Source organism: Trichocoleus sp. DQ-A2 (genome assembly GCF_039961915.1).
Classification (GTDB): Bacteria; Cyanobacteriota; Cyanobacteriia; order Cyanobacteriales; family FACHB-T130; genus FACHB-T130.
Genome location: NZ_JAMPKD010000005.1, coordinates 230,240 through 284,383 on the forward strand (window position 1 = coordinate 230,240; position 54,144 = coordinate 284,383).

The following is a 54,144-nucleotide window of genomic DNA, read 5'->3' on the forward strand; positions in this document are numbered from 1 at the left end:
TTCGGTTTTTGATGTTCCGGTAGATTAAGAGTGACTGTTCCAAAGACTGTAATGCCGCTGCCCATTGACTGGTAAAATAGTGCCCAGCTCCTTGTTTACGTAGGCGGTCTGCTTGAGTCTCATAAACCATGTCGATCTTTTCTAGGACCAACTCCTCGCCTCGGCGGTCTTTGAGTTCCTGGTAGATCAAGAGTGCCTGTTGCCAAGACTCTAATGCCGCTTCCTGTTGATTGGCAAGATACTGGTCAAATGCTTGCCCATCCAGTCGCTCTGCTTCCGCTTTCCTTGCATTTGGGGTTTGAGCCAACGCTTGGGGTGCTGTTAAGGGTGCTGGAAGATTGGCAACTGGCGTCACGCCATTGGCAACAAGCATGGCGAATAGCATCAGTCCGATTTTTGGGCGTCGCATGGCTGGCTCAACAGGTGTAGATGTGCGGCAGTAGCTACACTGTCATAGCCCAGACACAAAGATACTGTCCAGCGATCGCGGCTGTAACGAAGAGCGGATGCTAGATGTTAAGACTCGCATTGGTGGCGGGATAGCGATCGCTATCCCGCGATTACCAATTAAGCATTCCAAATGCCGGAACCATCCACATCTAACGGTAGGAAAACCGTCATGACCTCACCTTGCTGAGGTCGTTGCCGTACAATCAGTTTTCCTCCTAACGCTTGGAAGAGATTTTTGGTGACGTTGAGATTGAGGCTCAAACATCCGGTTTCTGGCTGAAACATCAATAGCTGACCAATTGACTTGCACGTTGGTGGGTTGTTGTCTGCGGCTAGCGAGTTGCCGCTTTCGTCAGGTTGGTTTTGAGACTGGAGTTGCAATTTTAGCTGGTCTCCAGCGGGTGTCACCTCCACCTGAATATGACCGCCTGCGGGGATGCTGCGAGTGAAGTTTTCAATTAACCCAGTGAGTACCTGATCCAGCATGGCGGGATTACTGACAACAGCGGGGAGCTTTTGCGGTAATACCACCTCTAGGGTTAAGTTGCGACGATTTGCTTGTTTTTGCCAGCGAGGAATGCTGTTTTGGAAGACCTGCGCCACCGACATCGCAGTCAGGTGAACGGGCGAGCGCTTAACGGTTTCTGTTTCTAATTCCACCGCCCGGAAAAACAACTCCATGCGGTCAATTTGCTCGGTACACTCGCGATCGATCGCTTCCAAACGCCTGATGATGTCCGGTGCTAATTCGTTGCGGCGCTTCAGCAACAGCCGCGTTAAGGTGCGTATGGTACTCAGGGGCGTCCGTACTTCGTGGGCAAACGCTTGAAGTAATTCCACATCATTAGAATTTTGAATTTTGAATTTTGAATTTTCAATTAATTTAGGATTCAAAATTGGCAGTTGGGAATTATCTTCTAGCTCTTTACCTTTTGCTTCTTGCCCACACCCAAGACGGGATAAATCGGCGTCTTTCCGATCGCCTCTGATTTCTTCGGGCAAATGTTTCAACAGCAACCGGCTAAATTGCATAACGGTTCGATAATCGGGCGCTTGGGGTGCAAAGCGTTCGACTAAAGTTTCTAACTGACTCACTTGATGAAGGCTAGTCAGCAACAAGCGCGATCGCAAAGTTTGCCACGCTTGCTCCACCACTTGCGGATCAAAAGAATATTGGAAAGCTGGGGCACCTGTAATATCTTCTCCAACAACCATCACCAAACTAAACCGTGGTGTGAAAATTACGCAAAACTGTTCGCTTGTTAAGGGATCGGCAGGGATTAACGGGAAGTTGGAAGTGGATTGAGGTTCGTTTTCCTTTTGCTGAGTTGTTGCGGGAGGCAGCAGAAATGGCATTAATGCCAGAGGATTAAATCGCTCTGCTGTAAAAATTCCGGTATGTACGCGAGTCATTACCGCTGGGTGGCTCAGAACCGGCACAGGACCCGCTAAAACTAAGCCCAAGGTTTGTGGCGCATCAGGTTTAGCAGGTTCTAGAACTTGCAGCAACAATTGTTCCAAGGCAGCGATCGCTCCACACCACTCCCGCGAGGCACGGGCGTACTCTCGTGCCGTCCGGCTGGCAGGGCGCAATCCATGCGCTTTTTCTGCTGTCTGCTCTACAGAAGGCATAACAGAATTTGCCCCAGTTTGTTCGCTGTGTTCGCTCTGGGCTAATATTTCACTGATGGTTGGTAGTAACCACTTCTTTTGCACAAAGATCCACCCCTTTAACGGCAATCAACTGGCGGTGCGTCTTTTAAACTACTTCTGATTATGAGCGTACCGATAGTTGCCCTCTATCGGTGGTGGTATAACCGAACGAATCAGTGGCAATTCCCGCGCTCTGTTCGGAAAAATTTCTCAGGGTCATCGGGGCACAATCTCCCCATTCATGCTCTAGGAGTCGGTTCTCCCCGATAAATGTCCGTTAATCTCTTGGCAACTCCTCTCCTTATAAAAGTAAGTTCATAAAAGATAAGTTCTTTCCCCTTCCCCGAAACAGAAGCAGCTTCGGGGTTAAGTTTACTGTATAAGACAAAGTATAAGTGTCTTTCCACTCATGCTAAGGGGCAAGGAATAAAGGCATACAAAAAAATGAGCAAAAACCAAAAAGAGTTTTTCATCAAAAAAACTGATGCAAAAAATGCATTAGGAGCTGATAGAAGAATATCTTTTACCCATCTGTTGATAGAGAAAATTTTACATCTCCAGGCTGATGAAAAGTGTAGAAAAAAACAGAAAGATAAGCAAAGTGCATAAATAAAAAATTGATTCTGTATTTGTGCTGACGGAAGTTATTGAATACTTCTAGGAGGAAAAAAATGACCCTCGACCAAAACAAGCGAGCTGTCGGCGTATTTTCTACACCTGAACAGGCGGAATATGCGCTCAACGAGCTTAGGGACTCTGGTTTTGCCATGAACACAGTTTCTGTGGTGGCACGGGATAGCACTCGGCAAGATGAGGTAGCTGGTGTTGAAGTCAACCCTTACGGAGGTGGCAATGAAGCCGGTGGGGGTGCAGCGGCGGGTGCCTTAGCAGGCGGTGCGGTCGGCGGTTTAGTTGGCGTCCTAGGAGCCTTAAGTGCGTTGGCAGTTCCGGGATTTGGTCCGGTTATCGCAGGAGGTGCGATCGCTTCTATTCTGGGAGATGCTTTAATCGGGGGTGCGGTTGGCGCTGCGACAGGTGGCATTGTCGGCACACTGATGGGTTTAGGAATTCCTGAAGAACAAGCCAAAGTTTACAACCACCGAGTCTCCCAAGGAGATTATTTAGTAATTGTTGAGGGTACGCAAGACGAAATTAATCGTGCTGAATCGATTTTGAACCGGCAAGGTATTCAGCATTGGGGTGTCTACGATGTGACGGGGGTTTCGGCGGTTCCTGACAATTATGGCGCTTCTTCCTCAACCCCCTTCGATCCGATCAGCAGCACGTATCCTTCCCCGTTAGGACTCGATCCCCTGGCGACGGGTTATTCCTCTTCGTTAGGAATGAATCCGCTGGGTGCCGCCTCTCCCGTCACCTATGTTCCTACAGAAGATAATGTCAATGACAGCGATTTCAGCCGACACAAGCGAGCCGTTGGTGCCTTTGTCAGCCGTCGGGATACGGAAGATGCGCTTCACGAGCTGAGTAATTCTGGCTTTCCGATGAGTAAAGTTTCCGTCGTTGCCAGAGATGCAGACCCCCAGGATCAAATCGCTGGCGTTGAAATGAGCGATCGCGTTGATGACAATAACGTTGATGAAAGCGCAACCACAGGGGCGATCGCAGGGGGTGCTTTAGGCGGTCTGACTGGCTTATTACTCGGTTTGGGTGTATTGGCGATTCCCGGAGTTGGCCCGATTTTGTTGGCTGGTGCTACCGCAACTGCGATCGCAACCACCCTGGCGGGGAGTGGAATCGGCGCAGCCGCAGGTGGCTTGATTGGCGCACTGCTGGGTTTAGGAATTCCTGAAGATCGAGCGCAAGTTTATAACAATCTTGTGGCTCGCGGTGATTATCTGGTTATGGTAGATGGCACCGAAGACGATATCGAACGTGCCGAATCAGTTCTGAGCAATCGCGGCATTCAAGAGTGGGCTATCTACGATGTACCGCCTTCTACAACTTCGAGAAGCGATTCCACTAACCGCATCGTCGAACCTCAGGAGAATCTGACGGCTGTGAATGAGATTAAGTCTCAGGATAACGTGACCCAAGTAAGCGATCGCGTCACGATTGTTGACAATCGGTAGTAACTTTCCCACAATTTCGCGCAAAGGCGCAAAGGCGTTAAGAAAAACTTTGCGTCTTTGCGTCTTGGCACGAAATAATCAAAAGCACTTCTCAATTAAAGTCTCTACCAATCGTTGAAGATGGTCAGTTTCATGCGTTGCCATTACCGAGATCCGAATTCGACTCGTAGGCACCGTGGGAGGACGAATCGCTGGGGCGAAAATGCCGGATGTTTTTAGTTGATGTCCCATTTTTAGCGCTGCTTCTGCACTGTCCAGGGGAAAGCAGAGAATAGGAGATTCAGAAGGCAGCAATTGTAAGGTTAATTGCTGGGCAATCTGCTGTTTGAGAAAATTGACATTATTCCACAAACTAGCGCGGCGTTCCGGTTCTTTTCGGATGATGCGAAGAGCTTCCAATGCCGCAGCGGTATCAGCGGGTGAAAGAGCCGTGGTATAAATCCAACTAGGTGCCCGATTCCGCAAAAAGTCAATCACAGCCGAGTTGCCTGCGACATATCCACCCAAACTGCCTAAAGCTTTGCTGAGGGTGCCGATTTGAATCAACGGGACATTGCTACAGCGAAAATGTTCTACACACCCAGCACCCGTTGCTCCGAGTACCCCTGTGGCATGAGCTTCATCAACGAGCAGCATACAGCTAAATTCCTCCGCCAGCTCTAACAGTCCCGGTAAGGGGCACAAATCGCCATCCATACTGAAGACGCTATCTGTGAGAATCAGGCATCGACGGTATTTTTCCCGGTGTAAATTCAGTTGGGTTTTTAACTCCTCAACATTGCAGTGAGGGTATTCAATAACCATTGCACCGCTAAGAATCGCCCCATTTTTCAGACTGGAGTGATTGTACCCATCAGACACAATCAGATCGCGTTTTCCGACTAAAGCAGCGATCGCACCTAAGTTTGCCAGATATCCAGAACTAAAAACTAAGGCATCTTCAGTTTGTTTGAGGGATGCGATCGCTTTTTCCAATTCCCGATGCAGTTCCCGATGTCCGCTGAGTAACCGAGAACCCGTGCTACCCGTGCCAAATGTCTGAGTAGCCGCTACTGCGGCTTGGATGAGGCGTTCATCCCCCGCGAGTCCCAAGTAATCATTACTGGCAAAATTGATGACTTCACGCCCCTCCAGCAACACCGTCGCACCCGGACGACTAGCGATCGCTTGCACCGACCGATACCAATCTGCGCGGTGAATGGTGGCGAGGGATTGCTCTACCCAAGCGTAAGGATTCGTTGGCATTTCGATCGGTTATCGCACCTTTAACTTGCCTGTATAGCAGTTCTCACTTTGTTGCAACACACTCCTAACCTCACCCCCAATCCCCTCTCTCCACTTTTCGGTGAGGGGACAGTATTGAACCTCTTCCTGCTTGAGGGGAGGGGCAGGGGTGGGGTTAAACGGTACTGCATCCAAACGAGAATTGCTATAAAAGAAAATACCGGAAAAGTGGCAATTATGCTTCTCTCCTCCTAGACAAGCTACAGCGCGTCTCTACATTTTCTCCTGGAACAACTCGCAAGCTAAGCTGTCAAATTAGACGCTTGAACGCTGACGTCAGCACTTGATTCTGGCAAAGGTGGACGCAGGCAAAGATAAGTAAGTGGTCCAAATAAAGGTACTAGCGCCACCGCCCAGAAAATTCGAGCCTCCTTTATGCCCCGACGAGCCATATCATCGTCAAACAGTGACGTTAATGGAAACACCAGGCACATGAGACAAAAATCCAAACTGATGAGGTGAACGAATTCCCTGGTTTTAAACTGTTGAATATAATCTCCCCAATCTCCAGCAAATATTGCGTAGGCAAGTAAGCCAATCGTTGTTAACAGTAGGAAAATTCCTGTCCAACGGGAATCTAGAATTTTTAGTAATTTATCCTTCGGTCCAGAAAATTCTTGATTTGATTTTCGGAAAATTAAATAGGGGATAAAGCAAATCACACCCGTTCCATTTGCCCCAATGAAATAAGGCCATGAGCGAAACGGTTGCGTTGTGCCATCAGCAAACATTAGACAAGCATAAATCATAGGCCAAACGCCCATGAGCCAGAAGATAGCCACAAGAATTGCATTCACATCTGCCAACTGGAATGTTAACAACTTCCAAACCAGCGAAAACGTCTCTGGTTGAGCAAGTGGAGCTAACCATACGGTATAGACAAGAAATGTAATCCATATCAAGAACAAGGCAATTTTTCTGCCCATAATCTTGACCCATAACTTTATACATCAATTATTTAACTTTAAAAGCCCGATAACAGCACTTACCTCCGTCTTAAGTCACACCAACTTGCATTCAAAAGAAAGCCACAGGCTCTCCTTTCTTTCCTCCGCGTCCTCCGCGACTTCTGCGGTTCTCTCTCCTAAAATAGAGATACGGTTCAGACTCGTATAGTGCTAGCAACAGATTCTGGTACTGAACCAGCACCAGCTTCTGGTAAAGGTGGACGAATACAGAGATAGGCAATGGGTCCCAGCAGAGGAACCAGCGATACTGCCCAAAAAACTGGGGGAATATTGAACCCTCGACGCGCCATATCATCGCCAAGAACGGTCGGAAACAACAGACAGAACAGGCAAAAAGCCAAACTCATGCCATTGACAAAGCGATCGCTTTGGAATTGCTGAATAAACCCTCCCCAATCACCCGCCAGTAAGGCAAATGCTAGCAATAAAAGCGTGCTGAAATTGAGGATAATACCTGTCCAGCGAGAATCAAAAACTTTGAGCAAGGTATCCTTTTGCCCGGAAAACTCTTGATTCGGTTCCCTCAAGGCTAAATAAGGTATTAAGCTAATCACTCCCGTTCCCGCTGAACCCAAAGCAAAAGGCCAGAAACGAATCTTTTGCATCCTCCCATCGACGAACAAAAGACAGCTATAGATGAGTATCCAGATGCCAATCAGGGAAAATATAGAAAGGATAATTGGGTTGACCTGGGTCCACTGACCCGTCAATATATTTTTAATGAGCCTCAGTGTGTCTGGCGTAATTGGCGGTGCCAGCAGCAAAACATAGGAGATAAATCCAGCCCATAATAACCAAAGTGCTGTTTTTCTAGCCATATTTCCATCAAATTTTAATTTCTAGATTGTGCGGGTTGCCGTTCCGTGGAGAAAGCTTCGGCATTAGTTTCTGGTAAGGGAGGACGCAGGCAAAGATAAGCTAAAGCGCCAAACAAAGGAATCAGCACTACTATCCAAAAAAGTGTAGAATTCTTGATTCCCCGACGCGCCATATCATCTCCCAGAAGTGCGGGAAATATTAACCACAGCAGGCAGAAATCCAAACTCATGACATGAACGAAGCGATTTGTCTGGAACTGCTGAATATAATCTGCCCAATTCCCGCCCAATAAGCCATATACAACCAAACTCCCAGCGCCGAATGTTAGCAAAAAACCAAGCCACCGGGAATCGAGTATTTTCAGAAATAAATTCTTTTCTCCGTGAAATTCCTGGTTGGGTTCTCGCAGTGCTAAATAAGGCAACAAAGCAAATGCTCCGACTCCAAAAGAGAACGCCGAAAAAGGCCAAGCTGCTACCTTTTGCTGTTTGCCATCAATGAGCATCAGACAGGCGTAAATCATCGGTACGATGCCCAGAAGATTGAATAGCGTGACGACTAGGGGGTTAATCCCTGTCCATTGACCTGTGGAGAGATTTTTGATGAGTTCAAATGTGCCTGGTTGTTCAGGAGGTGCTAACAGAAAGGCATAGGTAATAAATGCTGCCCAAAGCAACCAAAAGCCAATTTTTCTAGCCATATCAGTGAAGAATGAAAAGCAAAAATTAGAGCTAATCGCAATTAGCCATGTTTATCGTTCGTAGTTCGTGGTGGGCTACCCAATCGCTAATCGCGATTAGCGATTTTCTAAATTAAGCAGGTTGCGTAAGAGCATCCGAGAGATAATCGGCGGCGGCTTCAACGAGTGCGATCGCATTTTCGTACACCATCCGCGTTGGCCCCAAAACACCTACACTTCCCACGGGTACTGAACCCTGCTGATAAGTTGCAGAAATCAGCGTACAGGTACGCATCGGTTCTAAAGGATTTTCCGAACCAATCCGCACTGTCACTCGCGAACCAGAGGTGACATCTGAAATAGCCGTGACATCTGGTCTAGGCCATTCAAAGATTAAAGGCCACAACTGGTCTTGTTCCTCTTCCAATAGGTGTATAAGCGTCTGCACTTGCTGTAATTCGGAAAATTCTGGCTGACGCAATACTTCAGCGACGCCACGAACCATAATTTGAGTTGTGGCAGGTTGGGAAGTGCGACGGATCAAGTCGGAGAGGAGATTTCGCAAAGAATCAACATATCGTTGAAATTCTCGGTCTAGTTCGCTCCAGTCTAAAGTTGCCAGTTCACTGAGCGATCGCCCCCGCAAGTGGCTATTCAGAAAATTCGATAAAATTTGCAACTCCCGATCTACAATTTCTGCGTCCGGTTGCTCATCCTCCGATTCTGAGAGCGGTAACTCCATTAAGACGCTAGTCGTCTCATAAGAATCCGTCACCACAATCAGCATCACCCTTCCCGGATCGAGCTGCACCAGTTGCAAATGCCGCAAACGATTAGTTCGAGTCTGCGGCATCGTGATCAGGGTAATATAACCGCTGAGCGTTGCCAGAATTTGCGCTGCACCCCGCAACACAGTCTCGAAACTCTGATGTTCCAAGTTCAAACGGTTTGTGAATAACTGCTCTACCTGACGCCCCAAGGCTTCAGAAGGCTTAATTAATTGATCGACATAAATTCGATAGCCAGAGTCAGAGGGAACCCGTCCAGCCGAGGTATGGGGTTGATAGAGCAACCCCGCTTTCTCTAAGACGCCCATTGCATTGCGAATCGTCGCTGGACTGACGCACAGATTATACTCGTCTACCAAAGCTTTTGAGCCGACTGGCTCAGCCGTCGCAATATAGTGACGGACAGTTGCCCAGAGAATACGTTGTTGACGGTCAGTCAGACTTACTTGCCTAGCCATTTAAACGAAAGCCGAATTGGATAGGGTTTTAAAAACAATTGGAAATTCCTGGACTTCTGATGATGAATTTCTCAGTAAGTCCGGCGCTCTTGTCAAGCAAGCAGCCGATTAAATATAGGATAGGTTAAAACAGAATAGCAGATGCTGCCTTCTGCCTGCCGGTTCGCCACACCCAGCCAGTAGAAGCATAACAGCCGCCGAACTTCAACCTTAGACATACCATGACGATCGATCGCAGAGTTAGGACATTATCGCTACCCGTAACTCTAGAGTCCACAGTCTCTATCAGGATTGTCTGTAGTCTACTCGACTGCATCGAAGTTTGTCAGCCAAAACCTCTAAATACTTATTTCGCTAGTAAAAATTAAAACAATATCGTGAACCGTATTTAATTAAAAAATCTAACCCCAGCCTTTTTCCTTAGTAGGGAAGAAAGAGAATTTCTGCCCTCTTGTTGCAGGAGCGGGGTTGGGGAAGAGGTTCCAGCTTCAAGATAGTTTTGTACTGGGATCATTAGTATTGGGAAATTGTCGGATCGACTCGGATTGAGTAGGCATCGATGCCACCAGCAATATTTTTGACATTGGTGAAGCCTTGCATTTGTAGCCACTGGCACATCTGCGCCGAACGGATGCCATGATGACAGAGAACCAGCGTCTCGGCGTGCGGATCGAACTGGGTCTGGATTTGGTCAGCCCAGTCGGCAAATTCCGACAAGGGGAGGTTTTCAAAACCCTCAATGCTGGCGATCGCAACTTCCTGTGGTTCTCGCACATCCACCAATTGCAGACTCTCAGGGGAATCGGCAAGACGGCTGGCAAGTTCTTCTACGCTAATCTGGGGAATATCTTGGCGAAAAGATTGAGCAGACATGAGGTTGTGCAACGCTGGAGATTAACTAAGATTTTAATAGTTGGCAGTCCGATGAGCTGAAATAATAGGTTCTGGCATCGGGATTAGTGTTCTTAGCTGAATCGCGCTCACCCAAGGTCTACATTTCACCATGAAGCGACGCTCGTTTTTCTACGTTCTGGCAGCTGGCGTTTTAGTGCTGCTGTTAATTGGTGCCGGTGGCTTTTACTGGCTGAGGGCAAACAGTCCTCTCGCCCTTCTAGGGGGTGGGGAGGTGACGAACCCATCTGCCACCATATTTGTGCCGAAAAAGGCACCCGTAATGGTGTCATTGCTTGTGAATCCAGATCGGTTGGAAGGGTTGCGGCAGGCTGTAGCGCGTCCCGCGAACCGCAAGCGCTCGCGTGCAGAACTCAACCAATTTAAACAAAGCTTACTCGCGAACACGGATCTGGACTATCGCCGAGATATCCAACCCTGGCTGGGGGATGAAATCACGCTGGCTCTCACCAGCTTAGATATCGATCGCACCCGTGACAATGGAGAGCAGCGCGGGCTGCTACTGGCTGTCACCACCAAAAATCCGCAACGCAGCCGCGAGTTTGTGGATTTGTTCTGGCAGAAGCAAGCAAATGTTGAGACAGATTTAGTCTTTGAGACTTATAAAGGTGTCAAGCTGATTTATAAGAATCAAGAGTCGGTCGTCAAAACTCAAGACGCAGTCAATAAAGGCTTTTACAACCGCGATAGATCGGCATTGCCAAAAGACGCGATAAACCGCGCCTCAGCTCAAAACTCGGTTGCTACCGCAGTTGTTGGCGATCGCTTTGTGTTGTTTGCCAATAATCCTAGGGTGCTGAAAGAAGCCATTAATAATGTGCAAGCGCCCAATCTCAGCCTCAGCGATTCAACTTCTTATCAGCGGGCAATCGAAAGCATCTCTCAGCCGAAAATTGGTCTGACTTATGTGAATCTACCCGCGCTGGCGAAGTTGCTGGGGAACAATTCACAGATGGAAATTGACCCAACCTATGAGAGTTTAGCCATCGCCATCTCTCCAAAAACTCAAGGATTGCTGGCAGAAACCGCTTTATTAGCGGCTACCGGACAGGAAATCCCCCCGACAACTCCCAGCCTATCTCAACCAGTCGGAGCGTTGCAGTATCTACCAGAGAAAATAGCGATCGCAGCTTCTGGTAGTAACTTAGAGCAACTGTGGACTCAACTCACTTCTGGATTAGATAGCGATGATAGCCTTGTCCAACTGATCGATCAACCCATCGCGAATCTCCAAGCTCGTTGGGGCATTGATTTAAAGCAAGATATCTTTAGTTGGGTGCAAGGCGAGTACGCTTTAGGAATGCTACCTCGTGCCGACCGCAAAGATTCAGATTGGATTTTTGTCGCCGAGAAATCAGCAACGACAAAAGCAGAGGCGGCAATCGATCGTCTAGACGCTGTTGCCAAACAGCAAGGGTTGAGCGTTAGCTCATTTACCCTGGAGAATCAACCGATCTCTGCCTGGACACAACTCACAACCACTGCCGATAAGAATCAGGGTGAAGACCAAGATTCAGTCAAGCTAGAGGCACAGGTGAAAGGAGTTCACGCCAGTATTGGCAAATACGAGATTTTCACCACTTCGATCGAAGCAATGAATCAAGCGATTAAGGCTCCTGATAATTCTCTCGTCAAGAGCGATCGCTTCCAGGCAAATATCACCTCTTTACCGCAGCCGAATAACGGCTATTTGTATCTAGATTGGGCATCTAGTCAGGCGTTCTTAGAGCGTCAGCTGCCAATTGTCAGAGTAGTGGAACTGGTGGCGAAACCGTTATTTAACGAGCTAAATTCGCTTGCCTTTAGCAGCTACGGCAGCGATGACGGGGTTCGCCGCAGTAAAGTCTTCCTCCGCCTAGGTGCTAAGGCTGAGGAATGAGTCGCACATCCGAGTAGGGGAAAGGGAATCGGTAATCAGTAATCGCTAAAAACTTCCCGCTTCCCCCGCTGCTGAGTCATATCATGTCCACTAAATTTCCATAATTTCCCGGAACCCCAAGAAAGCTATCTCTTGGGGTTCTTTATTCTTTGGGCTACTGTGTATACACAAGTCTTCTTGAACTGCCAGTCCCGTTTTGCTCGCCAAGCCTTGTTTGTAGTCAGTAAAACAGTTACAACGAACCCAAACGCAACTGAATTTAAACCGAAAAAATGCCCAGCCTCGGCTGTCTAGTTGTCGGTATCGCCTACGAAATTAACGACTCGGTAAATTTTATCGGCGGCAACCTGGTGCAGACCAATAGTTATATCCGAGACCTTCTTGAAATCTTACGCCTCTACCAACTAAAAGGCAGATAGAATTCGGCAAATTGTATTGAATTTGTGAAACTTCTCACGATTAGATGAAGCTGAGATAAAGCTGGTTGAGATTCACGAAGGCCTTTAAGTGACGCTAATTTTTTAGATCCGTATAAAAATGCACTAAAGTTGGCACCGCTTTGGTTCATAGTTTTTCAGGAATAGCCAAGCAACAATTTGGAGGAAGTCAAAACTGCATCTTTAAATTACAAGTAAACTGGAACTTAGTCATAGATTTACGTGACTATACAGTAGATTCGCGGTTTTTTTGCTTTTCACTTCAAAAAAACTAACAAGTACCATGACAAAAAAGACGGCTAATGGTATAATTCCGCAATCTTTAAGATTATTTGAATTATTGCCGGTACTTGTCTTGGCTAATTATTTACATTTAAACGAAATTAATACAGTGCGGGAAATTAACGCAGCGGTGGTTAATATCAGTGGTCGTCAGCGGATGTTATCTCAACGCACGGCACTGTTCGCCTTAAGACTAGTCTGTACAAAAGATATTGCCGAGCAAGAGAAATTGCGCTCTACTTTGCAAGCTGATCTGGATTTGATGGAACGGTCGCATAGTGGTTTGATCGAGGGCAATCTGGAGATGAAACTACCGGGTCAACCATCATCCGTTGTTCGGTCAATGTACTTTGAGCCACCGCTAAATTTAGACCAGCACATACGCCAATATATCGCGCAAGCGAGAGCGATCGCCCAAGCAACCCCTGAAGAACTAACCTCAGACAATCCGCATCTACGTTACATTCTTACAGAGTCTTCTACCAACCTACTTGAGGCTCTAGATGCAGTGGTGAGCCAATATCAACAAGAAAGTGATATTGAACAACTCGCCCTTAATATTCATCAAGCGGAACTCTACGAGCAAAGTTGTGCCACCGCTGCCCAAGCTGTTGCTCAATCAAAGCATTTAGAGCAAGCTTTGCACGACCTGCAACAAGTCCAATCCCAACTCGTTGAAAAAGAAAAAATGTCCAATTTGGGATGTTTGGTAGCAGGGGTGGCTCACGAAATCAACAACCCTGTTAGCTTTATCTATGGGAACCTAAATTATGCAGTTGACTATGTGCAAAATTTGCTTGATTTAGTGACGCTTTACGAGCAAGAGTGCCCCAATCCTAGCTGCTTGATGCAAGAAAAAATCGCAGAACTCGACATAGATTTTCTCAGAGAAGACTTGCCTAAAGTGATGTCTTCAATGGAAATAGGGGCAAAGCGTATTCATCAGATTGTGCTATCGTTGCGGAATTTTTCTCGCAATGATGAACAGGTTATGCAGCAAGTGAACCTTCACGAAGGGATTGATAATACCCTGCTGATTTTGCAAAACCGACTAAAAGCACATGGCAACCATGCAGAAATTGAAGTGATTAAAGAGTATGCTGATTTACCTTTGGTGGAATGTTACCCAGGGCAAATGAGCCAGGTATTTATGAATTTGCTCGGTAATGCGATTGATGAGCTAGAGCGTTACAGTAGCGAAACCCCAAATAAAGGTTCTATTTCAGGGGTTCGCAGTTCGGATGAATTACTCAACAAACCCAGTCAAATTTTGATTCGCACAGAACTGACCTCTTCCAATACGATTATTGTGCGGATTGCTGATAACGGGCAGGGCATGAATGAAGATGTTAAAGCCCGATTATTTGAGCCATTTTTTACCACCAAGCCTGTCGGTAAAGGTACTGGGCTAGGGTTATCCATTAGCTATCAGATTGTAGTAGAGAAGCACAAAGGTTCGCTTAATTGCGTATCGGTACCTGGACAAGGAACAGAATTTTGTATTGAGATTCCCGTGTGGCACACCCAGGAAGAATCAACGCTTAACAGAAGAAATCAACTTTTGGCAAGTTAACAGCCGTGAGAGCACACCATTTTTGTAAAAAGTGCGAATGGAATTCTCCAGAGATATTTAGCCAAGGAAAAAAGTTGTATTTTATTGATACAGCTTTTGTTGTTAATTGTTCATTCTCATGTCTAACTTACCGCCGCTGAATACCGAAACGATTTGGGCTATCCTGAACGATGAAATTGATGATGCCACAGTGAACCAACTGGTGTGGCAATGCTTGGGTTATCGCTACGACACAGGGGCGAATCAATGGGACGCGAGCGAAGTTCCCCCAGAATGGCGAGATGAATATTCACAACCGCCTGATTTTATTGAGAACCGTCCACCAACGGTGAAGCTGACTCGCTCGATTCCGGCAGAGAACAAGCAGCTACTAAAAGAACAACTCGGCTTTAAAGGCTACAAATTGGGTGAATTTGGTCCCAGGCAGACTCGTCGGGCAACAGCGGCGAATTGGCTGTTGAGCTATATGCAAACCACCCGTTGAACTAAGTCATACTAAGCGGGACTCAAATCACCACTGCCCACGCCCTAAACTATAAACAAGTTATCGGGAGTGGATAAATCCCAGGATTGGCTGACTCCCGGTAGCAAATTCATTGAATGGAGACTAATTCAGGTGGAGACAAACCAAGCTGACTGTACAATGTCGAGTTGTATTACGCCTGCAAAATTTCGCGTTAGCTTTCTGGGAATTCTCTAATCTTTAAGTCATTAGGGAATTCTTCAAGATCCCCGCCCTTCTTGCTTTTAAGGCGTAGGTCAGATGTGGTAAAGCCAGTTTCTGTCTTCTGCGATTGCAGGGGAAGACTGCCAAGCTGTTTGACAAAAACTGGAGTCTCGCAGTGCTGGCATTGGCTGACAATTGAGCGAATCCAGTCAAGATGACAGGGACGAGCGTTGTGTCCAGATTCGCCGCCGACAATTACCCAGTCGATGACATCTGCTGGAAACATGGTTTCGCGTTCGTCGAGCGCTTGCATGGCAAGAGAAACTTCTCCGTCAACATTAAACAGTTCAATCTCTTCCAGCAGCGGCTCACAACTTAAAAAGCGAATCGCTGCCGGACAATGACGGAGAAGCGGGATTCGCTCGTTGGCAGTTTTCTGATTCTCGCAGGTGACGCCTAGCCACACATTTGGTAGGTGTGGCTTGATGCGTTTCTGTAATTCAGAAGGACTTGTCTCTGGTCGGATATCGCAAGCAGCTCTGGCAATCCTGAAGCTGACGTTACGAGCTGACAAATAATCCAGCGCTCTCTGTGGTCGCTTCGTAAGGATTTGATAGGTAAGCCAAGGAGTCAATGCTGTAACTGCAAATACCCGATCCAGTTGCTCATCTGTGACCTTTTCATGGAACAAGTCGCTCATTGAATTAACAAAAATTCGTTGCGGCTTCTTCCACTTCAAAGGATGAAGCAATCGGTCTTCGTGGAATTGCACGTCGCTGAATTTGCGATCGCCCCAGAAGCGTTTTGCAATCCCTTCGGCATAGCAAAACGCACAACCAGGACTCACCTTGTCGCAACCCGTGATGATATTCCAAACTAGGTCTGCCCATTCAATATCAGTTTTTGACATTTGATTAATGTTGTGATGGAAATGACACTCAAATCTTGCTGCCTAGGCTATTTTTGCGAACTCTTCAGCCCAAAAAATCATTGTCAAGCAAGCCATCAAGCCGCCGAGCGCCACCCCTCGACGCCCTTGGGCTATTTCACGTTGAGCGGTAGGAGATAAGCCCGACAGAAAAATCGTGCAGGCAAGGCAGCTTTCGAGCAGATGCAGAGAGCTTTTTGTCTTGAGGAATTGCACGACCTCCCAACAAATTGCTCTGTGCATTTTCAAATCTATTCCTCGAAGCTTTTCCTGCATTTTGATAACCCTAGGGCTTTTGAGTAAACCCGGATCTGTGGTGAGGTTAGTCTCGATTACTTGACTGACATTTTGCGGCGTCGCAAGCCTAAAAGTTTCTACCAAGTTTTCAATTAAATCGGTGTTTTCTTTTTTAATCAAGTCAATGACTTGGTTGAACTTGATAGGGTCGGTAAGTGCAATTTCCGTCAAAGATTGAGACAATCCATTTTTCTTGAAAATGTCCCAGAACCATCGCTGGAGAATTTTTAAGCGCTGACCTTTGGCGATCGCCGCCCTGCGTTGCACTTCATGAGCGTCGTATTTAGCAACCCGATTTTCACACGCTTGAACGAGAGCCGGGTCTGAAAAAGAAAAGTGGGCGAAGTGCGGATTTACTAAAACCTCTTTTCCTTGTCGGAAAAACGTGCTTCCAGCCCTTAAGAAAACGGGTTCTTTGCACTCCGGACAAAGCAGCCCCAGTTGTTTGTAATCCTGGTACGTGCAATCTGACGCAGCAACCAATTCACCGCCGTATCTGATGGAGGATGCGTACTTCACGGTTTCACCTGCCCCTTAACTCCGCTTTCCACTTGTCGCATCCAATCTCGCATCGCTTCCTCCTCTTTCTGCCCAGAGGCGATCGCTCCTGGAACAAACTTCGTATACGACTCAGAAGCGAGGTGCTGATTCCCAAGTCGGCTAAACGCCCAACTAATACAGAGCCACTTCACGAGCGCATCGCACTGGAAGGAATTCAAATCAACAGGAGCCTTCGCCTCGTACTTCGCCAGCCAGGTCTTTACCTGGTCGGCTGAATGTCCGGTGAGCGTCCGGACAGCGCGAATCCTTGCATTTTGGTCAATCGCTTCCGGGGTTATTTGTTGGGTTTCAACCGGCTGGGCAGGGCGCGGGTTCTGGTTTGAGTTATCGGGTGCAGGTACAGGAGCGTTTCTCCCAACGGGAAGCTTGATAACGTTTTTGAGCGCTTGGAGAACTTTGGAATCCAAAGACTCGACAGGCGATTGATTCTGCTCTTTATACTCTTTAAAAAGAATCAAATGGGCGTAGATATTTTCTTCATTCTCACGTCCAATGGCGCGAGAAAACCAAACATCGTTGCCGTATTTAGAGCGAAAGCGGCGCTTCCAGATTACGCCTTTCCACTCCACAGCTTTCGCTAATTTATGCCCTTCCCATGATTCTGATTCAACTACTTTCGCGCTAATCGATTGCCAATCAAATCCAGGGTATTCTGCGAGAGTTTTCGTAAATTTTGGTTCGCCCGGATTGGGCGCTGAAATACGGTCTGCCGCATCTGCTAGCCGCGTTAGCGCGGATGCAATCTCTTTAAGATAGTGTTCGACGTGTTCGGCTTCCATTGCTTTTTCTCCTAAGTTGTAGAAGTCAGTAGTTACAAATCAGGCAGTTTGCGATCGCCTAGCAGTATTTCTAACGTTTGCTCCATGTTCCCAGCGATCCTCACAAAAGCTGCTGTAGCCTCCTTGGTTAAGGTTTTGGCTTTTAATCCCCCTCCTGACTTGGTTTCGGTTTCAAGGTTTGCAAGTGTTACTCGGATCAGGACTAGAAAAGCCTCTACAACCATTGGGTGTGTAGCAGGATATTTCCTAGCTATCTGAGTGCGATAAAGTTTCACGATCGCATCTGGAACTGAAACCCCAGAGGCAAGATGCTCGACAAAAATAGCGGAAGTAACTTGCTCGGACGCTGTGATTTCTTGAGCGTTAATTACCCTTTCTAGGGTTTGTACTTCCATGTACTTCATGGGTGAAAGTTTCGAGCTTGCTAAAGTCAAGAAAACCTTTGCCAATGAAATTACTACCGATAAATCTGACACCCCAAGCTCTGCTAAATTTTTGCCGTCTTCTGCCTGTGCGAAAACTGGCTTTCCTTGCTTGGCTTCTTCAATCATTTGGGTAAAAGCTTCCACAACTTCCGATGTAGTCAGCTTTCCCTGTTGAACCTCGGCAATCGCTTCATTCATCTCTTGGATGAGAGCTTCTCTATCTTTTGTAAACATTTTGCTTTTCAGGAATTGAGGTGGACCTTGGTGAATCTCGCCCCTCCATTGTCGCTTTTTGAAGGGGCGATACTCCTGCTATTTCTTAATAACGCGAACTAATTCTTTTTTGTGTTTATCCAACACGTTTTGGCTGGGATTGTAGCCTTTCAAAATGCGCCTGATTCCCGGACTTAAATCGTTCCACTTCACCCCCTTCCAAGGCGCTTCTACGTGTTTGATTTCATCTGGAGCAACTTCTTTAAGAGAACCATCCTCCAAGCGCACCACAACCGAATCCAAAGTGACGCGCTCGACCACTCCCGGCTGAACGGTTGCGATGATGGCGATCGCTTCGGTAAATCGGTACTGGAGGACGGCGGCGCGACGTTCTTGCTTGGCACTATCAATGGGGAGGCGGGAGAAGTCGAAGTTGATGTGGCTCAGTTCTATCCCTCGGAGGTTCCCCCAGACGGCGGCAAGAGCGCCATCACAGAAAGTATCGTTGCGCTGGTAGGTGCCCGCCTTCCAGTTGATAACAACCTTGACGTTGATGATTTCTTCCCATTCGTTGCAGTAGTAGCCGCCCGTGAGAATGTTGCATTGATCCCACTCGGCACGCGCTACTTCCGGCACGTCGCGACCGGCTGTGTGAGCGAGGAAGGCGGTGAGAAAAGCGATCGCTTCCGGTTTAGATTCAGTGCGGGGGTCGTAGATGATTTCCGGTTGCAGGCGAATTGCTACGTTATCTCCAGAAAGCGCTCCGGTAAGTTCTGGTTCTGGGGCGACTTCTTGGGCTTGCGCTTCCAGGTAAGTTTCGACTTCAGCCTGCGCCTGTGCCCAGGATTTGGGCTGGATGAACTCGGCTTCAATTTCGCGAGAGCGATCGCACTCTTGGGACTTTTCGTGGTGGGCGTACACAACCCGGTCGTTGCACGGGCAGTAGCCGCGACCGGAGGGTTCGTTGTAGGACTCGAAAAAAGGGCAGGAAGCGCAGGTGGTAGAAGTCATCGTTTCTTCTACAGTCACCGGGGCTTGGGCGGGTTGGCTTTCCAGAATCAGGTCAATGCAGTCGGCAGTGCGCGCGAGGCATTTTAGTCCCCGTTCTTTGCAAATCGTCCAGATGGAATTCCGGTTGCCGATAGCTTCGAGCTGGGCGCGGGTGTAAAGTGGATTCATATCAGTCCTTCTTCCTGGGGGTCTGGTGGAGAGAGGCGCTTCAGATTCGCAGTCGGTAGCGCTTTCTCTATACCTTTAACCGTAAACTCTCAGTTGATAGTTGTCAACTCTCAGTTGAGGGTTTATATTGGGTTCAGGATGTCAACCGATAATTAAGAGTTGAGGTTTATGAAATGACTCTCCTGATGAAGGTTAGAAAGGTTGTCGAGCGGGAATTCTCAGGACTGGGGGCGCAAATCAAGCGGCTTAGAGAGGCGGATGACCGCTCTTTGATCCAGATTTGCGCCCAGGTTGGCATGACACCAGCTAACTGGTACAAAATTGAGAACGAAGAAACTAAGGTCTTGCCCCTGGAAACTTTACGAAAAATCGAAGCTGTCCTAGAAGCTGATTTGGGCGTGACTTTCGATGATTAATCCTCAGTGCCCTCTCCGTCCTGTAGAGAGCTACCGCGAAATTTTCGTAGATGTCTAAAAATTTTTAACCCTCAGCACAGTTTAGAAGCCGGTGCCGAGGGAAGTTTCAACTTATGGAGATAAGTCAATGTCCAACATAACAGAAACCCAGTTAGCACCCCCGCCCGTTCCCACTTCAGAAATACTTCTCGCTTGCCAGAAGAAGCAGCTGATCAAACAACTAGATTTATTGCAAGGAGCGCTGAATCTTTCTTGTACCACGCATCAGCAGAGGATTGAGAAGCTGCAACGCCAGCTTTCCGAAGAGCGGAGGGTACTGAAGGAGCAGATCAAAGCGATCAGAGAATCGATTGAGCAACTGGGAAGTTAAGGAAGGCTGATGAAAACCGTCGCCCAAGCACAAACAATCGATACTGCTGAAGCCCCGCTTTATAGAGGATGAGAAATGACAGCAAAACTAATTTCACGTCCTGCGAATATAGTTCGATCGTCAGCTAGCAAAAGCGAGTCTACGTCAGGTTCTAAATTAAGCCTAGTAGAACTATTTGCGGGTGCTGGCGGTCTTGCTCAAGGATTCCTGCAAACGGGGCATTACGACCTTATTGCCCTTACTGATATTGATACAGTTGCAAAACAGACGTTTGAATTAAACTACCCAAACCCTGAGACTGAGTACATTTGTGATGATATTAAGAACCTTGGAAGACCTAGCCGACTACTTAAGAAAGCTAATGGTCGAAAAGTTTCAGGCTTGTTGGGTGGGCCACCTTGTCAAGGATTTAGTTTGGCTGGATTAAGGCGACCTGATGACGAGCGCAATCAATATATTGGAGACTATGTGCGGTTTGTTACAGCCCTAAAGCCGGACTTCCTACTAATGGAGAACGTGCCGCAGGTCATCTTTCATCCCCAGTTCAAAGCTCTAATCAAAGCACTGAATAAAGATTTTGAGGTTCAGTTCACTGTTTTGAATGCAGCTCAGTATGGTATAGCCCAAACTCGACACCGGGCTTTTGTCTTGGCGTTTCGTCGAGAGCTAGGCGTCAAACCTGCTTTCCCTGCTCCTACTCACGCTTTTACAAGGCAGGTTGTTTTCAATTATCGCCAGCAGCGTTTAGAAAACTCGCGGTGCAAATCAGCCGATAAAGATGGCATTTTTGGTGCCGATTCTTCGGTTGTCCGTGCAATTAAAGAGATAAAGGCTAATTACCGAGGATTAGGAGAGGTAAAACCTTTAGTCAACGTGTGGGATGCGATCGGCGATCTAGTAAATCGTAGTGCTTCCTCAGCTCCTAACCATGTCCCCCGCGTTCACAAAGGCAAATTGCTAGAACTCATTGAGCGCATTCCTGAAGGTGGTGGGCTAGAGAATATTGACAGCAAGTATCACCCTAAAAGTCACTACTCTCAGGCCTACGGGCGCTTGCATCGTCATGGGCTTGCACGAACTATCACTACTTGTTTTCAGAATGCTGGAAGTGGGCGCTTCATTCACCCGATCGAGCCTCGCACCCTAACAATTCGTGAGGCAGCACGCTTACAAGGGTTTAGCGATGAGTTTGTGTTCTATGGAACCCTGGGAGATCAAATGCGTTTGGTAGGCAATGCTGTCCCACCACTACTAGCTCAGGTGATTGCCGATCGCATCTGGCAGGATCTTTCTACCGTTCTCTAACACTGTAACCATAATTAGAAATCTCTAGAGTAATTTGACTGCAAATGTATAGAAAAATTACTCTAGAGCCTTGGCTTGTCAATTTTGTAACCTGTAAGCTATATTTGGTTACAGTTCATTTGTACTAAGCCTAAAGGACAAGATGCCTAAAGATCCGCAAGACAGTTCTGTATCTCAACGTCTGTTACCTAAGAGTCGTTCGCGCAACGGAAACAAGAGGCGTGAGGCGACCAGCTCCGAGGTTTCATCCGTTTCAGAGTATCAAGAGCCGGAAGAAGACTCGAACGATGGGGACAATGGCGATCGTGCCTCTATTACTGACGAAAGTCTTGCAACCGGATCAGCCTATGTTGGCACACTGATTGCCTTCGAGCAGAAACAATCTCCAAACTATCTGGAGCAACATTTTCGGATTGCCCCTTATGTTCCCTCGCCAAAACCAGGAACGATGGTTGCGGTAGAGGCTATCACTGATGATGGTCGCCATAGTCGTATTTTGGAACGTGTGACCAATGCTTGGGAGGTCAACCCCCACGAAGACGCCTTTAGCTCTAACCTGCGAGAAGTGATACCAATTCGCACAGAATATGCCGAGGAAGGCTCATCGACCGTTATTTATCGTGTTGCAGCGATCGAGCCGCTAAAAGAAGCCATTCTAGATGAGAGTGGTAACGTACTAGAGATTCGAGATGTGCAAACTTTGCCCCGTGCCGGCGCTTTAGTCCACATGGCGACTGGCGATCAGATTGTGAAAGCGTTGGGGCTAGAGGACAACCTAGATCGAGGGATTTATGTCGGAGCTTTGCGAGGTAGCGACATTTCAGTTTTCCTGAAACGCGACGTAATCCAACGTCATATGCTCATTGTTGGAGGGATTGGCACGGGTAAAAGCTACACACGTGGAGTCCTAGCCGAAGAACTCCGTATGCTGGGAGTTCCGCAGGTCAACATCGATGTTAATGGCGAAATGGTTGAGGCAGCGGAAGAGCTAGGTGGAATTAATCTTGAACCAGGTATTGACTTTCAAGTGCCCCTCAGTGCTTTGACCGCAGACGATGTAATTAACGCAATTCCGAGCTTGAACGGCAACATGGTTGATCTCGTGCGTCATGCTCATGAAGAACTGCTGAAGGCTTCTAGGAAGTCAGGCGATCATTTTCTCTTGAACGATTTACTAGACAAAATTAAAGCGGTTGGTCCGGAATTAGAGATGAAAACCGTGACCATCAATCCTGCCAAGAGTCGAACGGAGAGCCTGGGACGAATTACATATTTGGGAACTCCCTATGACTGGAAATCCGTTCTTACGCCAGGAGCCTTTATCAATATCAACTGTAAGGGACTATTGGTGTCTGACCTGCGAATTATCACGGCTGCTGTAGCTCGCGATCTCCAGCGCTTGGGGCAAGCCAAAGAGTTTCCGTTTGTCGCGTTCTCAATCGATGAGTTTCACCTTGTCACCCCTGCGAACCAAGACAGTGTTGCACTTCAGGTTATACGAGAGCTTGCCCGTATTGGTCGGCACGTCCGCATCGGTTTAATTCTGACGACTCAATCCCCTCAAGACGTTGACCGTTCAATTTTGAAACGCTTGCTTACGCGATTTCTTCACGCGATCGAACCAGATCAGCTTGAAGCCTTACGAGGTGTGCTTTCTGATGCTTCAGATGATTTGGTTAAACAACTTCCCAAAATGCCTCAAGGAACTTGCATTTTGACGGGTGCTTACGAAACCATTCGCCACGCTACTGTGGTTCAGGTTCGCAAGCGATCGACGACACATGGTGGCGCAACTCCTGACATTTGGTCAGATTTTGAGGCGGCTGGTTGGGTTGGTAAGCGTCAAATTTCGCAGCCGGAGGAAACCCATGAGTAAGCCAGGGGTTGCAGAGCGAGAGCGCCAAATCGTTAAGTATTTGGCAGATCAGAAGAGTGCTTCTGCCCGTGAAATTTTTGATGATGTATCAGATGTTTTGGAAGATACGGTAACTCGCGTTGCCTACTATAAGGTTCTGGATCGGATGGTGGCTGCGGGCAAGATTGAGGTGCAGTCAGAGGACCCAAAACGGGGACGTATCTACTCTCTCACGCCTACCCTCAACCCAGACAATCCACTCACTCTAGACGATGTTTATGAGTATCTAGCCTACCTGCCAACGACAAAGGCGATCGCAGCGGCAGTAGATGCCCGTGACTACTATGAGGAAAACCGACGAACAATTCTTCACCGCACGGCTCAAGCCCTTTTAGATGAAGATCCGGTCGAATTGTTTTACCGGATGTTAGTCTACATGATTCAACTGGTCGAGAAAGATTTAGAGATTGTTCGCGATCGCGAAATTGTTGACCCTTACTCGCGTCACCGATTTGATGCTGACTATAGCGACCTTGAGCAAGTAGCTTATCGAGGGTTGAGCTTACCTCATAGTGCGATTCATCTTCCAGGGCTACACAAACTTTTCCAAAGCAACGAGGAGCAGTTGGTATGGGACTCAGATGAACTTAGAAAAGCCCTACAAGAACGAGTCTTTGGAGAGAAGTTTATCTATCTTGTAGATGTAGCTTCGGAGCGAGGTTCGTCAGCACGAAAACAAATTGTTGTCTCAGGCAGTGATGGTAGTATGCACGCTAGCACACTGGCATTACAGACAGCTAAGGGCTTTTTTGAAGACCTTGGTGATGCGATTACCATCAATAACAGCACTGCTTACATCTCTCTATCCCAGATGCAGAAGAAGCAGACGGGTAAAAAAGAGATGCTCTATGGAGCACCAGTAACCCGGCAAACACTAGATGACCCGGCGTATAAAGGGATGGTGCTTGCACAGTTCATGTATCCTGACCTTGCTGAGTCAGAGTATGAACACATGGCTCGCTGTGCTACGGATGTGGTGCAGTTTCGCGTGGACGAAGAAGTTTTCACTGGTAAAGCTTACGATATTCTCCCACCCAGAGCACAAATCCCAAAGCCACAAGTTCACATTCGCGACGGCACAATTACCCCCCAAGAGCGCGAATTTGGTCATTATAAACGCCCTGATGCCTACGGGGAAATGGTTCGTGAAGGCATTCGACGCGAACGAACTATTTTGGAGCGAATCATGTCAGCGCGAACGAAGCCGCCAATCTTTGCAGGAGCGGTCAAGTCAACGCAGATGCGAGTATTAAGCCGTCTGGTCAACTGGTATATCTCCAAAGGATCGGCTGCAAGATTTGGCACAGCCATTGAACCTGAGTGGGATCTTTCACGAGCAGCGGCGATTAGCGACAATGCTGCAATGACTGCCTTGCTTGCTGAGTTACCGAACGACCCCAAGGCAGGGAGATACTATGTCACTTGTGCTTTAGTGCGTCAGTTTGCGTCTCTGACCGAATATTACAACTATGAGTTAAAGAAATCGTGGTTGGAGTTCTTTGAGGAAAAACGAGAACAAGCACTGGCTGAACATGACGAACATGGTGGAACATTGCCCTACCATGCCACCATCGACCTTGCAGACGACGACTTCATATTCATGTGCGAGAACGCTGATTTTGTCTATTTCTACATTGGTCATACGGCAGGCGATCCGCCTCCTATGGTTCCACGCTACGAATTTCTCACTTCATTGCGAGGCAAATCGTCAGATAAAGCTTCATCAGCTGTAATTGAACTGGTTTTTCGTTTGGTCGATGCAATAGATTCTGCTGGCTTGGCTTACGATCGAGACCACAATTTCATGAGCAGCAAGATGTTAGTAAAAATCTTGCCCTACCCAATTCAGCAGGCTCATGAATATGCCAAAACACTGGGTAAAAAGCTAGAATCTGAACTCAAATCGATTGTTATTGGTCGGTTGATTGAACTCAAAAAACTACGTTCTAGTGCCTCAGTTGTCTTGCGACCTGTTGCAATTCGAGATTACCTAGAGCGTCATAAACGTTCTTTTGAAAAAGATATTAACAAAGGCAGTGATGAGGTTCGTTAATAGTGGCAAAGTAGAAATTCGACTGAGGAAATGGTGTCTCCGTACGCGGTAGAAACTTTAGAGGGCTATAAGTCTATACTTGCCTAAACCTTTGAAAGGAAGTTTTTTTATGGGCGATATAATTCGAGCTGTTCAGGCAGAAATTTCGTTTGGAAAAGTTTCCATTGATGCTTACAAGTTGCAAAATCACAGGTTTGAGAAACGGTTTGGAGTAACAGGAGTAAGTAGAGTTTTTGGATACTCAGATCAGTGGTTTGGCACCTTCACAAAAAGAGACTCTAAGCGTCTGGAAAGCTTGCGTAAAGCAGGTTTCACGGGTTCACAAATTGAGGTACGTGTTCCCAGGCTTGGCAATGCACCAGGAGCATCTATTGCTAAAACTATCAGCATTAGAGATTTTAATAAGGTGATTGCTTATGAAGCACTTAAGAAAAAGAACACTAAAGCAATTATTTTATTAATTGCTTTATCTGAAGCTGGTTTAGAGCGTATTGTAAGTGACGCCTTTGACGGTGTATCTCTTGATTGGTTTGCCGAGAAAATTGTTCATTATACTCAATGGACCCCTGAGCAGCTAGAAGAAGCTTTTGCCTACAACAGAGAGGAGGTTCGGGCGCTTTATCCTTGGGCAGATGATCCAGTTGATGAGGATTGGGATGCGGATTTCCGCCTTTTGTAAGTTCGCTCAACTCACCGCGAAATTTTCGTAGTAGGGAAGCGCGATCGCTCTTTTGTATCGAAGAGAGTTTATTGCTCTTGAGCGCCCTGTTCTCTAACACTCAAAACACAATAGGGGTTAGAGCTGATGGTTTTCCGCTCGGCAGGAAGAACGACTTTTGGTTGTGGGGTGGAGTCTTTGCCTAGAAGCTGATTTACGTCCTCAATGGCTTTCGCGCCCTTGGCTAAAGTTTGATTAATATCATCTACAGCCCGTTTATGGTGTTCAAAAAACTCGTCGGACTTCCAGACATCAAACGCCCAAAATTTCGTGACGGGAAAGCCACCAACCGATTTTGATTCGATGCGAACTAAAACCGATTTGTACTGAGAACTGGGGTCGCGCTCGTCCGTCTTTTGTTCTTCTCCCGCAACTTCCCATTTGCTAATCCCCTGGGGCAAGGCGACGGTTTCTTCTCCTTTCCAGCATTGATATTGTTTTGCGTTTTGAACGTCACCTTTGCCGAGCGCTGTTAGCAGGCTCCGCACGCTCCCCTCAGATGTGTTGGAGTTTTGACACGCCGACAGGAAGCATCCAGCGAACAGCGCTAATAGGGGTATTGTTTTTCTCACGTCGCTCTCTTTCTTTGGGGGTCTTTACCGTTTTAGTGTTCCCAGTGCGAAGCCAAGAAATCGCCGTTCCACTGCGAAATTTTCGCGGTAAATTTCCGAAAATCTTCCGCACAATTACGGAATGAAAGAGCGGGTTAACCAGATTAGGATGGGCGCAACCCTAGCCCCTTCCTTCATGAAAAGCAATCCGGTCAGTCCAGATACCGCCAAGAACGGCAAAGCTCCAGCACCTTCGCCACAGCAGCAGAATCCTGCTGTTGCAGAACTTGCGGCGATGCGCGAGGAAATGGCAGCTTTGAGAGCGGAAGTCATTCAATTCCGAACGGGCTTGGTTAAGCAAATTAAAAATGGCGTACTGCAAGCATTTTTAACGATATTTCTGCTGGTAGTCGCGTTGCAAGTTCTGATTGCTGTACTGACTAGATTTTAGGCTGGAGTGCGATCGCCCTCTATGTCAGTTCGCGCTTCTTTGGTGAGCGAATAATTGGCTTAGGGGAGTGCGGAAGGGGATTTGCCCCCTCCGCACTTGGAGTTATTAGTTTTTATTGGTATAAAACTTTATTGAGGGTTTCTAAGAAAAGCTCTGAGTCTGCAAAGTAGTTAGGGAATGCTTTTCTAAGGCTCCACATAGACTCTGTTGCGACAAGCACAATATTGATATTAGTATTTTTGTATTTTTCTTCTAGTTCAAGATATTCATTGTTTGCATTCTCTAAGTTTTCACTGTTGTAATAGTTTATTGAGATTGTTTTTTCATCAACATTAAGAACGAGAAGAAAGTATCCTGCTTCTCCGTGTTCATTTCCATACTTTGTAGCCACTGAAAATGCTTTAAGTTTTTCCGAAACAGATAACTTATTTGCAAGATAAATAGTTTCTTGCCGGATGTTTTCTATTTCGGTCGTGCTAATTTCTTCTGGCGTACACTCTTCAAATTGTGAAAATAGTATACTGATTAGTCCAAAAAATTTTAGCCATTCTTCGGAGCCTTGACCTGATTTTAGAGCATCTCCGAGGAAAGCTCCTGCAATTTCAACGCTTGTAGCCCAGGCATGTTGGATCAAGGATCTCATTTGAATTTCAACTACATGCCCGTTAAAACTTTCTCTTCTTTTGCTTTGATATTTATAAATTAAATGTATTCCTCTGTAGCCCGATGGTTTAGGGTTTTTAATATAATCATATTCTTTTATAAGGTTGCTCTTAACTATTTTTATAAGTTTTCCATTAACTGTTGTGGCTTTGTCAACCATTAATCTTTGGAGTTGATATACATTTTCTACCGTAGGCATTACTGCTCTACATCCTCCTATGTCCTGCATTCTGTTAAGTTTCATGCCGGAAAAGCGAGACAGTTTGTTTGTAATTGAGGATACTCGTTTTAGTCTTTGACTAACTAATGCCTCTGGTGTTATTAGGTTGCAGCGGTATCTTAACGATCCTTGTAAACTGTTTAACGGGAAAGCATGAGAAGCTCTCCAGTTGTTAAGGATAAGTAGTGCTTGAGAGCATTCTTCCTTTGTTGATGAAGGATTGATTAAAGTGTCTCCAGCTTTACCGACTTCGGTTTTTGAGTATTGAAGTTCCGTCCAAGCCATTGCGTCATCATCTAAATCTGCACTGGCTAAAATTTTATCGTCATAATCCATGTTTATACCCCCGCGTCTTCACTTGAATCTAAAAGCAGTACGAGAGCGATAGCGAAGCGAAAGGTCGGCGCTTCGCTATCCCGCTGCTGTATTTAGCTGTTTAGCTATTTGGTTTTTAATTTTCTGTCCCCACAAAGTCATTTTTCTAACTTCACAAAGACAGAATCACCAATAAGTCTATTGGTTGTCAAGAGGGATGGATGTAAAAATGAATCTATAAAGTCATTGACAACAATAGTTGACGGACGGAATGGCACTTAGCGACCCAGACAGCAAGACAAGATACGCTCAATTAATAAATCTCTTGCAAGGAGATTTAAAAACTGCGGCTTTTGCTAGGCGGTTAGGGCTATCCCGTACCGCCGTGAATCAATGGAAAAGCCAGGATGTAAAATCTGTTGAGGCGGAGAATTTAGCCAAGGTAGCCGCATTTAGCGGCAGGTCACTCAACGACATTTATGCTTATTTACGTGGCGATCTGAATCTTGAAGAATATTTAAACGGAACCGGCAAGCGATCGCTGACTCTTGGGCAGATTCTCCAAGAGGTGAGTTATTTAGCTCGTGACGAAGCGGCACAAGTGGCAATTGCCGCAATTGAGGCGATGCGAGAGGAGGGCAGGGCAAGCACTTATTCTACAAAGGGGCATCCTATGACGAATAAAGGAAATTTGATCGAGTTGGTCAGAGCAGAGATCGACTCCAGAACCAAGGAGGGATTCTTGAGAGATACTGGTTTGACAGAAACCGAGCTAAACTCTTTGCTAAAAGGAGAAACCCCAAATCCCATCGTGATTGGTTTTTTGACCAGGGTGCTTCCTTTTACCACAGACCAATTAGTTGAGATGGTAGGAAACAATTACCCTCAAAAAGAAATTCCCCCAGAGCGTCACCACATAGGGGAATTAAATGGAATCAACAACGGTCACTGAAACTATTTAAAGGGCTTGAAGTCCAAGTACCGTATTCTCTACCACGCCAACCCCTGTATTGTTCAGCAGGCAGAAAGTTTTGCTGGCGCAATTTGATTTCTACCTGTTCCAATTCAGGCGGCAGCCGAGAGTCGTTTAGATATTGAGAATAAATGTCTGGACGCAACTCCTCTGGACTTAACCAATGCAACTTCAGATTTTTAGTCCTAAGCTCCTTGGGAGAAGATCCGGTCATTTCGATCAGCGCTTGATTGAAATGCAAGTTAGTGTGAGTCTCTAGCGAAACCAAAGCCATTGGATGTTTTTCGTTGTTGTAAATGCGCTCCGCAATCCTTAAAATAACTGGGTCGCGATTTAGCCTAATTCCGTTACCATTCATATGGGATGCTCCCTGGGAACCCTTTTCCCACGCATTAAGTAAACTGTCCGTGGCAGCGGTCAACACACTGCTGCCACCTTCAGATTTAACAGTAATTCTTTCAGCACGTATATAAGGCAGTAAGGAGCGCTGATCGCGCCAAATTTGCTCAACGAGATCGTCTGATTCACAGACGATCTCTAAAATTCCCGTTCCTAGGTTGAAGTGGGGAGTACAACCCGCAGGCAGCCGAAGCTCTGAAAGCGTTTGCCGGAATCGTTCGGCATCATATTCTTGTTTCGCCTGGGAAATATAGCTTTCGATTGAGCGCATCGTCTTCCTTAGCCCTACCAACCAAACGTGACCATTTACACAATTTAAGGCAGAAAACCCACTGGAGCGAGGGCGTCCTACAAGTTTATCCCCTTGACACTTGAGCTAGGTGTCTACGAAAATGTCTCTATAAAGTCACTTTATCAACTTTATAGAGGCGTGGGAAGCAACATCAAAAAAAATGAGACTAGATGGTTCGCGGGAATAGACCCGGAGCTAAAACGACAGCTGAGCATTGCTGCCATCGAACTAGACATGACCTTAAAAGAGGTTAACAGCGAGGCTTTGGTTGATTGGCTCAGGAAGCATGGGAGGGAGGTTCCCGCAGACGGAGCGGGAGCAGAACTAGAGGCGATCGCATGATCCCGCACATCGCCCAACTCCTAAAATCCAGCGCCCAACGCTACCAAGCAGCAAGCGCTCTCCTTGGTCGCCAGCTCCCCTTGTGCGACTGCTGTAAGGAGCGCCCGACGTGCGCTCTTGGGCGAGAAATTTATCGCCAGCGGCTGGGCGAAATTATTCAATCCTTTGAGCAAGACAAAGCGGCGTAATCAAAAAGCCGCCCACTCAAGGGAGTAGACGGCTCACCCCTAGGACTGGAATTCCAGGGGATTCCCCAGTAACCAATCGAGGTGGTCAATGAGTACCTACAAAGTATCATCAAATCCCCAAACCGAGAGTGTCAGCCTCTACAGCATCTGGCGCTCCAATTTTTCGCCCCAAGAGTGCGACCCCTTCGCTTTCCTCTCTAGCGAATTCGGCATGGGTGCGATTAAGGGGTTAGCCAGAGATTTAAACGTCAGCACCAGCTCAATTTCCACGGGCGATAGAGTTCATCCCCTCATCGCCAACACTTATCGCTGCTGGCTGCGGTGGCAGGTGTCTCCATGAATCCACCCCACTCGGTCAAGCTCAGAATTTTCCTCCACGTCGCCCGCCACAGAGGCATCCAACGCCGCCAGTTATTAGGGCGAGGTTATTCCCGCCTCAACCATCACCTCGCGGGATTGGAAAGCCAGGGACTCGTCCGAGTGCTGCAAAAAGGCACCAAGGGCGGTGCCAACCGATACGAACTGACTCCCCAAGGGCGATCGCTCCTCGACTTACTGCGCTCCCAAAAACTTTCGGGAGTCGCGCAATGAAGATGATGAAACTCTTTGTGGGCAAGAAATCCAAACGGTCAGAGCGCTATCCGTTCTTCGAGCAAAAAATCCTGACGCTATTGATATTTGCGCCCCAAAGTCCGCAAGCGATCGCCTCTCAACTCAACCTCAGCTTCATCGACACCTTTACCGTGCTGCGAAGCCTGGAAGCGAGAAAGCTAATTTACTTCAAAAACAAGCGAGTTCACAGAAGATGAACGTCTCCAAAATGACTTTACAAAATCTGTTGTGGCAGTGGGCAGAAATTGAGCCAGAGCGCTGCTGGCTATCCGATTGCCGCTGGTGGTGTTATTGCACCGCCCTATCCGACGGTACCAACCACCATATCAACGCCGCCGCTCCAGAACCAACTCAGCTTATCTGGCTGGAATTTGCCATCAGAGAAGCGGCTAACGCCCGCGGATTGAGGATCGTCCTGCGCCAGCTAGATTTAATCGTCCCCTTATGGACTGGCGGCACCGGGCGGGGAGTCGAAGCCGATACCCATCCCGCCATCGCGCTCCTGAAAGCTTACCTGCAAACCATCCGTTACGCGCAGGGGGCGATCGCATGAGTGGTGGATATAAGTGGACTCCCGAAGAAGAATCCTTCCTTTTGGAAGTGTTCCGCGCCCCAAACCTAGATAGCCTTTGGAGCGAAAAAGCCAAAGAAGAAGGTTGGCCCATGCGGACTCATGCCGCCCTGATTGAGCGAATCCGCGACCTTGGCTATAGCAGGCGAAGCCGTCGCAACTGGTCCCAAGAAGAAGATTTTCTACTCCTTGAGATTTTCCGCTCTCCCCACCTGGAAAGGGTCTGGAACCAACGAGCCAAAAAAGAAGGTTGGCCCATGCGAAGTCACATGGCGCTCAAGCATCGGATTCACTTTCTGGGTGAGTCCCTGCGATATACCGACGAATCGGCGGGGTGGGTGACTGGAAAGCAGTTGCAACGCTGCCTCGGTGCCAGAAACAACACGCTGATTGGGCGCTGGAAAAATATGGGGCTTCCCGCTTACAGAGATGGGGATTGCACCCACTCCCCCATCAAAATCCACCTTGCCGACTTTGTGGCATGGGCGCTGGGCGCTGGCATAGGAGAAGTTGCCAAAGTCACTTCTGGCGATCGACTGGCGACTGAGTGGTTGCTCAGGCAGATTGCCGACTGGAAGGATTACAAAGCGCTCAAACTCCACGGCGGCGCTCGCGAGGCGAAACCAAGACAGAGGGAGGATACCCGTGCAGCAGTTTAGAAACGTCCCCCTCGCCATTGAAAGAGCCGAGAAAGCGCAAGTCGAGGCAGAAATTCTCGCCCTACTCCAAGAGCGCCCCGGAATGCACGGGCGACACATTTGGCAAGCCATCGGGAATGGGCGCAGTCTCACGTTCTTTACCCGCGCCATTGAACGCCTGCTTTCCCGCGAAGCCATTGAGAGGCGTGGAAACGGGACTCGAAACAATTTATATCGCTATTACCTGAAGGATTAATCATGCAACTCGTAGCAAACGTTTCCATCCCCAGAGAGTTTAAGGAGATGGTGTATGTCATCGACAAACCCGAACTATTGAAGCTCAGAAGCACGAAGTTTCTCCTGCCCTGGCAATACATCGGACTCGCCATAAAAATCAGTTACACGCAGAGCAGCCCTTCGATTGACATTGAATCTTTTTGCGACGAATGGGGCATAGAAGAAGCGGACTTCCACAGCGCGATAGCGACTCTCAACAAGAAAAAACTCGCACAGCCCACAGCCCGACAACTTGAGTTGGATTTGCTTTTTGACGTAGAGGATGACGAGGCCATGAGAACTGCCTCAGACACGAGAAAAAGCCCAAGAGCCTCGTAAATCAAGGCTCTTGAACCCAAATCAAAATATCTAAGTTAACAATAATGAACCCAACTAAGTTTGACAACCAATCCCTCGCCTCGCAAAACCTAGAAGCCGAAGAAGCACTGCTCGGAACCATCCTGCTCAATCAAGTTCCAGAAGCGCTGGATCGGGCGGCGGCAATCCTCGCCCCAGACGCAATGGCAAGTCCCGCTCACCAGATAATCTGGCGTGCCTGCCTTGACCTCCACGCCGCCGGTAAAGATGTGGACTTGATGAGCGTGTGCAGTTGGCTCCACTCGCACCACCAACTAGAAGCGGCGGGGGGTCAAGCTCTGCTGGCGAATCTGGTGGATTGCCCGTGGATAATCGGCGAGAGCTTCCAGTCCTGTATTGATTTAATCCTGCATCATTACAAAAACCGCCGCATGGCTGCCGTCGGTCGCGAAGTCTATGCGATGGCGGCAGACAGCACTGACTTCACCGAGAAAAGCTCCAAGGCTATCCAGAAACTGGAGAAGCTCCTTGAATTGGAGGGCGAATCGGAGCAATCCGTTGAAAAGCGCCAAATTGTGGCAGAACTCGCCGCCTACAACGCCGAGCGCCTGGATTTGGGCAGTGTTTTTCATCCTTATATTGCCAAGGCATTGAAAGCAGCGGCGGATTCCCTGCCTTGCCCGGTGGAATACCTGGTGCAACCCTTCGCCAGCATTGCCGCCGGACTCATTGGCACCAAAGCCACCGTGGCGATTAAACCCACCTGGAAAGAACCGTGCATCGTTTGGACCGGAGTGATTGGCGATGCCGGGAGCATGAAATCGCCCGGATTGAATGTTGTCAAGCGCCCCTTAGTCGCCCTGCAAGCTTCCGTCCAGCAGGAGTTTGAAGCGGCAATCTCCGAGTACGACCAGGCTTTAACCAAGTGGGAAGCGCTTGATAAAGAAGCCCGCGCCCAAAATCCCAAGCCAGAAAAGCCGTCCGTGCGTGACTATTACATGGGGCGCTGGACAACTGAAGCGCTTCTTGAGGCTCACGCTCAGGAAAAGAACGCCACAGGTTTTGTGGCAGTCAAGGACGAACTCGCCGGACTCTTCACCGGCATGGGTCAGTACAAAGGGGGAAAGGGCGATGACCGGCAGATATTTTTAGACCTCTGGAACGGTGCGGATGACAAGGTGGATCGGATTGGCAAAAAGTCTTTCCTCTCTCGCACCTGCATTTCCATCACCGGCGGCATTCAAGAAAAGATTCTCCTGCGAACGATGAAAGACCCGGACGACCCAGACGGGATGTGGGGGCGCTTCCTCTGGTCAAAGCCGCCACATCTGCCTGATTACTGGACGGACGGCGAAACCGATATCACGCCCTTCCTCGCTACCCTTTACCGTCATCTGGACACGTTGCCGTCGGATACCCTCTACACGCTCGACCCAGAGGCGAGGGATTTGTACAAGCACTGGGTCAATTATTTAGCCGACGAGAAGAGTAACTCAACGGATGCGATGCGGAACGCCCTTTCCAAGCTCAAAGGGTATATGGCACGCCTTGCCCTGGTAATTCACTGCTTGGATCTCGCCGCCGATCCATCGCTTCCCTTCACAACCACCATCAACGCTTCAACCATCGAACGAGCGATCGCTTGGGCGAGTTACTACCTCAATCAAGCGCGGCTGCTCAATTCCAAATCTCAGCCAGACGTGCCGAGCGAACTGGTGGACATCGCCAACCTTTCCAAAGAACAAGGTTGGATTTCTCACCGAGCGCTCCAGCTGAAGCACTGGGCGAAGACCGCCGAAGAAGCCAAAGCTAAATTGCAAGAGCTGGCGCGGATGGGACTGGGCACCCTAAAGCGGGAAGGACGCAATCTTTTCTGGAAGTTTGTTGAAAACTGTGACATGGTTTCACACTTGTCAAACGCAACCCCAGAGCCAACTGTGAGCGATTCTGTTGACTTTCTTGAAACTGCGCCGGTCGCAACATCATCTCTTGCAGAGCCGGTGGAAGTCGCAGTTGAGTTAGAGGAAAAAAATACACCCCCCTCTAATTTTCAAGTTTCAACAAAATCTTTCACAGTTCTTGCTGGGCAAGGGTTTGAGGACTGTGACACAATCTCACACTTTTCAACAAACGACGAACTCAAAGTGGGCGATCGCGTTCGAGTGAAATCCGGCTGGGGCAAAAATTCTGGCAGAGCCGCAGTTGTGATTGGAGCGTGGATGGCGCGGCAAAAGGACAGCTTGGGGACGCGGACATTTAACGAGTGCAATGTGCGATTTGAGGATGGTAGTACCTGGAAACAAGCTGCGGAGGCGTTTGAAAGTGCAGGAACACAAGGGGATTAAATACGGCGTGGAGCCGAGCTATTTCACTCGATTTCCAGGGACGATGCACGCTCAAAAAGAATTTGGTGGCTGGCAAGGGGTAGTCTATCCCCGCGATTCCAGTCGGTGCCCGATTTCGGTTGGGGCGGCTCAAGCCACACGAGACAAAGCCTTAGAAATGGCACGCGAGTACGTGGAGAAAAATGGAGATGATTTTTGAATGCAGGAGTGGCAAGTCCTCAGTCTCTTCAGTGGAATCGGTGGATTGTGCGACCAAGGAATCAAGCACGCTGGACTCTCTCACAAATACCGAGTCGCCCAATTTGTCGAGGAAAAACCTTACCGACAACGCATCCTCCGACGCCACAACCCTGGCATCCCGATTCACGACGACGTGCGAACCTACCGCACTGCTCCCGGACAATTCCACATCATCTGCGGCGGCAGTCCCTGTCAAGACAACAGCCTTGCCAACTCCAACGGCAGAGGACTTGAAGGCGATCGCTCTGGCTTGTGGTGGGAGCAACTCAGGATTATTCAAGAATGTCGCCCTCAATTTGTCCTCTGGGAAAATCCCGCAGGATGCCGCCACCCCAAGCGAAGACAGGGCGTTTCACCCCTTGGACTCGTATGCTGGAGCCTTGCCGAGAGCGGGTACGAGTGCCAGTGGCAGACTATTTGGGCAGCCAGCGTTGGGGCACCCCACCCAAGAGAGCGGGTCTTCCTTATCGCCTACCCCAATGGCGCTTTCGAGAAACTCACAAGAGTACCGGACGCCTGGACAGGACGGATTCGAGGCGACATTGCATCTGTCACCAACTCCAGTCACCTGGGGACTGGGCGGCAGGAAGCGCACGAACAGCAAGCAAGGGAGAAATTTCGAGACAGAGCTGTATCTGTCGCCAACGCCGAGAGCAAGCGAAGGAGGGACAGACAAGGGGATACATCAGGGCACCTTCAATACTTTGAGATCCCATCTACAACCCAACATTCCACCGGGACACTGCTCGCACCCGAACATCCGAGAGAACTGGATGGGCTTCGAGCAAGATTACACAGCTATTCCAGAAGCGGATGGTGGGGAATTAACTCCGTTGATTCCATCCAACAACTCGTCTGTCAGCACCGCAGCCTTCCCCACCGCGCAGAAAGAACCAGTGCCCTCGGAGATGCCGTCGTTCCCCAGTGCGCTGCCGTTGCCTGGAGATACATCGACTACCTCAACAGCTTCATCGCTTGACGAGCCATTACCAGGAGAGAAAATCATGCAATTACAATCCAGCCCGATGAAAGAGCTTTACAGCAGAGAATTCACGCCCGAACAGGAAGAATTGCTCAAGACCCAGGCGATCGCTGAAATTTATCTGGTTGTTAGTCGGCACAGCGCTCAAGGGGGAGTTAGCGGCATCAAGTTGGAACAAATCCTGCATACCGAACTAAGGCGCTTGCAGCCAAAGCTGGAACAGATGCAGCAGGCGGGATTGATTGATCGGAAATTAATGAGCTGGCAGCTACCAGCAGATATTAAATGGTCGAACGATGCTGACTCGGAGGAAGAGGAAGACGAGCTGGCTAACCAATTCACTGAGAAAGAACTCCTTGAGGAAATTGAGGAGCAAAGAATTTTTGAGGAACAGAACAACAAAGAGGTGGAAGAACCAATTAAAATTCCGCCTTTTAGCGTGGGCGATCGCGTCTACAACTCCGATTGCGGTTGGGGAGTCGTCAAAGAAATTAGTCGGGACGGTCTAGCGGACAAAATCATAGCTTCCGTCGATTGGAATGAATCATCGCACAACAATTTAATAGAAGTCGCACTCCTTCAATCGTCAGACGCTAGAGATTATGACTGGCTGACGGGTTGCTCTTGGGGAGACATCAACTGCCAGAACGCCCTCAAACGCGCCTCCATTGCCACTTTAGAAAAAGCGTTGGAGTATGCCGAAGCGCATCCCGCTGGCAATAAGCTGAGAATTCGCGGGTTAAGGCAGCAATTGAGACGGGTGAAAGTGGCTCAAACAAAGCCTTCCCCTAAGCCAGCTAATGACCCATTACCAATGACTCAGAACGAAGATGAGCTTTCCCTGACCTGGAAAGAAGGCGATCGCTGCTGGCATCTGGGGATTACTGAGGCGCGGATTGTGAAAGTTGAAGGGGAACGGGTTGAAATTACCTTCAACCCAGAAAACCCCACATCAACATCAAGCATCTCCCCAGAATTCCTCACCCACTTTCAGGGTCAATGGTTTCCCAAGGGCGCTCGGATTATTACCAAAAATACAAGGTTGACCGGCACCGTCGCCCACTACCACTTCCCTTCTGGCGGATGGTGGGTGAAGTTTGACGACGGGAAGGAAGCGGCTTTGGCAAGCGACAGCATTGAGGCTGATAGCGACCAAGCGCCTGAGCTGCCTGCAATCGATACCACTCAAACTGGTGAAAAATGGCTTGACCCTCGCGGCATTATCATCGATGCTGGGACGCAATCCCGCACCAAGACGGATATCGAAACGCGCGATCGGTATGCGGAGCTGATGGCAGAAGGTTTGTGGGAGTGGGAGCGCAAACCTCTCCCTGTGGTCTTTTGCGACGGCAAGGGCGATATTTGGGCGGGAGATTGTCATCACCGGACCAGTGCAGCCGTTTTGGCAGATGTCGAGTGGGTGCTTTACGACGTGCGACCGGGCACCAAAATTGACGCAATCCTCTACAGCTGCTCTGCCAATGCCGCTCACGGGCTTCCTCTGACACCCAAAGACCAGCGACGGCGCGTGGAATTACTTCTCGATACAATCGAAACCCTGTCTCCAGAACAATCGCTTGCCAAAATCAAGGAAATCCCCGATCTTAGCGCCAAAGAGCTGGAGAGGGCTGAAGGGCGCTTTGACTCGTCCATTGGCTTGCCCGACGCCGAAAGAAGCCTTGCCGTTTGGAGCAGCTACATCATCGCCAAACACCTGGGGCTGACTCAAAGCCAAGCCCGCACCGTGCAGAATATCCTTGCCGAGCGCGAGATGAGCGCGAAAATTTCGCGTTCGGGTTTAGATGTGGGCGATCGGGTGGAGGTGACGCAAATTGCTGGGGCGTTTGCTCCAGGTACTACGGGACTAATCGATCGGGTAGATCCCAAAAAAGGAATACTGCTGGCGTCCGATCAAGGAACGGCTGTGTGGGTTTCCCCCGATGCCTTGCAACCAACCACGAAAATTTCGCACTCAGAGCCAGAAGATGAAGATGTCACCCCAGAGGAGACGCCCTCCGAAGTTAAGAGCGCTAGTGCCGAACTTAAGGGGCAGCAAAAAAATCTGATCGGGCGTGGGTGGAACGGCTCCCAAGTGCTGCCCGACAGCGATCGCCCCACTGCCCCAGCGGAAGTAGACGATCGTCCCGGTGCCTATTCTAGAACCACAATCGCTGTGGAAATCGCTCAAGGGATTAAGCACCTGACTCCTGATGAATTGAAGTGGGTATTTGAGTCTACAGAACTTTCCCCCGAACATTACACCAAATTGCGGGAAGCGCTCAGCCACCGCCTGAGTTAGCCTGCGTCTTCAGGCGGAGTGATCGCTTCTAATACTTTGGGAGTTCTCGCGGCGTCTTAGCTGTGTAGAACTTCCATCCCATCAGGGATGTAGCAAAAATGAGTTGTGAAAGAACATGGAAAATATGTTGAAATATATACTGAAGATGGGAGTAACAGGGGTTTTTCTGGCATAGTTGCTACGTATATAGCTAAAAAGTTAACTTCTTCTACCCCAAGTTTTGTTGTTATGAGTATGAATCAAGTCTTCTTGCATGAGTCCCAGGAGCCTGTTGAAAAGTTTGTACTTGTTGTAAATCATTTAAGGATTTTTTATGAAGATTGTCTTAATTTAAGGGAATCTGAGACTTCGTATGCTAATAGGCGTGAGTATTTGAATGAGATTGCTGCTAGCCAAGGTGTAAGTGCTAGTTTTGTGATTTCAAAAATTGAAATACTTTCTCATAAGTTAGATCATGTTTCTAGCTTGTTTGAAACTTTCAAGTCAATGCATCTTAGTGAACGCAAGTTTAATAAGCTAACTTTTGAGCAACAAGTTGCAAGTTTCGAGGCTAATTTTTTGATTAAATCTCAGATATACAATTCTCTTGCTGAGATTCTGGCTGAGTTTTGGTCTTATTTACCACATTCTTTTAAAAGGAAGATCGAGGTAACAGCTTACAAGTTTTCTGACAAAAAAGTTTTCCGAGAAAAAGCTGCTTCAGACTTAATTTCGGCTTGGTCTAATTTCTCTACACTTGAATTTGAGAGTCTCATTAATGCAATAAAACTTAATGAGGCTTCGATCGATAATTTTACTTCTTTGGTTCTTGAACTAACAGGCGGAGAAGTCCCATTACGATCGGCTGAAGAAAGTTTCCGTGAAGGCTGGCATGATATCATTGCTGGACGTGTTAGTCCTATAGATACTTTATGGGATGGAATTGATGCAAAGTGACAGTGATGATTTACCTATTAATGTGGATCTTTATTATGCCCATGCGTTTAAGAAGGATCTGAATTCCCTTTCAAAAAGGTACCTCAACATCAGAACGGATATTGAGGGTACTCTTAAGGATTTAGAAAAAGGGATTTTTGCAGGAGACCCCATACCTGGGGCTTGCTCAGAAGACTACACAGTTTACAAGCTTCGTCTTAAAAATAGTGATATTAAGAAAGGTAAAAGCGCAGGATACAGATTTATTTACTTTGCAACTAAAGTTCTTGAAGATAATTCAGTTAAGGTAATGTTAATTTCTATATATTCAAAATCTTTACAAAGTGATATTTCTGTTAAGTATATTAGATCAATTTTGAAGGAAGAGTCTATAATTACAGTTTCTTAATTTAGATGATATATAAGCTGTAATTCATAAAAATATTGACCCCCTGATAAGTTGGGAGTTCCCACACTAACAACTTAATCAAGGGGCTTTTTTGTGTCTGATCAAGCACCTAACCCCTGATGAGTTGAAGTGGGTGTTTGAGTCCGTAGAGCTTTCTGTTGAACACTATGCCAAATTGCGAGAAGCGCTTCTTGGTCGTATAAGCTAGTCGGCGTCTTCAGGTGGGGCAATATCACTTTCCTCGCCTGACGCCGCCCCATATTGGGGTTAAGATACTTTTAAAGTATTTTAAAAACTAACTAGCCTTCTTAAGCATTCTAAAATCTTACTTGTCACAATTAGTTTTTAGTGGTTATGAGTAAGCCCTAAAAATATTTAACATACTCTATCTGAATGTTCAGGTGGTATGACTTAAAAATCCTTCAGTGAGATCACTAAAGCTTTCTAGATTATTTGTTAATTAAGAAGTGGTGTGGGTAGGTTTTACAGAACGGAATCACCCTCCCTTGCAAGCGGACGGGCGAAAACCACTCGGCAAACAAGTTCGGTGGCAGGCGGGAAGATTGTCTCTTAATCGCATCCCCAATCTCCTGAGAGATTTCTCTAGGAATGCGATCGCTCCAGTAATGGTGGGTCATGATTCTTCACAAATTGGCAGTTTGTACCCTCGCGCAACCCCGATGTTCACCCACTCTTCTAGCACTTCCAGCAACTCTCTCGCACAAGCTTCCAGAGTTCTTCCGGTTGCCCAGACCCCCGGAACTTGGGGAATTTCCCCATAAAAACCAACCTCCCCGCCCAAGGATTCGTATTGGGCGGACTTCATACAGCAGAGTAGGTATTGGTCGATCATGGGTAAGAGTCCATCAGTTAACCGGGCATCCAGTCGGCAATGGCTCTGGAACTTCCCAAAGGCCGAGAGGCGCTCACCCTGGATGGCATCGCCCCATTGCTATTCCCTTGGGCGCGGACAATCCCTCCAGCAGGCTCTCGGATTAGCACCTCACCCGATTTGCAGTCATAACCCACAGAACTCCCGCCAAACTCCCGACTATTGTCAACGCTTGTTTGAGAAGCGATCGCTCGCGCGTGCCCAATCGAGCGGCTTGCCTGCACGCGGTTTTGAGCTAAACAGAGCGAAAGGTTGGGGCACTCGTTAGAGTCACCGCAGCCGTTGAAGGGGCAGCCCATTTATTCTTCCTCCGTCCAAATCGAGCGGACATTGTTAATAAATGCTTTGTCAATTTCGTATTTACTCATCAATATTTTTTTGCCGATTTGAACGGGTGCTTTATCGCCGCCGACATAGAGGCGAATATAAGTCCCATCCTGCCCCGCAAATAAAACCTTAAAAGGATAGTCCGTATTTGCTGGGTTACAACTAATATCTAAAATTTCAAAAGTCTGCGGCGCTTCATCTGGAGTGGACTGAACGACGAGCGGCTTAATTTTTCCGGTGATGGGTAATTCTTGTCGGACGACGTTAATGACTTGCTCGGTTTCTTCTAGGCTGAAAACTTCAGCAAAGCTATCAATTTCTGCTGCGTTTAAATTGGTAATATTTTGAGCAATATAAATGTTGTTGTCCTTAAGGAAATTTACGCGCTTGGGGTCAATCGTCGCCTCGCCCGCTGTGGGTACAACTCTAAGCCCTGCGCCCCCTTGAATTTGAAGAAAACTATTATTGCTGCTGCACGCCGCCCCGTAAGGAGTCCCGACTGCTTGGGCGAAATAATCAACCGTTGCAGTGCGCTCAACTGCCATCGTAAGAGTTAGGTATTGAAGGGAAGATTGACCCTCCTGTACGATTGAACCTAGCGCCAATCCCGTGAGCTTTCCATAGCCCGTTTTAAACTGAGATCCAAAGGGAACTGCTACGATAAAATCTTGTCCGACAAAAGAGCTGATATCCTCTCCGTTCAACAACGGCATTTTTGCGGGGATGCTGAGCGTTGTCGAGTTCTGATTGGGTGGAATCGCAACGTCGAGCGCCGAACGAATTTCTACTACCATTGCCGAGCCGGAATTTATTTTTTTATCTGCCGCGCTACCAGAAGATAAAAAGAAGCCGTGTTGGGAGGCATTGACGATACTTTCTTGCAGGTTTTGTCGATAAATAATCGTAAGTTTTAAATCTTCTCGCACCACTAAGCAGGTCGAAATGTCAGTATTTTGCTCGTTAGTGATGGTGGTGTTCGGAGCGACGTAGGCGCTTGTGTAAACAGATTCCGAAGAGTACAAGCGTCGGCGACCGGGTAAAAGTAAAGTTTGCCCCGTAACGAGCCGAGCTTCCTCAATCGTTTGAGTGTTGCTTCCGCTTCCTCCCACAAAAGAGAGCGCATCCAAACTTGTTTGTTCGCTCGTTCGCCCGGTCAGGGTTGCGAGCTTCCCTCGAAAAACCGAAAAGCTTTTGGCGCTTCCCAGTCCGGAAAAGCGATTTGTATCGGTGCTGGTGTTAAAGGTGAGGACGGCTGCCTGCGTATGGGTAGCAGTCCCCGACAGGAGCGGGTGCGTTTGCTTGTACGCCCCGGTGTAAATCCACTCTCCAATTGTCCAGAGGGAATCGGTGTTCCCCGACCAGTCTGGCGGTGAGGTTTGAAAGTTTTCGGTGTAGGTCGGCGGCGTTGTGGTAAAGTCTCGAACTCCACTTACGGTGAAAGTGTATTCAGTGGGACCGTACCCCCCGCCAAAAAGAAGATATCCTCGGCTCCCGCTTCCGGTATACGTTGTAATCGTTGCGGCGAAGCTTGCTGATTCCATCGCCCCCGTCCAAAAACCGCACCCCCTAGCTTGAAGCGCGTTAACTCGCGCATCTTGCAGCTCCCAGTTCGCAGATTTCGACGAATAAAGTCCGTGCAAGACGACAAATGGGCGGGAGTAAACGCTGTCCTCTGGAGTCATCAGCGCCTTGAGGGCTTTGTCAAACACTCGTAGACTCACAATAAATTGAGTCTTGATGGTTGGCGTTTTGGAAACTCTTTTCTTTTTTCGGCGGGGAGAAGGCATCTGGTCGATGGACGGGATTCCCCCCGCGCGATTCAGCGCCACATTGGCACCAGGTGAGATCGCGCCGTTTGTAATTACCTGTGGACCAATTAGCGGTTCTTCACCTAATCCCTGGATAATTGCCTGCCCCCTTGCTGCATTAAACCCCTTGTACTCGGTGCGCCGGTTGGCACGATCCGCAGCACGAGCTTGGGCAACAGACCGGGCAACGCCAGTGGCACGTCCCGCTGCAACTCGATTGTTTACAAGTTTTAGAGGGTCTTGCTCCATTACCAAGTGGTACCGACTGCGGCGGCACTGTTGAAGTGGCTGAAATTCCAGTTAAATTGGCGCGTGGCTCCTGATGGAATCAAACTGCTGGTAGTGTCTCTGTAACCAGCAACAATTTCCCCGTTGGCATAGCGCACGCGCATGGGAGCAATCCCCGCGTTGGTTAGAGTTATCGGGCTGCCCCCCAAAGTCAAACTCGCCTTGAAGGTATTGGTGGTTGCTTCGACCACGTAAACAATCGCTGGGGTCGTGGGCAATCCCCCGGCGAGAGTTCCATTGGGATCTGCCGTAATAATTAGCTGGTCGCCATTGACTCGCCCGTGGGCGCTCAGGGTAAACGTGCTAGTTGCGGCGTTGATGCTGGTGATAAGCCGATTGGCAACTGCATCTGCGTTTGCAAGGATGGCGACTCCGTTCCACTGAATCGCGCCTCCCGTTGCTGTCTGGCTCCAGGTGGCTTCGGCAATCTCAACGCGCTTATCAATTGCGTCAAAAGTAATATCCGCCGCAACGGGACTCCAGGTGTAGCGCGAGTAACCGTATTCTTGATTAATTTCACTCAGCAACACATCCAACTTACTGGCGCTGGAACCCCAGGAGGCTCCATTACAGAGAATCGCCCGTGTTTTTGTCGGGTCTGGGGCGGGAAGCAATCCCCAGCTTATTTTTTCTTTGTACAGGAGCCACGAATCAAAAAAACCTTGAGATTGCGCCATTATGAAACCACCTCAATAAACCCATCGGATTTCACAACAATTGGGACATTGAATTGGTCGGCAAGATTTTGCAGAACGGTTGCTTCTTCCGGAGCGATCTGAGCATTTGGAAAAACTCGCAAATTCCAGAATTTCACGGCTAATTTCAAGCTTTCCAAATCTTTGACTTCTCCCCACGCTCGCACAATTGAACTATGCCAAGTAATTGAGATGGCGGCGATCGCATCGAGGATGCGATCGTATTCTGGAACGAGGGCGATCGCGCCTCGAAAACCTGGGTAATCGGGAGGTGCCTCCGGTGTTAGGGAATCAGTAATAAATCCACCCGATGCAATCCAAGGCAACACTTCTTCGCGATAAATAGTGCTATCAACTGGAATAAATTGGTCGTTTTCTCCCACTTTCCGCCGAACCGATGTTCGTTCGGAATCAGTCCATTGAAATTGAGTCATAATCTTGCGTCTAAAATGAGTGTTTCTGGTGCTAGGGCGTAACAATCTCCTGCCGCAGCCGCCGAAATTAAAAAGCGCCCGCCCGCACTCGTCACACTACCCGTTGCGGGATATCCAGCCGCTTGATTTACTCTTGCTCCCCCATTCACTAAGGTGGCTGCTGGCGTATTTCGCATAATCCGCTGAATCGGAATTGGGACTTCCCCAATATGGTTTGCGGCGGCAGCAACAAACCGCGCAGAGGGTCGCAGCGATTGATAGTATCTGGCAATCCGCCAAGCATCGTAGTCGTATAGGCGTTCAACGGGAGTATCAATTTCACCGGCTTCAAATTTCACATCGGCTAAATCAAAAGTGAAGGTGGAGCTTAAGGGAAAAACCCAGCGCAATCTAAGTAATGAAGAATTGGCGTCGGTTCCAAAAGTTTTACCGGCGACCGAAGGCATCAATAAGGTGTAGGTAAATTTCTGCCAATTGCTAGTATTTTCAAAGGTTTGCAAGCCCGTATCTACGCTGGCGCTCGGAGACCCTCCGGTTCCAAACACTTGTCTGATTCCAAAGCTTACTTGCAGATTGTTGGCAGCTTTCGCCCAAAACGAAACGGTTGCGTATTCCCCAGCAAGGGTTTCAGCATTTTCGATTGCTGACTGGAGTTCGGGATTAGTGATTGTGCCGCCTGTTGTTTGGCTCCATCTCCAGAAGAATTTAGGGTTGCCAGGAACATTTGCCTGTCCCGCAGTGAAGGATTGGCGGGAAGTCGTCGCGGCTCCACCCGTTCCGAATGTGGCATTGTTCCACATCTCAATGGTTCGACCGACTGCACTGAAGCTCGTTCCCGCCAGAGCGGAATAAAACCCTCCGTTTACCTGGTAGTTGTGCCCGATTAAAGAAATTCCTAAATTGTTTCTTGCCTCCGCAGCGTTGTTTGCGCCCGTGCCCCCGCTAGAAATCTCTAGGGCGGCAATTCCCGAAATAAAGCCTCCGGTAATTGCCACGCTACTCGCGTCCTGAAACCCCATCGTGCCGCCCGTCTGCTGCCAAAGCCCGGAACCTTCATTGGGAGAATAACTTCCCGGTGTAGGGATGTTCGTAAAAGCATCAAAAGTAAACCAAGCTCGATGCTCTTTTATCAAAAAAGCCATCTTATCCGTGCGCTCGGCAGGCGGAATCGCAAGTAGCTCGGCAATCGTATCTAAAGCGTATCCAGCGCTCGGCATTATTGGGTAATCTCCTCCCAGTTTTCTTTGGTTATTTCCCGCCAGCTAGTCGCATCCATTTGAGTCCAAGTCGAGCCGGAAGAGATTAAGCTAGTGGTCAAACTAAAACTTGAAATCGCACTAATCCCAAATGACGCGCCGGTTCCGATCGCGTCATAGTCGTAGGTCCTCAAGCTAAAACTCGACCGAGAACTAAATTCAATCCGGCTGGCTTCCTGATAGGGAAGCGCTACCACAATTCCGGCATCAGATTCTTCGGGCGTTGTCCAAAGTTCTTCAGATGTCGTGGTTGTCGCGATCTCGCCTGTTTCGTTGTTTGTTTCCACAGTTACTGTGGTCGCAGTGGTAGAAGCGGGAACGCCAGGACTTGCGGGTGTCACGGTTATAGTCACCGTGGTCGTAATCGTGCCAGCGGGAGTGGTAATAGTGGTTGTGACCGGCGCAGGCGGAGGAATGACAATGGGGACGAGAGGCACAACGCCAGACGCGACCAGCCCGCACCAAATCCCGTCGTACTGGCACACGAAGCGCTTTTGGGCTAAGGCGACCGAGAAGCCGTCCATCATGAATAGATGCGTGTTACCAGCGGCGTTCGTCCACTGAGCGCCAGCCAATGGAGAGAATCCAAATATCGGATCTGCAAGTTCCTGGACAATCGATTGCCCTTTGTAGCGCCCCCACAGAATATGCCCTTCAATCCGCCCCAAGGCTTCTGCTTGCTGCTTCGAGGTGAGTAAGCCCCCGTCAATCGTAAATTCGCGCTCCCTCGGTCGAAATTGCGACCCAAAGGCGGGCGGGAGTTTGACTTCTACCCGTACCGGCTTCTCAACGATTGTGAACTCTGGGGGAAATCGCTCTGGTGCGGGCGGTTGGGCTTGCCCGGAATTGGAGCGCTCAATTTCGGTGTTGAGCGGGACCATTGAGAGTTTGGCGTTCAGCACCAGTACTTCATTCCCCTCGCTTTGCTCAACCAGATTCTCTTCTAAGCGCTCGGCGACTTCTGGATAGGCTTTCGCCAGTACCTGATAGGTGCGGGTTTTCTTCTCCCAGTCACCGGGTCTAAATTCAGTCCAGGTCTCGGTCTTAATTTCGCTTTTGGTTAGGAATTTCGCATCGGTGGGGATGGGTGCCGAAATGGTATTTCCGCCGTAGGAATCTTCCATCGAAAAATCCCCCGGCAGGATTGTGGCTTGGCACTCGGAAGTTTCGGTGGTGACAACCATCGCCCGTCGAGCGTTGTTGAGGGCGGTAATGGAGCCGGGGAGTACGTCTTCTAAATTGCTGACGGGAGACGGATATTCGTAGGTGATGACAATTCGACTCGCCAGAATCAGTCGGTCGCGATCGCTTACCGCAATTTCTTCCGGCTGGTTGGCGAGCCACTCGCGCAAACAAATTTCAGCACACTGGCGAGTTTCAATAAGTGTTTTAATCAGCCTCCCTTCGTCGGGGTCTGTACACTTAATGGTTCCCGCTCCCGCGTTGGGCACCGCTTCATAAAAATGCTTTTCTAGTTTGATTTCAGCAAACATCATGCTGGAATCTTTGGCGTAGCGCTCTGGGTTCAGGAGCGCTCTAGCTTGAGACTTTTCGGTTTCTTTGGAAATTGTCCGAGCTTGAGAATTTAATTTTTCCGTGTAAATCGTGCGCTCTACCAGAATTAAGCTTGTCTGCGTGGAGCTGGGGTCAATCAGGCTTACCGGACCATATTCCTCAGAAACCGTTTTAATCCCATCTTTGGGTTTTTCGGCTTTGAGAAGGGTTCCCGTCACCACAATCTTCTCGCACGGTGCTTCCGCTCCACTGAGGCGCTCGTACTTCACCGCGTTGGAGTAAACAGAGCCTTGAATTAAGGTGGGCGGGAGGCGACTCACGGGTTTAACGCGAATTTGCCCGTAGTTGTCCTGGTAGGCAATCTGCCCGTTCGCCCAGCAGATTTTCCCAAATAGCTGAATGTAACTTTCATTGCTGAGCTTTGAGAGAGGGACACTCAATCCGGCACCTGCGATCGCTCCCGCGAATCCCGGCACCCCTGCTTTTTGCAATAGTTTAGAGGCGATGCTAGTCAGGCTGGTGGTACTGCCCAAACTAAAGCAAATCCCTTCCCCAGCAGGACTTCGGAAGTTGAGGAGCGAGAGGATGCATCCCGCTTCTATCTTTAGTTCGCGCTCGTTCTCATCGTATTGGGATTCCAGGATGTACAGATGACCCAAAACCGGGGCGCGAGTCAGGACGCCCAGGGAATTAGCAACCAACACGATAATCGGATTCCCCCGCGCCCAGCGGGAGTTGATCCGGTCGTCTAGGTTTTCGCTAAATTCAAAGGCTTTGCCCAGAACGAAGGTGGCGCTAATCAAGCTCAATCCCGACTGGTCATAATGCCCAAATCCCCCATCAGCGCTCTTCAGGGCGGTCGTGCAGTCGAGTCCAGCAATATGAACTGAATAGTTGCGGGCGCTGATATTGATGGGGGCGGCGAGACTCATGGCTATTGTTGAAGTTGCCTATAGAGTCACCGCGAAATTTTCGCGCTAGAAAGGGGAGCGATCGCGTCGAAAGCCCCGAACCCCCATCACAAAAGTGTTTTGTTCTGTCAACCGCTTCCGCAATCCCTCTATTTGCGACAATAGAAGCGATCGCCCTACTTCAATAGCATGGATAAAACTAAACTTGTAGCTCTTTTAAAAGAGTTAACTTTGTTGCCTGGTGAAACAGAATGGGTTGAATTTAAGCACAACAACGGAGAGCCAGAGATGATTGGAGAGTACATTTCAGCTCTCTCTAACTCTGCTGTGCTAAATAATCGGCAAATGAGCTATCTCGTTTGGGGAGTTGAGGATAATACGCATAAGATCGTGGGTACAAGTTTCAAACCTCATCAAACGCGAATCAATGGTCAAGAATTACAAAATTGGTTAATGACACAACTCAATCCACGGATTGACTTTACGATTCATGAATTTAAATATGGTGCTAAAAACATTGTAATTTTTGAAATTTCTAGAGCAAATCACATCCCTATCCAATTTAAAAATAATGAATATGTGCGGATTGGTAGTTATAAGCAGTTGTTAAAAAAGTATCCAGAAAAAGAAAGGAAGCTATGGGAGCTTTTCTCGCATCAGCCATTTGAGAAGAGAATTGCCTTGGAGAACGTACCAGAGGATGAGGTGCTATCCTATCTTAACTATTCTGCTTATTTTGACTTGACAAAGCAAAAATTGCCAGAAAACCGATTAGGAATTTTAGAACGATTTACAACGGAGAGGTTCATCGTAAAAAAACCAGGCGGTTGTTATGATATTACGAACTTTGGAGCGCTTTTGTTCGCAAAGGACTTGAAGTTGTTTGAGCGATTGTATCGTAAAGCAATTAGAGTAATTATTTACAAAGGTAAAGGTAGAACGGCAACCCAGAGAGAGGAAACTAACTACAAAGGCTATGCTATCGCCTATGAAGAAATTATCAAATTTATTAATGACTATCTGCCAAAGAATGAGCATATTGGTCAAGCTTTACGCCAAGAAGTACAGATGTATCCAGAAATAGCTATTCGAGAGCTAGTGGCTAATGCCATGATTCACCAGGATCTTAATATGAGTGGTACTAGCCCGATGATTGAAATTTTTTCCGATCGAATGGAGATTACCAGCCCAGGGGAACCTTTAATCGATCCTCTACGGTTTATAGACGCACCGCCTCGATCTCGTAATGAGGATATTGCTTCTTTTCTGCGTCGCATTAATGTTTGTGAGGAACGAGGGAGTGGTATTGATAAGGTGATTTATGCTGTAGAGCTATTTCAATTACCAGCCCCAGAATTTACTGTGGTTGAACAATACACTAAGGTGATTCTCTTCGCACACAAAGAATTTGCTCAGATGACCAAAGAGGATCGGGTTCGAGCCTGCTATCAGCACAGCTGCTTGCGATACGTGTTTAACGAGCAAATGACCAACTCCTCCTTGCAGCAGAGATTCGGAAAACACACCTCAATGGTTTCTCGAATTATTAGACAAACACTAGAGGATGAGTTGATCAAACCCTACAATCCGGAGAACGAGTCAAGGAAGCACGCCAAGTATGTGCCTTTTTGGGCATAAAGCTTATTTGACTGTTATTTGACTAGGCCACCCATTTAACCCCTAGAGTTATACCCTGAAAGCGATGGAATCCTTACAGGGCTTAGGGTACAGATTATGAAGTTTATTAACTCTTATTTGACTGTTATTTGACTAGGCCACCCATTTAACCCCTAGAGTTATACCCTGAAAGCGATGGAATCCTTACAGGGCTTAGGGTACAGATTATGAAGTTTATTTGACTGTTATTTGACTAGGCCACCCATTTAACCCCTAGAGTTATACCCTGAAAGCGATGGAATCCTTACAGGGCTTAGGGTACAGATTATGAAGTTTATTAACTCTTATTTGACTGTTATTTGACTAGGCTACCCATTTAACCCCTAGAGTTATACCCTGAAAGCGATGGAATCCTTACAGGGCTTAGGGTACAGATTATGAAGTTTATTTGACTGTTATTTGACTGTTATTTGACTAGGCTACCCATTTAACCCCTAGAGTTATACCCTGAAAGCGATGGAATCCTTACAGGGCTTAGGGTACAGATTATGAAGTTTATTTGACTGTTATTTGACTGGTTGAATCAAGAGCGAACACACGCTTCCCTTTCCGCGAAATTTTCGCGCTAGAAGGGGGAGCGATCTAGGGGCAAACGGGCAGGTTAGTCAAATAACAATCGCTTCGCTATGACCAGCTTGATACACAGATTTCACTTATCCACCTGACGAAGCTTGTAGTCTTGCCTGCATAAGAGAAAACTCCGATTCTAGGAATCGGAGTTTTCTGTTTCTTTAAATCGTGCCAAGTAGCGCTGAAAATCTAGCTACCACTCTAACTATTTATCTAAACACGCCTACAAATCAGATAAAAGATAAATTCTCTTTTTACCCAAATTGAGATGAGATCCACATACAGATAGAGCATCCTTTTGCCAAGGAGTTTTTATTTTCTGCCCACGAGATTTTGACATCGCCGAGCCTGCTGTGGATAAAGATTTCAAAATATGTACTTCCCTTAATTTTTTGTGTTTTTTCATTGTATTTTAAGTTTATTATTAGTTAATTTAATTTGTGAAACGCTTGCATAAAAACCTTTTCAGCGCCACTTTTATATTATAGCAACATCTACAAAAAAATGACAATTCAACAAAATCAATGCGATAGATTAAAAATAAAACTTGCTAAATTTTCATTTATTTGCAATTCAAATCTACTTTATTGGCAAAACATTTCAATATCAAACTATTAAGCAAATCTTAGGATATGGCTAGAACTCCCGCGAATTTTCCGTGGCTGTAGGAGCTGATTCTAGACCCGTCCCTACTTTCCTGGTGACTCTATAGGCAGATCCACTCCTACTGCCCATGAGTCTTACCCTGTCCCTAAGCGGGCTTTCGCTCAAATTAACCAAATTCACCGATAACAAGCTGCCGAGAGCGGTCATCGACCCTTACGCCGGACTTGAGTACAGCATTTTTGGTACGCCTATTGGCGATGGTTCGCTATTTGAGCCGAAATTCGTTTGGGCAACCACCGCTTTTATAGACAAAGATCAAGAGCGCCTGATTGGGGCAATTTATGCCGAATTCGATCGGCTGCGACGCACTCAGCCTTACCAGAGCGCCAATATTCTTCTCATTGATGCTAACCAGGAGTACCAAGAGAAGCTGCCCAGAACTCGCGCTCTGGCTCCGGACACGACAGAGCAACTTGTGGGCGCGACTCACGTTTCCTATTTCGCCCAATTTTATGTGTGGATGGTGAAACCGCCTGAATTTGTAGAAAATGGGATTTGGAGGACAGTGACTCTAACACTACAAGAAACAAATCGAGTCTTGTGATGGCCTTCTTGAGATCGCTTTCATTGAGATCGCCTTCAACCCTCATCCCTAATTTTCCCGCTCGAATATTCCATCTGCGGTGTAGTCATACTGGGACTCCAGAGGCATTTTTTCCTGATACTCCTGATTGGTTCGGAAATTTAGAGCCTAAGCTCCCATCCACTCAAACAGCTTTAGCTGCACCCCTTGGTACGGCTGAAACTGATGAGGGTTCCCAGGCTCACCAGGCAACCCCAGTGATGTGCCCTGTCTTCCAACAGGCTCCTTGAGCGTAACTTTCCGAGTGCCTCCCGGTAGTTGGGATGTTTCAATCCCCAATTCTTCCAAGCCGCGATTCAAAATGACGATTGCCGCATCTACGTCAGCGTCGGCATGATGACCGCAGCTTTCACAAACAAACTTTTCCTTGTCCCGATTAGTCGGACTAACGTATCCGCATTCGCTGCATTCTTGCGATGAATGGCGGGGATTCACTTCACAAAACAGAACGCCCGACTTTTCAGCCAAGATTTTGACCTTCTGCTTTAAATTTCCCCAAGCCGCATCGCTAATCGCTCGATTGAGCGCAGACTTAGCAGCCTGATTGTTCCTGAGATATTTACCCGTTGCCTCGCATTGCTTAGGCTTGCACCGCCGCTTCATTCCCTGAATATTGAGGTCTTCAAATACAATTAAGTCGAAATTTTTAACTAATTTATGGGCACTTTTCCACTGATAATCTTCTCGCTGGTTTGAGATTTTTTGTTCCAGTTTCGCCAATCGTTGATAAGCTTTGACCTGTTTGTTAGAGCCTTTGGCTTTGCGGCTAGCGCGACGCTGGCGAATGCGTCGTCGTCGCTCCTGCTGCCGATAAAATTCAGGATTTGGAACCGTCTCACCTGTACTGAGAGACATCAACTTCTTAATCCCCAGATCCACGCCAACCGCTGTTTTGACTTGATTCGGCAAGGGAGTTTCTGGCACGGTGTCGTCCTGCAATCTGACACTGATATACCATCCGTCTGCTTTCTTTCTCACCGTCACCGAGCGTTGAGCGAAGCCATCGGGAAAAGAGCGGGACTGGAAGAATTTCATCCAGCCGATTCCGGGTAGGTATGCCGCATTGCCCTTGAACTTGACAGCTCCGGGCGAATAGGTAAAAGACTTAAAACAATTACGGGGCTTAAAACGGGGATATCCTCTACCTTGCTCAAAGAAGTTTTGGAATGCAGTGTCGAGCTGGCGTAGCATCTGCTGCAAAACAACACATGACATTTCTTTGTACCAAGGGCGTTCTTGCTTGAGCCTTACTAGGTCAGCCGACTGAATTTCCCAAGCAGAACGACGCTTTCCCGCCCCAGTTTTTTTGTCAGTTTTCCAGGGACTTCCATAAAGAGTTGACTTACTGACCGAGCAAGTTAGAGGGCAGCATTCCGCTTGAGATTTGATATCGCAATAATTGCCCAAGATAGGCGATCTCACTTGCTCGTAAGCTTCTATCCTTTCTTTCAATCGAAAGTTATATTGCCCGCGAAGCATATCCAGCCAGCGCTCCATCGTAGCCGCTTGGCGAGGCGAAGGTTTCAATTTATAGACGAAGGAAGCAAACACTTTTCAGCATCCTTTTCTCACAGCGGTTAGAAGCGATCGCTCAGTCTTCTTCGATTTTTAGTAAGTCGTCGAGAGAAATTTTTTTTCCAGACCACTTGGAGCAAAGCCTCGCTAGCTTTGCAAGGTTGGAGAAATGACCTCTGTCTAAATTTCCATCCAGAGCAAGGCGTAGGGTGTTGCGCCCCACTTCGTCAGGCGACCCCTCAATTTCTTTGTGAACGGAATTAACCGATCTAGGCTTTCCATGCTCATCTGTGAGCCAATAACGAGAAATATCGACGTAAACTCGCACGTCCTGCAACTCCAGCATCCAAACACTCAACTTATTGTCCTCCAGGAATTCAACCTATTGAAATTATGAATTCTTGAAAGTTGAATGTCAACACGTTGACAGTTGAAAGTCAACTTGCAATAATGAGTATAGAGAAAGCGCCCCCGACGGTCAATCTGAAGCGCCCTCTCTTCTCACCAATCAACCGAAGTCAAAAGGTAATTCCATGATCTCACAACAAACGCTCCAAGCGATAGCGCCAGCGCTGACTTGTCAGTTCGCACCCGCCACCAGATCGCCCCTCTCTATCGACGAGAAAATCACCATTGCCAAAGTCCTGTCTTGGGACACCTATCAGGAAGTCCATCCCGAAGAAATCATCACCATCTGGATGAAAGAAGACATCCTGTGGACGCTCCTGAGTGGCAACCGCGCTATCCCCATCCATAAGGAAACTTTCAAGAATATTCGGGACGCCCAACGCCAATCTGAGCCGCAAGAAGAGCTGAACGAATACATCGCTCTTCAAGCGCAAGAAGTCGCGCCAGAGATTGAAATCGACCGCAACGAAGCGGGGATTTATCGCGTTTGGCTGGGGTTAAA

Annotated in this window: 59 protein-coding genes and 1 pseudogene (1 of these 60 running past the window's edge); 32 read left to right on the forward strand and 28 right to left on the reverse strand. The window is 47.9% G+C overall.

The genetic code is table 11. The features are described 5' to 3' along the window. Both NC997_RS06610 and NC997_RS06615 read right to left on the reverse strand, forming a co-directional pair. A protein-coding gene (locus NC997_RS06610; protein WP_190525341.1) for a CHAT domain-containing protein crosses the window boundary here: on the reverse strand, positions 1-409 show its 5' end (the start). It extends 2,213 nt beyond the left edge of the window; the window shows 409 of its 2,622 coding nt (coding positions 1-409); the start codon lies at positions 407-409; its stop codon lies beyond the left edge, outside the window. A 158-nt stretch (positions 410-567) separates the two neighbouring features. Continuing rightward, on the reverse strand, positions 568-2,166 hold the full coding sequence (locus tag NC997_RS06615; RefSeq protein ID WP_190525342.1) for a HAMP domain-containing sensor histidine kinase: 1,599 nt from the start codon (positions 2,164-2,166) through the stop codon (positions 568-570). 60 nt (positions 2,167-2,226) lie between these two features. Here NC997_RS06615 and NC997_RS06620 point away from each other — a divergent pair, with 60 nt between their 5' ends. The 3 genes from NC997_RS06620 to NC997_RS06630 all read left to right on the forward strand — a co-directional run bounded on the left by NC997_RS06620 (position 2,227) and on the right by NC997_RS06630 (position 4,193). Further along, positions 2,227-2,373 (forward strand): hypothetical protein, encoded by a 147-nt coding sequence (locus NC997_RS06620; protein ID WP_348257771.1) that lies wholly within the window; start codon positions 2,227-2,229, stop codon positions 2,371-2,373. A 174-nt stretch (positions 2,374-2,547) separates the two neighbouring features. Beyond that, positions 2,548-2,712 (forward strand): hypothetical protein, encoded by a 165-nt coding sequence (locus tag NC997_RS06625; protein WP_190525343.1) that lies wholly within the window; start codon positions 2,548-2,550, stop codon positions 2,710-2,712. Between the two features lie 62 nt (positions 2,713-2,774). Continuing rightward, positions 2,775-4,193, forward strand: coding sequence for a general stress protein (locus NC997_RS06630; RefSeq protein ID WP_190525344.1), 1,419 nt, complete (start codon positions 2,775-2,777; stop codon positions 4,191-4,193). Between the two features lie 78 nt (positions 4,194-4,271). On the opposite strand, the gene bioF is transcribed toward NC997_RS06630, so the two are convergent. The 7 genes from bioF to NC997_RS06665 form a co-directional block, all read right to left on the reverse strand. Then, on the reverse strand, positions 4,272-5,438 hold the full coding sequence (gene bioF, locus NC997_RS06635) for an 8-amino-7-oxononanoate synthase (RefSeq protein WP_190525345.1): 1,167 nt from the start codon (positions 5,436-5,438) through the stop codon (positions 4,272-4,274). A gap of 281 nt (positions 5,439-5,719) precedes the next feature. Next, positions 5,720-6,403 (reverse strand): DUF2834 domain-containing protein, encoded by a 684-nt coding sequence (locus NC997_RS06640; RefSeq protein WP_190525346.1) that lies wholly within the window; start codon positions 6,401-6,403, stop codon positions 5,720-5,722. 176 nt (positions 6,404-6,579) lie between these two features. Then, a complete protein-coding gene (locus NC997_RS06645; RefSeq protein ID WP_190525347.1) occupies positions 6,580-7,263 on the reverse strand; it encodes a hypothetical protein in 684 nt (227 codons plus the stop codon). Positions 7,264-7,277: 14 nt separating this feature from the next. After that, on the reverse strand, positions 7,278-7,964 hold the full coding sequence (locus NC997_RS06650) for a DUF2834 domain-containing protein (protein WP_190525348.1): 687 nt from the start codon (positions 7,962-7,964) through the stop codon (positions 7,278-7,280). 112 nt (positions 7,965-8,076) lie between these two features. After that, positions 8,077-9,189 (reverse strand): heat-inducible transcriptional repressor HrcA, encoded by a 1,113-nt coding sequence (hrcA, locus tag NC997_RS06655; RefSeq protein ID WP_190410381.1) that lies wholly within the window; start codon positions 9,187-9,189, stop codon positions 8,077-8,079. A gap of 124 nt (positions 9,190-9,313) precedes the next feature. Then, positions 9,314-9,505, reverse strand: a complete 192-nt coding sequence (locus NC997_RS06660) for a hypothetical protein (protein ID WP_190410380.1) — start codon at positions 9,503-9,505, stop codon at positions 9,314-9,316. A gap of 197 nt (positions 9,506-9,702) precedes the next feature. Then, positions 9,703-10,062 (reverse strand): rhodanese-like domain-containing protein, encoded by a 360-nt coding sequence (locus NC997_RS06665; RefSeq protein ID WP_190525349.1) that lies wholly within the window; start codon positions 10,060-10,062, stop codon positions 9,703-9,705. A gap of 130 nt (positions 10,063-10,192) precedes the next feature. On the opposite strand from NC997_RS06665, the gene NC997_RS06670 reads away from it, so the two are divergent. The 4 genes and pseudogenes from NC997_RS06670 (at position 10,193) to NC997_RS06685 (ending at position 14,756) form a co-directional block, all read left to right on the forward strand. Continuing rightward, positions 10,193-11,980, forward strand: a complete 1,788-nt coding sequence (locus tag NC997_RS06670; RefSeq protein ID WP_190525350.1) for a DUF3352 domain-containing protein — start codon at positions 10,193-10,195, stop codon at positions 11,978-11,980. Between the two features lie 223 nt (positions 11,981-12,203). Continuing rightward, a pseudogene (locus tag NC997_RS06675) lies at positions 12,204-12,484 on the forward strand (hypothetical protein); the annotation flags it as partial. A gap of 216 nt (positions 12,485-12,700) precedes the next feature. After that, a complete protein-coding gene (locus NC997_RS06680; protein WP_190525352.1) occupies positions 12,701-14,272 on the forward strand; it encodes an ATP-binding protein in 1,572 nt (523 codons plus the stop codon). Positions 14,273-14,390: 118 nt separating this feature from the next. After that, complete coding sequence (locus NC997_RS06685; RefSeq protein ID WP_190433632.1) at positions 14,391-14,756, forward strand: DUF1823 family protein; 366 nt, start codon at positions 14,391-14,393, stop codon at positions 14,754-14,756. A 193-nt stretch (positions 14,757-14,949) separates the two neighbouring features. On the opposite strand, the gene NC997_RS06690 is transcribed toward NC997_RS06685, so the two are convergent. From NC997_RS06690 to NC997_RS06710, 5 genes are all read right to left on the reverse strand, one after another. Beyond that, a complete protein-coding gene (locus NC997_RS06690; RefSeq protein ID WP_190525353.1) occupies positions 14,950-15,849 on the reverse strand; it encodes a phage Gp37/Gp68 family protein in 900 nt (299 codons plus the stop codon). A gap of 42 nt (positions 15,850-15,891) precedes the next feature. Next, positions 15,892-16,683: a hypothetical protein gene (locus NC997_RS06695; RefSeq protein WP_190525354.1), complete on the reverse strand. Its 792-nt coding sequence runs from the start codon at positions 16,681-16,683 to the stop codon at positions 15,892-15,894. Beyond that, entirely contained in the window at positions 16,680-17,504 is an 825-nt protein-coding gene (locus NC997_RS06700) for a single-stranded DNA-binding protein (protein ID WP_190525355.1), read from the reverse strand. The genes NC997_RS06695 and NC997_RS06700 overlap by 4 nt, the downstream gene beginning before the upstream one ends. Positions 17,505-17,536: 32 nt before the next feature. Next, positions 17,537-18,163, reverse strand: a complete 627-nt coding sequence (locus tag NC997_RS06705; protein WP_190525356.1) for a hypothetical protein — start codon at positions 18,161-18,163, stop codon at positions 17,537-17,539. Positions 18,164-18,241: 78 nt separating this feature from the next. Beyond that, positions 18,242-19,321, reverse strand: a complete 1,080-nt coding sequence (locus NC997_RS06710; protein ID WP_190525357.1) for a hypothetical protein — start codon at positions 19,319-19,321, stop codon at positions 18,242-18,244. Between the two features lie 173 nt (positions 19,322-19,494). Here NC997_RS06710 and NC997_RS06715 point away from each other — a divergent pair, with 173 nt between their 5' ends. The 6 genes from NC997_RS06715 to NC997_RS06740 all read left to right on the forward strand — a co-directional run bounded on the left by NC997_RS06715 (position 19,495) and on the right by NC997_RS06740 (position 26,059). Next, entirely contained in the window at positions 19,495-19,737 is a 243-nt protein-coding gene (locus NC997_RS06715; protein WP_199306065.1) for a helix-turn-helix transcriptional regulator, read from the forward strand. Between the two features lie 127 nt (positions 19,738-19,864). Further along, a complete protein-coding gene (locus tag NC997_RS06720; protein ID WP_190525358.1) occupies positions 19,865-20,107 on the forward strand; it encodes a hypothetical protein in 243 nt (80 codons plus the stop codon). Between the two features lie 75 nt (positions 20,108-20,182). Continuing rightward, complete coding sequence (locus NC997_RS06725) at positions 20,183-21,412, forward strand: DNA cytosine methyltransferase (RefSeq protein WP_190525359.1); 1,230 nt, start codon at positions 20,183-20,185, stop codon at positions 21,410-21,412. A gap of 142 nt (positions 21,413-21,554) precedes the next feature. After that, complete coding sequence (locus NC997_RS06730; RefSeq protein ID WP_190525360.1) at positions 21,555-23,288, forward strand: ATP-binding protein; 1,734 nt, start codon at positions 21,555-21,557, stop codon at positions 23,286-23,288. After that, entirely contained in the window at positions 23,281-25,380 is a 2,100-nt protein-coding gene (locus NC997_RS06735) for a hypothetical protein (protein ID WP_190525361.1), read from the forward strand. The genes NC997_RS06730 and NC997_RS06735 overlap by 8 nt, the downstream gene beginning before the upstream one ends. 109 nt (positions 25,381-25,489) lie before the next feature. Continuing rightward, on the forward strand, positions 25,490-26,059 hold the full coding sequence (locus NC997_RS06740; RefSeq protein ID WP_190525362.1) for a hypothetical protein: 570 nt from the start codon (positions 25,490-25,492) through the stop codon (positions 26,057-26,059). 68 nt (positions 26,060-26,127) lie between these two features. Here NC997_RS06740 and NC997_RS06745 read toward each other — a convergent pair whose 3' ends face one another. Next, positions 26,128-26,670, reverse strand: coding sequence for a hypothetical protein (locus NC997_RS06745; protein WP_190525363.1), 543 nt, complete (start codon positions 26,668-26,670; stop codon positions 26,128-26,130). Positions 26,671-26,818: 148 nt separating this feature from the next. Here NC997_RS06745 and NC997_RS06750 point away from each other — a divergent pair, with 148 nt between their 5' ends. Then, on the forward strand, positions 26,819-27,100 hold the full coding sequence (locus NC997_RS06750) for a hypothetical protein (protein ID WP_190525364.1): 282 nt from the start codon (positions 26,819-26,821) through the stop codon (positions 27,098-27,100). A gap of 112 nt (positions 27,101-27,212) precedes the next feature. On the opposite strand, the gene NC997_RS06755 is transcribed toward NC997_RS06750, so the two are convergent. Beyond that, positions 27,213-28,319 (reverse strand): RelA/SpoT domain-containing protein, encoded by a 1,107-nt coding sequence (locus NC997_RS06755; RefSeq protein WP_190525365.1) that lies wholly within the window; start codon positions 28,317-28,319, stop codon positions 27,213-27,215. Between the two features lie 250 nt (positions 28,320-28,569). Between NC997_RS06755 and NC997_RS06760 the strand changes: the two genes are divergently transcribed. Then, positions 28,570-29,250: a hypothetical protein gene (locus NC997_RS06760; protein ID WP_190525366.1), complete on the forward strand. Its 681-nt coding sequence runs from the start codon at positions 28,570-28,572 to the stop codon at positions 29,248-29,250. Here NC997_RS06760 and NC997_RS06765 read toward each other — a convergent pair. After that, positions 29,234-29,941, reverse strand: coding sequence for a hypothetical protein (locus NC997_RS06765; RefSeq protein WP_190525367.1), 708 nt, complete (start codon positions 29,939-29,941; stop codon positions 29,234-29,236). The two genes, NC997_RS06760 and NC997_RS06765, sit on opposite strands and share 17 nt — an antisense overlap. Before the next feature lie 93 nt (positions 29,942-30,034). Between NC997_RS06765 and NC997_RS06770 the strand changes: the two genes are divergently transcribed. From NC997_RS06770 to NC997_RS06835, 14 genes are all read left to right on the forward strand, one after another. After that, complete coding sequence (locus NC997_RS06770) at positions 30,035-30,304, forward strand: hypothetical protein (RefSeq protein ID WP_190525368.1); 270 nt, start codon at positions 30,035-30,037, stop codon at positions 30,302-30,304. Then, entirely contained in the window at positions 30,301-30,492 is a 192-nt protein-coding gene (locus tag NC997_RS06775; protein WP_190525369.1) for a hypothetical protein, read from the forward strand. Before NC997_RS06770 ends, NC997_RS06775 begins: the two co-directional genes overlap by 4 nt. An 88-nt stretch (positions 30,493-30,580) precedes the next feature. Next, the gene (locus tag NC997_RS06780) at positions 30,581-30,832 is read left to right on the forward strand and encodes a hypothetical protein (protein WP_190525370.1); all 252 of its coding nucleotides are present in this window, start codon (positions 30,581-30,583) and stop codon (positions 30,830-30,832) included. Next, positions 30,829-31,083, forward strand: coding sequence for a LysR family transcriptional regulator (locus tag NC997_RS06785; RefSeq protein WP_190525371.1), 255 nt, complete (start codon positions 30,829-30,831; stop codon positions 31,081-31,083). The genes NC997_RS06780 and NC997_RS06785 overlap by 4 nt, the downstream gene beginning before the upstream one ends. Beyond that, the gene (locus NC997_RS06790) at positions 31,080-31,301 is read left to right on the forward strand and encodes a hypothetical protein (protein ID WP_348257772.1); all 222 of its coding nucleotides are present in this window, start codon (positions 31,080-31,082) and stop codon (positions 31,299-31,301) included. The genes NC997_RS06785 and NC997_RS06790 overlap by 4 nt, the downstream gene beginning before the upstream one ends. Continuing rightward, positions 31,298-31,657 carry a hypothetical protein gene (locus tag NC997_RS06795; RefSeq protein WP_348257773.1) on the forward strand — a complete coding sequence of 120 codons (360 nt, stop codon included), beginning with the start codon at positions 31,298-31,300 and terminating at the stop codon, positions 31,655-31,657. The genes NC997_RS06790 and NC997_RS06795 overlap by 4 nt, the downstream gene beginning before the upstream one ends. Continuing rightward, positions 31,654-32,334 carry a hypothetical protein gene (locus tag NC997_RS06800; RefSeq protein WP_190525374.1) on the forward strand — a complete coding sequence of 227 codons (681 nt, stop codon included), beginning with the start codon at positions 31,654-31,656 and terminating at the stop codon, positions 32,332-32,334. Before NC997_RS06795 ends, NC997_RS06800 begins: the two co-directional genes overlap by 4 nt. After that, on the forward strand, positions 32,321-32,569 hold the full coding sequence (locus tag NC997_RS06805; RefSeq protein WP_190525375.1) for a hypothetical protein: 249 nt from the start codon (positions 32,321-32,323) through the stop codon (positions 32,567-32,569). The genes NC997_RS06800 and NC997_RS06805 overlap by 14 nt, the downstream gene beginning before the upstream one ends. 2 nt (positions 32,570-32,571) lie before the next feature. Beyond that, the gene (locus NC997_RS06810; RefSeq protein WP_190525376.1) at positions 32,572-32,928 is read left to right on the forward strand and encodes a hypothetical protein; all 357 of its coding nucleotides are present in this window, start codon (positions 32,572-32,574) and stop codon (positions 32,926-32,928) included. Positions 32,929-32,972: 44 nt separating this feature from the next. Then, positions 32,973-35,252: a DUF3987 domain-containing protein gene (locus tag NC997_RS06815; RefSeq protein ID WP_190525377.1), complete on the forward strand. Its 2,280-nt coding sequence runs from the start codon at positions 32,973-32,975 to the stop codon at positions 35,250-35,252. Further along, positions 35,230-35,451 carry a hypothetical protein gene (locus NC997_RS06820; protein ID WP_190525378.1) on the forward strand — a complete coding sequence of 74 codons (222 nt, stop codon included), beginning with the start codon at positions 35,230-35,232 and terminating at the stop codon, positions 35,449-35,451. The genes NC997_RS06815 and NC997_RS06820 overlap by 23 nt, the downstream gene beginning before the upstream one ends. Then, a complete protein-coding gene (locus NC997_RS06825) occupies positions 35,452-36,471 on the forward strand; it encodes a DNA cytosine methyltransferase (RefSeq protein WP_190525379.1) in 1,020 nt (339 codons plus the stop codon). Positions 36,472-38,878: 2,407 nt separating this feature from the next. Next, positions 38,879-39,709 (forward strand): hypothetical protein, encoded by an 831-nt coding sequence (locus tag NC997_RS06830; protein ID WP_190525404.1) that lies wholly within the window; start codon positions 38,879-38,881, stop codon positions 39,707-39,709. Beyond that, positions 39,699-40,097, forward strand: a complete 399-nt coding sequence (locus NC997_RS06835) for a type II toxin-antitoxin system RelE/ParE family toxin (protein WP_190525380.1) — start codon at positions 39,699-39,701, stop codon at positions 40,095-40,097. Before NC997_RS06830 ends, NC997_RS06835 begins: the two co-directional genes overlap by 11 nt. A gap of 449 nt (positions 40,098-40,546) precedes the next feature. Here NC997_RS06835 and NC997_RS06840 read toward each other — a convergent pair whose 3' ends face one another. From NC997_RS06840 to NC997_RS06875, 8 genes are read right to left on the reverse strand one after another with little or no spacing between them, the layout of a single operon-like run. Beyond that, positions 40,547-40,735, reverse strand: a complete 189-nt coding sequence (locus NC997_RS06840) for a hypothetical protein (protein ID WP_190525381.1) — start codon at positions 40,733-40,735, stop codon at positions 40,547-40,549. Next, positions 40,732-40,950, reverse strand: a complete 219-nt coding sequence (locus NC997_RS06845; protein ID WP_190525382.1) for a type II toxin-antitoxin system HicB family antitoxin — start codon at positions 40,948-40,950, stop codon at positions 40,732-40,734. The genes NC997_RS06840 and NC997_RS06845 overlap by 4 nt, the downstream gene beginning before the upstream one ends. Before the next feature lie 17 nt (positions 40,951-40,967). Further along, positions 40,968-41,288: a hypothetical protein gene (locus tag NC997_RS06850; RefSeq protein ID WP_190525383.1), complete on the reverse strand. Its 321-nt coding sequence runs from the start codon at positions 41,286-41,288 to the stop codon at positions 40,968-40,970. Continuing rightward, positions 41,289-43,373: a hypothetical protein gene (locus tag NC997_RS06855; protein ID WP_190525384.1), complete on the reverse strand. Its 2,085-nt coding sequence runs from the start codon at positions 43,371-43,373 to the stop codon at positions 41,289-41,291. Next, entirely contained in the window at positions 43,373-44,089 is a 717-nt protein-coding gene (locus NC997_RS06860; protein ID WP_190525385.1) for a hypothetical protein, read from the reverse strand. Before NC997_RS06860 ends, NC997_RS06855 begins: the two co-directional genes overlap by 1 nt. Next, positions 44,089-44,541 (reverse strand): hypothetical protein, encoded by a 453-nt coding sequence (locus NC997_RS06865; protein WP_190525386.1) that lies wholly within the window; start codon positions 44,539-44,541, stop codon positions 44,089-44,091. The genes NC997_RS06860 and NC997_RS06865 overlap by 1 nt, the downstream gene beginning before the upstream one ends. Then, complete coding sequence (locus NC997_RS06870) at positions 44,538-45,758, reverse strand: hypothetical protein (RefSeq protein ID WP_190525387.1); 1,221 nt, start codon at positions 45,756-45,758, stop codon at positions 44,538-44,540. Before NC997_RS06870 ends, NC997_RS06865 begins: the two co-directional genes overlap by 4 nt. Beyond that, positions 45,758-48,244, reverse strand: coding sequence for a hypothetical protein (locus NC997_RS06875; RefSeq protein WP_190525388.1), 2,487 nt, complete (start codon positions 48,242-48,244; stop codon positions 45,758-45,760). The genes NC997_RS06870 and NC997_RS06875 overlap by 1 nt, the downstream gene beginning before the upstream one ends. Before the next feature lie 168 nt (positions 48,245-48,412). Here NC997_RS06875 and NC997_RS06880 point away from each other — a divergent pair, with 168 nt between their 5' ends. Then, entirely contained in the window at positions 48,413-49,861 is a 1,449-nt protein-coding gene (locus tag NC997_RS06880) for an ATP-binding protein (protein ID WP_190525389.1), read from the forward strand. A gap of 832 nt (positions 49,862-50,693) precedes the next feature. On the opposite strand, the gene NC997_RS06885 is transcribed toward NC997_RS06880, so the two are convergent. Further along, a complete protein-coding gene (locus NC997_RS06885; RefSeq protein WP_348257774.1) occupies positions 50,694-50,876 on the reverse strand; it encodes a hypothetical protein in 183 nt (60 codons plus the stop codon). A 327-nt stretch (positions 50,877-51,203) separates the two neighbouring features. On the opposite strand from NC997_RS06885, the gene NC997_RS06890 reads away from it, so the two are divergent. Then, positions 51,204-51,680 (forward strand): hypothetical protein, encoded by a 477-nt coding sequence (locus NC997_RS06890; RefSeq protein WP_190525390.1) that lies wholly within the window; start codon positions 51,204-51,206, stop codon positions 51,678-51,680. 147 nt (positions 51,681-51,827) lie between these two features. Here the strand turns inward: NC997_RS06890 and NC997_RS06895 are convergent, their stop codons facing one another. Both NC997_RS06895 and NC997_RS06900 read right to left on the reverse strand, forming a co-directional pair. Beyond that, positions 51,828-53,270 (reverse strand): RNA-guided endonuclease TnpB family protein, encoded by a 1,443-nt coding sequence (locus NC997_RS06895; protein WP_190525391.1) that lies wholly within the window; start codon positions 53,268-53,270, stop codon positions 51,828-51,830. A 40-nt stretch (positions 53,271-53,310) separates the two neighbouring features. Then, positions 53,311-53,592, reverse strand: coding sequence for a hypothetical protein (locus NC997_RS06900; RefSeq protein WP_190525392.1), 282 nt, complete (start codon positions 53,590-53,592; stop codon positions 53,311-53,313). A gap of 175 nt (positions 53,593-53,767) precedes the next feature. Between NC997_RS06900 and NC997_RS06905 the strand changes: the two genes are divergently transcribed. Beyond that, positions 53,768-54,144: hypothetical protein (locus NC997_RS06905; RefSeq protein WP_190525393.1), on the forward strand; the 377-nt coding region annotated here is incomplete at its 3' end.

Coding starts and splice junctions, on each gene's coding strand:
- NC997_RS06620 (WP_348257771.1), top strand. CDS start 2,227: ATGAGCGTACCGATAGTTGCCCTCTATCGGTGGTGGTATAACCGAACG.
- NC997_RS06625 (WP_190525343.1), top strand. CDS start 2,548: ATGAGCAAAAACCAAAAAGAGTTTTTCATCAAAAAAACTGATGCAAAA.
- NC997_RS06630 (WP_190525344.1), top strand. CDS start 2,775: ATGACCCTCGACCAAAACAAGCGAGCTGTCGGCGTATTTTCTACACCT.
- bioF (WP_190525345.1), bottom strand. CDS start 5,438: ATGCCAACGAATCCTTACGCTTGGGTAGAGCAATCCCTCGCCACCATT.
- NC997_RS06640 (WP_190525346.1), bottom strand. CDS start 6,403: ATGGGCAGAAAAATTGCCTTGTTCTTGATATGGATTACATTTCTTGTC.
- NC997_RS06645 (WP_190525347.1), bottom strand. CDS start 7,263: ATGGCTAGAAAAACAGCACTTTGGTTATTATGGGCTGGATTTATCTCC.
- NC997_RS06650 (WP_190525348.1), bottom strand. CDS start 7,964: ATGGCTAGAAAAATTGGCTTTTGGTTGCTTTGGGCAGCATTTATTACC.
- hrcA (WP_190410381.1), bottom strand. CDS start 9,189: ATGGCTAGGCAAGTAAGTCTGACTGACCGTCAACAACGTATTCTCTGG.
- NC997_RS06660 (WP_190410380.1), bottom strand. CDS start 9,505: ATGCAGTCGAGTAGACTACAGACAATCCTGATAGAGACTGTGGACTCT.
- NC997_RS06665 (WP_190525349.1), bottom strand. CDS start 10,062: ATGTCTGCTCAATCTTTTCGCCAAGATATTCCCCAGATTAGCGTAGAA.
- NC997_RS06670 (WP_190525350.1), top strand. CDS start 10,193: ATGAAGCGACGCTCGTTTTTCTACGTTCTGGCAGCTGGCGTTTTAGTG.
- NC997_RS06680 (WP_190525352.1), top strand. CDS start 12,701: ATGACAAAAAAGACGGCTAATGGTATAATTCCGCAATCTTTAAGATTA.
- NC997_RS06685 (WP_190433632.1), top strand. CDS start 14,391: ATGTCTAACTTACCGCCGCTGAATACCGAAACGATTTGGGCTATCCTG.
- NC997_RS06690 (WP_190525353.1), bottom strand. CDS start 15,849: ATGTCAAAAACTGATATTGAATGGGCAGACCTAGTTTGGAATATCATC.
- NC997_RS06700 (WP_190525355.1), bottom strand. CDS start 17,504: ATGGAAGCCGAACACGTCGAACACTATCTTAAAGAGATTGCATCCGCG.
- NC997_RS06705 (WP_190525356.1), bottom strand. CDS start 18,163: ATGTTTACAAAAGATAGAGAAGCTCTCATCCAAGAGATGAATGAAGCG.
- NC997_RS06710 (WP_190525357.1), bottom strand. CDS start 19,321: ATGAATCCACTTTACACCCGCGCCCAGCTCGAAGCTATCGGCAACCGG.
- NC997_RS06715 (WP_199306065.1), top strand. CDS start 19,495: ATGACTCTCCTGATGAAGGTTAGAAAGGTTGTCGAGCGGGAATTCTCA.
- NC997_RS06720 (WP_190525358.1), top strand. CDS start 19,865: ATGTCCAACATAACAGAAACCCAGTTAGCACCCCCGCCCGTTCCCACT.
- NC997_RS06725 (WP_190525359.1), top strand. CDS start 20,183: ATGACAGCAAAACTAATTTCACGTCCTGCGAATATAGTTCGATCGTCA.
- NC997_RS06730 (WP_190525360.1), top strand. CDS start 21,555: ATGCCTAAAGATCCGCAAGACAGTTCTGTATCTCAACGTCTGTTACCT.
- NC997_RS06735 (WP_190525361.1), top strand. CDS start 23,281: ATGAGTAAGCCAGGGGTTGCAGAGCGAGAGCGCCAAATCGTTAAGTAT.
- NC997_RS06740 (WP_190525362.1), top strand. CDS start 25,490: ATGGGCGATATAATTCGAGCTGTTCAGGCAGAAATTTCGTTTGGAAAA.
- NC997_RS06750 (WP_190525364.1), top strand. CDS start 26,819: ATGGGCGCAACCCTAGCCCCTTCCTTCATGAAAAGCAATCCGGTCAGT.
- NC997_RS06755 (WP_190525365.1), bottom strand. CDS start 28,319: ATGGATTATGACGATAAAATTTTAGCCAGTGCAGATTTAGATGATGAC.
- NC997_RS06760 (WP_190525366.1), top strand. CDS start 28,570: ATGGCACTTAGCGACCCAGACAGCAAGACAAGATACGCTCAATTAATA.
- NC997_RS06765 (WP_190525367.1), bottom strand. CDS start 29,941: ATGCGCTCAATCGAAAGCTATATTTCCCAGGCGAAACAAGAATATGAT.
- NC997_RS06775 (WP_190525369.1), top strand. CDS start 30,301: ATGATCCCGCACATCGCCCAACTCCTAAAATCCAGCGCCCAACGCTAC.
- NC997_RS06780 (WP_190525370.1), top strand. CDS start 30,581: ATGAGTACCTACAAAGTATCATCAAATCCCCAAACCGAGAGTGTCAGC.
- NC997_RS06785 (WP_190525371.1), top strand. CDS start 30,829: ATGAATCCACCCCACTCGGTCAAGCTCAGAATTTTCCTCCACGTCGCC.
- NC997_RS06790 (WP_348257772.1), top strand. CDS start 31,080: ATGAAGATGATGAAACTCTTTGTGGGCAAGAAATCCAAACGGTCAGAG.
- NC997_RS06795 (WP_348257773.1), top strand. CDS start 31,298: ATGAACGTCTCCAAAATGACTTTACAAAATCTGTTGTGGCAGTGGGCA.
- NC997_RS06800 (WP_190525374.1), top strand. CDS start 31,654: ATGAGTGGTGGATATAAGTGGACTCCCGAAGAAGAATCCTTCCTTTTG.
- NC997_RS06810 (WP_190525376.1), top strand. CDS start 32,572: ATGCAACTCGTAGCAAACGTTTCCATCCCCAGAGAGTTTAAGGAGATG.
- NC997_RS06815 (WP_190525377.1), top strand. CDS start 32,973: ATGAACCCAACTAAGTTTGACAACCAATCCCTCGCCTCGCAAAACCTA.
- NC997_RS06825 (WP_190525379.1), top strand. CDS start 35,452: ATGCAGGAGTGGCAAGTCCTCAGTCTCTTCAGTGGAATCGGTGGATTG.
- NC997_RS06835 (WP_190525380.1), top strand. CDS start 39,699: ATGCAAAGTGACAGTGATGATTTACCTATTAATGTGGATCTTTATTAT.
- NC997_RS06840 (WP_190525381.1), bottom strand. CDS start 40,735: ATGACCCACCATTACTGGAGCGATCGCATTCCTAGAGAAATCTCTCAG.
- NC997_RS06845 (WP_190525382.1), bottom strand. CDS start 40,950: ATGATCGACCAATACCTACTCTGCTGTATGAAGTCCGCCCAATACGAA.
- NC997_RS06850 (WP_190525383.1), bottom strand. CDS start 41,288: ATGGGCTGCCCCTTCAACGGCTGCGGTGACTCTAACGAGTGCCCCAAC.
- NC997_RS06855 (WP_190525384.1), bottom strand. CDS start 43,373: ATGGAGCAAGACCCTCTAAAACTTGTAAACAATCGAGTTGCAGCGGGA.
- NC997_RS06860 (WP_190525385.1), bottom strand. CDS start 44,089: ATGGCGCAATCTCAAGGTTTTTTTGATTCGTGGCTCCTGTACAAAGAA.
- NC997_RS06865 (WP_190525386.1), bottom strand. CDS start 44,541: ATGACTCAATTTCAATGGACTGATTCCGAACGAACATCGGTTCGGCGG.
- NC997_RS06870 (WP_190525387.1), bottom strand. CDS start 45,758: ATGCCGAGCGCTGGATACGCTTTAGATACGATTGCCGAGCTACTTGCG.
- NC997_RS06875 (WP_190525388.1), bottom strand. CDS start 48,244: ATGAGTCTCGCCGCCCCCATCAATATCAGCGCCCGCAACTATTCAGTT.
- NC997_RS06880 (WP_190525389.1), top strand. CDS start 48,413: ATGGATAAAACTAAACTTGTAGCTCTTTTAAAAGAGTTAACTTTGTTG.
- NC997_RS06885 (WP_348257774.1), bottom strand. CDS start 50,876: ATGAAAAAACACAAAAAATTAAGGGAAGTACATATTTTGAAATCTTTA.
- NC997_RS06890 (WP_190525390.1), top strand. CDS start 51,204: ATGAGTCTTACCCTGTCCCTAAGCGGGCTTTCGCTCAAATTAACCAAA.